The sequence below is a fragment of the Duganella flavida genome (assembly GCF_009857445.1).
Taxonomy (GTDB): Bacteria; Pseudomonadota; Gammaproteobacteria; order Burkholderiales; family Burkholderiaceae_D; genus Rugamonas; species Rugamonas flavida.
This window is the reverse complement of the sequence record NZ_WWCN01000002.1, coordinates 113,384-169,653: the sequence shown is the minus strand read 5'-3', so window position 1 is coordinate 169,653 and position 56,270 is coordinate 113,384. Positions and strand designations below refer to the sequence as shown.

The following is a 56,270-nucleotide window of genomic DNA, read 5'->3' as shown; positions in this document are numbered from 1 at the left end:
GAAGGCGGCGGCAATCAAAATGCCGTCGGTGAAGTTGTGCATGCCATCGCCGACCAGGATCATCCAGCCGGCCTTGCCCGCCTCGCTCTTGTCGTGGCCGTGGTGGTGATGGTGGCCATCATGCTCGTGGTGATGCGAATGGCGCAAGATGGCCAATTTCTCAAGCAGGAAGAACGCCAGCAGGCCGCCCAGCAGCGTGGCAAACAGGCTGCGCGCGCTGGCCTGCGACTCGAACGCTTCCGGCAAGGCGTGCAGCAAGGAGGTCGACAGCATAATGCCAACCGATAGGCTGACCATGCGCTCAACCAGCTTGGAGAGCAGCGTAAACGAGAACACGGCCGCCGCAGTGATGCTCACTACGCCAGCCAGTGTGGTTGCCAGGATGATGGAAACGAGTACGGGATCGATGTTATAGCCTCTGGTACTAAAACCGGCCGCATAAGCCGGGACGTTATTTTACCCTCAAACGACCTCAGCCTGCTTGAACCAGCCCAACACCCGGTTCCAGCCGTCCATGGGTGCGCTCACAGCGCCAGCAGCATGGACTGGGTGCCTGGGAAAGTTGACGCTGGCGTCTCCGGCCAGCCCTCCGTACCAGGCCACGCCTGTCTTGATCGCAGGATTATGTACCGCGTACAGCCAGGCGATGCGGCCGCCCCAGCAAAAACCAGTGATGGAGATCTTGTCGCCATTGCCGCCGTTGGCCTGGGCCCAGGTCACCACCGCGTCAAGCTCGGCAAACACTTGCGCGTCCGGCGCCCGGAACACAACGTCACCACGGCGGCTGAACAGCTCCGGCGCCAATGCCAGGTAACCCTGGCGAGCGAAGCGGCGCACCACCTCGGCAACTTGTTCGTGCGCGCCGGCGACTTCGGAAATCACCAGGACCACCGGCGGCCGGGTCTTGCCTTCCGGCTGGGCGCAGTACACCTGCAACTCGTGGCCATTCACGTTAATTTGGATAGTGCCGGCGGTCAGGCCGGCGCTGACGGAATCACCCATCAATTAGCTCCTTTGTATGCAGAAACTCAATGTGCCTCGTCCCAGTTCGCGCCAACGCCAACTTCGGCAATCAGCGGCACTTTCAGTTGTGCCACGCCGGCCATCAGTTCCGGCAGTTTTTGCTTGATCAGCTCCAGCTCGGCATCCGGCACTTCCAGCACCAGCTCATCGTGCACCTGCATGATCATCTTGGTGCCCAGTTGTTCGGTTTCCAGCCAGCCCTGCACCGCGATCATGGCCAGCTTGATCAGGTCGGCCGCCGTGCCCTGCATCGGCGCGTTAATCGCTGCGCGCTCGGCGCCCTGGCGGCGCGGGCCGTTCGGCGAATTGATCTCCGGCAGCCACAGGCGGCGGCCGAACACGGTTTCGACATAGCCGCGCGCTTTCGCTTGCAGGCGGGTGTCGTCCATGTACTGCTTGACGCCGGCAAAGCGGGCGAAGTAGCGTTCGATGTAGCTCTGTGCCGCTGCACGCTCGATGCCGAGGTTGCCCGCCAGGCCGAATGCACTCATGCCGTAGATCAGGCCGAAGTTAATCACCTTGGCGTAGCGGCGCTGCTCGCTCTCCACTGCCTCCGGCGCGACGCCGAAAATTTCAGCGGCGGTGGCGCGGTGGATGTCCACGCCTTCCGCAAACGCGCGCAGCATGTTTTCGTCTTCCGAGATGTGCGCCATGATGCGCAGCTCGATTTGCGAGTAGTCGGCCGAAACGATGTGCGAACCGGCCGGCGCCACGAAGGCTTCGCGGATGCGGCGGCCTTCCTTGGTGCGGATCGGGATGTTTTGCAGGTTAGGATCGTTGGACGCCAGGCGTCCCGTCACCGCCACCGCTTGCGCGTAGTTGGTATGCACGCGGCCGGTCTGCTTGTTGATCCCTTTCGGCAGCTTGTCGGTGTAGGTCGACTTCAGCTTGGACAGGCTGCGGTATTCCAGCAGCACTTTCGGCAGCGGATAATCTTCGGCCAGCTTTTGCAGCACTTCCTCGTCGGTTGATGGCGCGCCGCTTGGGGTTTTCTTCACCACCGGCAGCTTCAGCTTCTCAAAGAAGATTTCACCAATCTGCTTCGGCGAGCCGAGGTTGAAAGGCTGCTCAGCCAGCTCATGCGCTTTGGCTTCCAGTTCGACGATGCGCGCGCCCAGTTCGGCCGATTGCGTCTCCAGCAGCGCGGCGTCGATCTGCACGCCGTTGCGTTCGATCTTTTGCAGCACTACCGCAGTCGGCAGTTCGATATTGCGGTAGATGAAGTTCAGTTTGGCGTCGTCTTCGACTTCCCTGATCATGCGCTGGTGCAGGCGCAGCGTGATGTCGGCGTCTTCCGCCGCATACTCGGTGGCGCGGTCGATCGCCACCTGGTCGAAGGTAATCATGCTGGCGCCCTTGCCGCACACGTCCACAAACGGAATCGTGGTGTGGTTCAGGTGGCGCAGCGCCAGCGAATCCATATCGTGCGTGCGGTGCGATTCAAACACGTAGGATTCCAGCAGCGTGTCGTGGTGTATGCCTTGCAGCGATACGCCATGGTTGGCGAAGATGTGGCTGTCGTACTTGAGGTTCTGGCCGACTTTCAGCTTGGTGGCGTCTTCCAGCCACGGCTTCAGTTTGGCCAGCACGTGTTCGCGCTCCAACTGCTGCGTCACGCCTTGATAAGCGTGCGCCACCGGGATGTAGCAGGCCTCGCCCGCTTTCACCGACAGCGAAATGCCGACCAGCTGCGCCGTCATCGGCTCCAGCGAGGTGGTTTCAGTGTCGACTGCGGTCAGTTCGGCAGCGTTAATCAGGGCGATCCACTTGTCCAGCTGTTCGTCGGTGTAGACGGTTTCGTAGCTGGTGGCGACTGGCTCGGCGAACAGGTCGCCGTTAGCGGAGGCTGCACCGCCAACCGGCGCATCGGCGGCTGGCTTGGCCGAGGCAGCCGGTGCAGGAGCCGCGCCAGCAGCGCTACCCAGTTCGCGCAACAGGGTCTTGAAGCCATACTTGCCAAAGAAGGCCAGCAGCGCTTCCTTGTCTTCACCGCGCGCCACCAGCGATTCATTGATCGACACCATGTGGGCCGACAGATCGCAATCCAGTTTCACGGTAATCAGCTCGCGCCCTTTTGGCAGCCATTCCAGCGCGTCGCGCAGGTTTTGGCCGACCGCGCCGGTGATGTTGGCGGCATTGGCCATCACGCCGTCCAGCGAGTCGTAGGCTGTCAGCCACTTGAGCGCGGTTTTCGGGCCACACTTGTTCACGCCCGGCACGTTGTCGACGGTGTCGCCGATCAGGGTCAAATAGTCGATGATGCGGTTCGGCGGCACGCCGAACTTGGCCAGCACGCCCGCCTCGTCCATCTTCTCGTTGGTCATGGTGTTGATCAGCATGACCTTGTCGTTGACCAGCTGCGCCAGATCCTTGTCGCCAGTGGAGACCACCACATTCATGCCAGCCTTGGCCGCATCCACGCACAGGGTACCGATCACGTCATCGGCCTCCACCCCCTCCACCATCAGGATCGGCCAGCCCATGGCCTTGACCGCCTCGTGAATCGGCTCAATCTGCAGGCGCAGGTCGTCCGGCATCGACGCGCGGGTGGCCTTGTATTCCGGGTACATATCATCACGGAAGGTCTTGCCCTTGGCGTCAAATACGCAGGCGATGTAGGCGGCCGGGAAATCCAGTCGCAGGCGGCGCAGCATATTGACCATGCCGTGCATGGCGCCGGTCGGATGGCCGTCCGCGCTGCGCAAATCAGGCAGGGCGTGGAAGGCGCGGTAAAGATAGCTGGAGCCGTCTACTAACAACAGGGTATTTTGCATAGGTACTAAGATGAGGGTGCATGGCGATGAATGCAACATTATCGCAGGTTTTGCTCCCCCTCCGCCCGGCAGGCGTGCGTGTTTGTTACAATGGACCATCCAGCAAAAATAGGCGGCCTATCATGAAGCGCATCTCTCTCATTCTCCTGACGCTCGTCGCGCACGCGGCGATTGCCCAGTCGACGCCTAGCCAGGCCCCGCCCAAGCTGGAAAAAATCGAAGAAGTGGCTGAAGACCCTATCACCGTCACCGCTAAGCCCGGCACCGAGGGCAAAATCACCGAACGCCGCGACAACAGCGGCAATGTCACTGAAACCACCGTCAAAAGCGGCCCGAGCACCTATACCCTGCGTCCTAATCACCCGGCCGGCACCGCCCTGCCCGGTGACGCCATGAGCGGCTCGCCGCGCGGCGCGCAATGGACGGTGCTGGAATTCGACATCGGCAAGAAGAAAAAGAAAACCACGGACGACGAGGCCGTGCAAGACAACGCACCGCCGCCACCGGCGCCCACCGTCAAATAATCAAAACCGAACTTATCGAACTTTCACATGGCAGTCTTTACCCCGGTATCGCTGGAGGATGTCACCCAGTGGATCACCCAATTCCCGCTCGGCAAAGTGCTCGGGCTCAAAGGCATCAGCGCTGGCATCGAGAACAGCAACTTCTTTCTGACGACCGAGCGCGGCGAGTACGTGCTCACCATCTTTGAGAACCTGTCGTTCGAACAGTTGCCGTTTTATCTCAACTTCATGCACCACCTGGCCGACCACGGCGTGCTGGTGCCCGACCCGATCGCCAACGACCAGGGTGGACTGGTGACGGCGCTGCATGGCAAGCCGGCTTCCATCGTCACCAAGCTCGAAGGCCGTTCGCAGATGGAACCGCAGCCGGTGCATTGCGCCGAAGTGGGCGCCATGCTGGCCAAGATGCACATCGCCGGCCTTGACTACAAGCTGCAGCAGCCTAATCTGCGCGGCCTCGACTGGTGGCATGAAACCACGCCGCTGGTACTGCCCTACATCCCGGAAGACAAGGCGCAACTGCTGAAGTCCGAAGTGCACTACCAGGAAACCTTTGCCGCCTGCGAGGATTACAAGCAGCTGCAAGTGGGCCCGGTACACGCCGACCTGTTCCGCAATAACGTGATGTTCCAGGGCACGCGCCTGACCGGCTTCTTTGACTTCTACTTTGCCGGCTGCGATACCTGGCTGTTCGACGTGGCCGTCACTGTCAACGACTGGTGCATCGACCTCGACACCGGGGTGCTGGACGAAGCCCGCGTGCGCGCCATGCTGGATGCCTACCACGCCGTGCGTCCGTTCACCGTCGCGGAAACGCACGCCTGGCAAGCCATGCTGCGCGCCGGCGCGCTGCGCTTCTGGTTGTCGCGCCTGTACGACTACTACATGCCGCGTGAAGCCGAGATGCTGACACCGCACGATCCTAGCCACTTCGAGCGCATCTTGCGCGAACGCATCGCCACGCCGGCGCCGGGACTGTACTGATGGAAAAGCTTCCCGCACGCGCAGGCTGGCACTGGATCAAGCAAGGCTGGATGTTGTTCCGCAAACAGCCGGGCGGCATGATGGCGCTGCTGTTCGTTTGCATGTTCGCCTCGTTCTTCATCATGCTGTTACCGGCCCTGGGCCAGATCCTGTGGTGCGTGCTGATGCCAATGTTCAGCATCGCCCTACTGCAGGGCTGCGCGGAAATTGACCAAGGCCGGCGCGCCATGCCGCAATTCCTGCTGGCCGGCTTCCGGTCGCCGATGCGCAAACATCTGCTGGGTGTGGGAGCGTTGAATCTGGCGTTGATGCTGCTGGCCATGCTGGCCATCTACGGCATTTCCGGCGACGCCATCAAAACCTTGGGCGAAGCGCAATCCAAGGGCGTCATCAAGCCGGAAGATGTGGAAGGTTTGTTCAGCGGCATGCTGACCGGCTCGCTGATCTACATGCTGGGCTGGATGCTGACCTCGATGGCCGCGCCGCTGATTTTCTGGCAGAAGATGGCGCTGAACAAAGCCTTGTTCTTCAGCGTGGTAGCGGTGCTGCGGGCGATCAAGCCGTTCGTCAGCGCGGTGGTGATCCTGCACCTGATCTACTTTGTCGGCGTGCAGATTGTGATCCTGGTGCTAGGCGTGTCGCAACTGGGCGTGGCCGGTATCTTTACCCTGTTTCTGATCTCGCTGGTCATGGTGCACTGCATGCTGTACACGGCCTACGCACAGCTTTTCGGCCCGCCACAAGTGGAAATACCCTCGCAGCCCTAACGTCGTCCCCGCGAAAGCGGGGACCCATGCTGAGCTGGCGTTCTATCGATCCCCGCCTGCGCGGGGACGACGTCACAGACGCTCCAGTTTCGCGATGCTCAGGTCGAGCACCTTCATGCCTGCGCTACCGAAATTGATCTGGGCGCGGGCATTGTTGCCGCTGCCCTCGATGTTGACGATCACGCCCTCGCCAAACTTGGCGTGAGCCACCGATTGCCCCAAACGCCAGCCTGAACTCGCCTCAAGTGCCTTGCTGGTGATTTTCTGCGCCAGGGCTTTGTCCGAGCCGACCAGTGGCGCCTCGTCCCATGCGGATTTCTTCGCACCGAACCAGCCTGCCTGTACTTTCGGCGTGAGCCACTTCAGCGCATCTTCCGGCAACTCATCAAAGAAGCGCGACTTCATGTTGTAGCGAGTTTGGCCGTGCAGCATGCGGGTCTGGGCAAAGCTCAGATACAGGCGCTGGCGGGCGCGGGTGATCGCCACATACATCAGGCGGCGCTCTTCTTCCACACCGTCGTGCTCGCGCGAGCTGCTCTCGTGCGGGAACAAGCCTTCTTCCAGACCGGTGATGAAGACGTTGTTGAACTCCAGGCCCTTGGCCGAGTGCACCGTCATCATCTGTACGGCTTCCTGGCCGACTGTGGCCTGGTTGTCGCCTGCTTCCAGCGAGGCGTGCGACAGGAAGGCCGACAGCGGCGACATCACCGTCGACAGCGGCGCATCGGCGTCGAGGATTTCAAAGCCGTCCTCGTTGATGACCGCCGTGCCGGCCGAAGCTTGCGACTGCGGGCCGAGGTGCGCAGGCGCGCCCTGCCCGTAGCCCTCTTCGGACACGAACTGGGTGGCCGCGCTGACCATCTGCTCCAAGTTTTCGATGCGGTCGGCGCCTTCTTTTTCGGTGGCGTAGTGGGTCAGCAGCGTAGACTGCTCCAGCACCACGCGCACCAGTTCCGGCAGCGCCATCTGCTGGGTTTCAAAGCGCGTTCCTTCGATCAGGCGCACGAAGCCGGCCAGCGAGGTACCGGCTTTGCCCGTCACATAAGGCACGGCGGCGTACAGCGAAACACGGTACTGGTCGGCCGCCGCTTGCAGCGTCTCGATCGAACGCACACCAATGCCACGCGCCGGGAAATTCACCACGCGCAGGAAGGCTGAATCGTTGTGCGGATTGTCCATCAGCTGCAAGTACGCGATGGCGTGCTTGACCTCGGCGCGCTGGAAGTAGCGCAGGCCGCCATACACGTGGTACGGAATGCCGGCCGAGAACAGCGCATGCTCGATCACGCGCGATTGCGCGTTGGAGCGATATAGCACAGCGATTTCGCTGCGCGAGGCGCCGTCATGGATCAGGTTCTTGGTCTCTTCAATAATCCACGACGCTTCGGACAAGTCCGAGTTGGCTTCATAGACACGTACTTGCTCGCCGTGGCCGGCGTCGGTACGTAGATTCTTGCCGAGGCGCTTGCTGTTGTTCGCGATCAGAATATTGGCCGCGTCCAGGATGTGGCCGTGCGAGCGGTAATTCTGCTCCAGCTTGATCAAGTTCTTGACGTTGAACTCGCGCTCGAACGCGCTCATATTGCCGACGTTGGCGCCACGGAAGGCGTAGATCGACTGGTCATCGTCACCAACGGCAAACAGTGCGCCGCCCTGCTGGGTACCGTGGCCCGATATCAGCTTCAGCCATTTGTATTGCAGGTCATTGGTATCCTGGAACTCGTCGACCAGGATGTGCTGGAAACGCTGCTGGTAATGTTCGCGCAGCGGCTGGTTGCGGACCAGCAGTTCATAGGTGCGCAGCAGCAGTTCGGCGAAATCGACCACGCCTTCGCGCTGGCACTGGTCGTCGTAGAGTTGATACAGCTCGACCTTCTTGCGCTCGTCGGCGTTGTAGGGCTCGATCTTGTCGGCGCGCAGGCCCTGGTCCTTGGCGCCATTGATGAAGTACATCACCTCTTTCGGTGGAAACTTCTCGTCATCGACGTTATTCGCTTTCAGCAGGCGCTTGATGGCGGACAGCTGGTCTTGCGAATCGAGAATCTGGAAGGTCTGCGGCAGCGCAGCGTCGCGGTGATGGGTGCGCAGCAGGCGGTTACACAGGCCGTGGAAAGTGCCGATCCACATGCCGCGCGTATTAATCGGCAGCATGGCGGACAAGCGGGTCAGCATCTCCTTGGCGGCCTTGTTGGTAAAGGTTACCGCCAGGATGCCGGAAGGCGACACCTGGCCGGTTTGCACCAGCCAGGCAATACGGGTAGTCAGGACGCGGGTTTTGCCGGAGCCGGCGCCCGCGAGGATCAGGGCGCTCTGGGCGGGCAAGGTGACGGCAGCCAGTTGCTCGTCATTGAGATTATGAAGAAGATTTTGCATCCCGTGATTATACCGGGATGCGTATCATCAGGCCGACGGCGCCGGGACGGCTTTGCCGTTTTGCAAACTCTCCTGCATCATCGCTTTCATCACGCGCTCAGCTTCGCGCACGGCTTCGGTGTGTTTCAGGTTGAGCTCACCCATGCGCAGGTTCCATTCTCCCATGGGACGGCTGGCTTCAGCCATCTTCTGGTTCAACGCCTGCATCGGCTGATTCAACTCGTGCAGCTTGGCGGTCTTGGTCGCCAGCACGCGCTGCTGCTCGTTCATTTGCTTTTGCAGCGGCCCCATTTCCGCTTGCAGGGCTGCCATCCTTTTAGCGAAGTCACGGGCTTTTTCAGGCGTATTGTCGGCCGCTATTTCACGCGCTGCCAGTTCCATGCGGCGCGCGACTTTTTCCTGCTCACGCGCCACCTGTTCCATCTGGCGTTGCTCACCCAAGGCGTCGCGCTCAGCCTGTTTGCTGAACTGGCTGGCGGCAGCGTTTATCTCATCGCCGATGGCGTTCATGATCTTGCCCTGGGCTTCCATCTTCTTGCCCTGCGCGTCCATCTGCTCGCCAATGTTATTGACCGGCGCCCAGGCGGCATCGATCTTGGCTATCAGGGCTGGATCCTGGATCAGGTAAGTCTTGTCACCATCGCGGAACCAGAGGAAGTCGCCCTTCACCTTGCTGCGCAGGGCCGCGACCTTGCGAATATCCTTGGTCGTGGCCGACACCGTGATCGCCTCTTTATTGCTACGAACGATAGCGTAGCCGTGGGATTGGTCCGGCCCATCGTTAATGGTGGCGTGGTCAAATTTAAAAGTCATCGGCACGGCGGGCGTGGCCGGTGTCGCAGGAGTGGCTGGCAGTGCAGGCAAGGCTGGCGTTGCAGGAAGCGCTGGCGTGGCTGGCACGGCTGGTGGCGCTGGCGGCGCAGCTGGCTCGACCAACGCTGGCGGCGCTGGTGGTGCTGGCGGCTCGGCCGGTGCAACCAGCGCAGGCAGTTCTGGCGGCGCCGGTGGTTCCGGCGGTTGTGGAGCGGCGTGAGCGTAAAGCACTGCGCCGGCTGCCAGCAGGCCGGCCAATGGCATGGCCATCTTCCAGCTAACCGGTTCAACATCGGGACGCAGCAGGCGTTTGATACGAGACATGAGATTTCCTCCGTGAGCCGCGTGGGCTAATTGTGTTGTATCGAACTGGAAGCGATCCAGTTGCGACAGGGCTTGCGCCAGCTTGTGCGGCTGGCCGAGCATATCCACGGCGAGGTCGTCGGCGATTTGTTCTCGCTCAATCCGGATCCTGCGCGATATAGCCCAAACACTAGGGTGATAGAACAGCACGATTTCAATCGCGCTTTGTAGGAGGTTCACGAGGTAGTCGTGACGCTTGATGTGTGCCAGTTCGTGCGCCAGCAGCGCTTCCAGCAGATCGACCGGCATGCCGGTGATCAGCGCGGTTGGCACCAGCACGATGGGCTTGAAGCAGCCGGCAGTAATTGGGCTATCGAGGTGGTCGGCCACGCCAAGGCGCACGTGCTGCTCGATGCCAAAGCGGCGCGCCAGCTCGGACAAGCGGCGCTGCCAGTAAGGATTGGAGGTGAACTCGTCCGGCCGCGTGTGGTCGGCGACCCATTTCAGGCCGATCGCCAGACGCAGCGCCATCAGCGCCGCTCCCGCCAGCCACAGGCCGACGATCCACGGCAACTGGCGGCGCAGCATATTCTGCGTAGCGGCCAACGTTTCGTTAGCGATGATGCCGCGCGCAGCAGGCGCCAGCACGGACGTGACCACGGAGCCGCCGTCAATCGCCACCACGGCGACCATGTCAGCCTTGGCGGCCTTCGCGGAGACGGCCTGCGCATCGGCCATCTGCATCAAAATGCTCGCCAGCGGCAGCACCGCGCACAGCAGCATCGCGCCACAGGCGACGGCGTAACGCGTCTGCGGACGCGCCTTGCGCAGCACATACATGGCCAGCGTCACCGCCCAGCCGATCAGCAGCCCCTGCCAGATGAAGTGCAGCAGCGCCCAGCCGGTGGCTGGCACCAGCGCTGATAACAGCGTAGTCAATTCTTGATTCATTGCCGCACTCCTGATTGATTGATGTAGAATAAATTATCTAGAACGCGATGTCTAGAACTTTTTTTCTACATAAGGGCATCAATGAAAAAGACACCCAGCGCCATGCTCAGCATCTTACTATTTGCTGCCACCTGCCCCGCCAGCCACGCGGGCAGCTGGAACAAGCCAACGCCCAATGAAGCGTTCAGCAAAGGGGATTATCAAACCGCGCTGCGAGGATTTACCGACCGCGCCATGCTGGGAGAGGATGCAGCGCAGGACAATGTGGGCATGATGTACGCCCAGGCGCTGGGAACCGAACGTGATGTGGCGAAGGCCGCAAGCTGGTACAGGAAAGCCGCCGAGCAAGGCTATGCACAAGGGCAGCGCCATCTGGCAGGATTGATGATGACGGGAGAAGGCGTGGAACAGGATATTCCCGGCGCGATTCGTTTGTATCAGAAAGCCGTGGACCAAGGATTGGCTTCTGCGCAGCGCGACTTGGGCAGCTTGTACGAAGCAGGCAACGGCGTCACGCAAGACAATCAGAAAGCCCTTGAATTATTCACGCTGGCAGCAAATCAGGGCGACGCGTTTGCGCAGGAACGAGTCGCTGCGCTATCCCGCAAGGCCGGGCTGCCTGCCCGGCCTTAAGCTACTTACTTAGTACAGTACAACCGAGCGGATCGACTCGCCGCTCTTCATCAGGTCGAAGCCCTGGTTGATGTCTTCCAGCTTCAGTCGATGGGTAATCAGGTCATCGATATTCAGCTTGCCTTCCATATACCAATCAACGATCTTCGGCACATCGGTACGGCCACGTGCGCCGCCGAAAGCGGAGCCCTTCCACTCGCGGCCCGTCACCAGCTGGAACGGACGGGTGGAGATTTCCTGGCCGGCTGCCGCCACGCCGATGATGATCGATTTGCCCCAACCTTTGTGGCAGCACTCCAGCGCCTGGCGCATCAGGGTCGTATTGCCGACGCACTCGAAACTGTAGTCAGCGCCGCCGTCGGTCAGCTGGATGATGTGGTCAACCACGTTCTCGACTTCATTTGGATTCACGAAGTGGGTCATGCCGAACTTACGCGCCATCGCTTCGCGCGCCGGATTGATATCAACACCGATGATCTTGTCCGCGCCTACCATCTTGGCCGCCTGGATCACGTTCAGGCCGATACCACCCAGGCCGAACACCACCACATTCGCACCCGCTTCCACCTTGGCAGTGAACAGCACTGCGCCGACGCCGGTGGTCACGCCGCAACCGATGTAGCAAACTTTATCGAACGGCGCATCGCTGCGGATTTTCGCCAGCGCGATTTCCGGCACCACGATGTAGTTCGAGAAGGTCGACGTGCCCATGTAGTGATAGATCGGCTTGCCGTCGATGGAGAAGCGGCTGGTTGCATCCGGCATCAGGCCGCGGCCCTGGGTCGAGCGGATCGACTGGCACAGATTGGTTTTTTGCGACAGGCAAAATTTGCACTGGCGGCATTCCGGCGTGTACAGCGGAATGACGTGGTCATCTTTTTTGAGCGACTTGACGCCAGGGCCGACATCGACCACCACGCCTGCGCCTTCGTGGCCCAGAATGGCCGGGAAAATCCCTTCCGGATCAGCGCCGGACAGGGTGTAGTAATCGGTGTGGCAAATGCCGGTGGCTTTGATTTCCACCAGCACTTCGCCTTCGCGCGGGCCGCCCAGCTCAACTTCTTCGATGGTGAGTGGCTTGCCCGCTTGCCATGCAACGGCTGCTTTGGTTTTCATGAATGTTCCTTTCGCGTGGGAACGTCATGATAGCAAAATCAGTCGTGGAACGCGTCCACCACCTTGCGTTGGCCCAGCATGAACGCATCAGCCACGTGACGCAGCGGCGCTACGTCCACGTCCGACTTGCCGGCGCGGATGATGTCGGCAAAGCGCTGGTACAGCGATGGGTACTCGGCTTCCTTCTCCAGCGCTTGCTCGACGCCGTTGATCCACAGGCGCGCGCCGCCATTCGCCAGGCGCACTTCGCCGCTGGCGGTGGTGACGATGATGTCCCAGCTTTGCGGGCCGGTCTGGCGCCAGTCAAATTCGGCATGCACCTTGATACCTGCGGCATCCTGGAAGTGCAGGTCGGCGGCAATCGGCGCATCGCGGTTCTCAGGGAATTCCAGCGCGGCTTTGGTCAGGAACACGGCCGACGGCAAAATCTCGGTCACGATCGACAGCGCATTGATGCCCGGATCGAACACACCGAGGCCCCCCGCTTGCCAGATCCAGTCCTGGTTCGGGTGCCACTGGCGCACGTCTTCTTTCCAGATCACGTGCATGGCGGTTGGCTTGTTGGCGGCCAGATGGGCCTTGGCCGGCTGCACGCCCGGCGCATAGCGCGAGTGCCAGCTGGCGAACAGGCTCACGCCCTGCTTGGCAGCGAAGGCTTCCAGGTCGGCCACTTCCGACAGCGTGGCACCCGGCGGCTTTTCCAGGAACACGTGCTTGCCGGCGGCCAGCGCCTTGTAGGCAGCGGCGTAGCGGTACTGCGGCGGCATGCACAGCGATACCGCTTCAATGTCCGGACGCGCTTCCAGCATCGCCTCGATAGTCGGGAAGCTAGGGATGTTATCGATGGTGTTGTTGCGGCTGGCCGTCGCGACCAGCGCGAAATTGGCGGCATTCGCGTTGATTGCTGGTACGTGCTGATCGTAGACGATCTTGCCCACGCCAACGATGGCGAGTTTAATTGGTGACGTCATCTGGTGTTCCTGGTTGAGTTGATCCGGGAGCCTATCACCTCAGCCAGCCGCGCAACAAGCGCGGACAGGCGTCACCGAGTATTTATTATCAATATTGCGGTTATTGCGGTTCAACTGGCATCGCAGGACCGATGCCCAGCAGGTCCGACACCGTACGCCACAGCTGGCGCGGCGAGGTCCACGGCTTCGGCAGGAAAGCATTGCCGGCGTGATGGTGCTCCGGATGGCGCGCCGAATACATCAGCACGCGCGCTTCGGCTTGCTGGCGGCGCAGCTCGGACAGCAGGTCGACGCCGTCGCCGTCCGGCAGGTCGGGATCGATCACCACCAGCGCGAATTTCTCGTTTTGCAGCATTTCCTGTGCTGCGGCCAGGGTCGGCACGTGGGTGACTTGCGTTTCTGGCACCAGCAGCGCGGCCAGCACCAGCGCCGCATCGTGGTCGCTGTCGACGTGCAGCACGCGCGGAGCCTCAGCAAAAATGGAAAAGCCGATAGCGCCACCGGTTTCTTCGGTAAAGGGACGATAGGTGCTAGTTGGGAAATCATTGGTCATGACGGTCTCCGCTTGGAAAGCTGTATGCAAGCTCGGCGGAGTTGGGCCGAAAGGACAAGAGTGGCGCAGGGTGCAGGCGGCCATTGAGGCGACAGGAGCAGATGTGGTCCTGTCGCGGTCGAGGCTGGCGGATGATTTATCCGCCGCTCAGATCACAGTGTATAACAAAAATGCCGTAAGACAAGAAAAATTACCCCAGCCGTTTACTTTTTCAGACGGCTGTTGAATGCAGCATGCAAGCTATTGAGGGTCTCTTCGGCTGCCAACAGCTGGTCCGCCACCTCGTTAACCTTGCGGCGGCTCGAGCGGGCGTGATCGCGCAGCACCTCGAAAGCGGTGTTGCGGTCGGTTTGGAATTTACACATCAACAAGCCCACAGCCAGGCTGGTTTCGCGGCCGGCAGCCAGTGCGGCGTTCAGGTTCAGTTCGGTACGGCGCAGCTGGCGGATTTCGTCGGCGCGCGCCAGGCCGGCGGCAAACGCTGGCATCAGGTGCTTCTCGTCAACCGGCTTGACCAGGAAGCCCACCGCACCGTAGGACGCAGCTTGCTTGCCGGCGTCCGCATCGCCACGACCGGACAGGAACATGAACGGCACCGAGCTGGTGGCGTGCAGTTGCTTGGCCAGTTCCAGGCCATTCATGCCAGGCATGTGAATGTCGAGCAGGGCCAGATCTGGTTCGCGCTGGGCGATGGCTTGCAGGGCTTGCTCCGCCGACGAGGCCTTGGTGACTTCGTAGCCGGCGTGGCCCAGCACTTCGCCGAGGAAATCGAGCAGCAGGGGATCGTCGTCGACGATGAGGATGAGACGCTTCGGTGTTGGAATGGATGCGGTCATGGGGCGGGAACCTTGGGCTAATACTAACGCCCCATTATAAGACCGAATCCCCCCCGCACTTCAAGCGTTTTTATTGCGATGTGAAAAGCGATTGAAATTGACCTACGGCCTCTCCAACACTTTCAGCTTGATACACGCTGCTGATGGCGGCCACCATATGGGCGCCGCGCGCGACCAGCGGTGCGGCGTTCTCCGGCGTCATGCCGCCGATGACCACGGTCGGCACGCGAATCACTTCGCGCGCCTGGTCGAGGATGGCGGGCTGGGTGGTGACTGCGTATTTCTTGACCCGCGATGGGTAGAAGCCGCCGAACGCCACGTAGCTGGCGCCCGCCTCTTGCGCGCTGAGAGCGCGCGGCATGTCGCCGTAACAGGAGGCGCCGATGATTTTTTGTTGACCTAGTTTCATGCGGACTTGCGCCACTTCGGCATCGGTGCCGCCGAGATGGACGCCGTCGGCATCGAGGTCGGTGCACAGATCGACATGGTCGTTGATGATGAAGGGTACGCGGTAGCGGCGGCTCAGGGCCAGCAGCGCGTGAGCTTGTTCATAGCGCAGCACCGGGCCAGCGTCCTTGTGACGGTACTGCAGCAGCGCGATGGGCGCGGCTTGCATGGCCTGCTCGGTCAATTGCAGCAGGCGGCTGGTGTCATCCCAGTTGGGAGTGACGAGGTAGAGTCCTTGCATGATGTGCTCTCTTTCGATTATCGCAGCGGAATGCGCTGCCCTTCGGCGATGGCATAAGCATCGCGCAGCGCGAGGTAGGTGTAGTGCTGAGCGTTTTCCAGCGCCACAGCGGTCGGCACGCCCAGCGCCAGTTGGCCGGCGATGGCGGAAGCCAGCGTGCATCCACTGCCATGAAACTCGCCCGCCAGCCGCGTCCACCGCCACTCGCGCGGCCGCTCGTGGTACGCCGAGCCGGTGATCATCGCAGCGGCCGAGGGTGCATGCGGGCCAGGGCCGTACCAGCGGTTGACGACTTCGTCGCCATCACTGTGGCCGCCGGTGATGAGGATATGGCGGCAGCCGCGTGCACGCAGGGCTTGCGCTTGAGCGTCCGGCTGGGTGGCGTCGCTGAGCGCCCGCGCTTCCGGCCCGTTTGGTGTAATGACCGTGGCCAACGACAGCAACGGCGCCAAAGCCTGCACCGCATCGTCGCGCGACAGCAAGTCGCCATGCCCACTGGCCAGCACTGGATCCAGCACGACCGGCAACTCCGGCTGACGTTCACGCAGGCGCACGATCACCTCCGCCATCGCCAGCGCATTCGCAGCACTGCCGGTGATGCCGATCTTGATCGCACTGATCACGCACTTGTTGATCAAAGCCTGCGCCTGCCGCAGCACCATGCCCGCATCCACCGGCTGCACGCCGTAGACGCGGTCATTGTCCTGCACCGTCAGCGCAGTGCAGACCGTGAGCGCATGCGCGCCCTGCCCCGCCACTGCTTGCAAATCCGCCGACAGCCCGGCGCCGCCGGACGGATCAAGCCCGGCGAACACCAGCACACATGGCCGCGCGTCAGCAGTCATGCCAACCGGCCAGCCATTGGCGACGATGGCGATGCGGCGAACTTGCGCGCGATGCGGCCCGCCAGATAAGCCTCGCGGCCCGCTTGCACGCCCAGCTTCATCGCCCGCGCCATGCGCACCGGATCCTGAGCGCCGGCGATGGCGGTGTTCATCAACACACCATCGCAACCCAGCTCCATCGCAATCGCCGCGTCGGACGCCGTGCCCACACCAGCATCCACCAGCACTGGTACCTTGGCCTGCTCAATAATCAGCGACAGGTTCCAAGGATTCAGGATGCCCATGCCCGAACCGATCAACGATGCCAGCGGCATCACCGCCACGCAGCCGATATCCTCCAGCATGCGCGCCTGGATGGGATCATCGCTACAGTAGACCATCACATCGAAACCATCCTTCACCAGCGTCTCGGCGGCAACCAAAGTCTCTGGCATATTGGGGAACAAAGTCTTCTCATCGCCCAGCACTTCCAGCTTCACCAGCTTGTGGCCATTCAAAAGCTCACGCGCCATTTGCAACGTGTAGATGGCATCCTTGGCGTTGTAGCAGCCCGCCGTATTCGGCAGGATCGTGTACTGCGAAGGCGGCAGCACATCCAGCAACGACGGCGCTTTCGGATCCTGGCCAATATTCACGCGCCGAATCGCCACCGTGATGATCTCTGCCTCCGCAGCGTCAGTCGCCTCGCGCGTCTGCTGTAAATCCTTGTACTTACCGCTGCCCACTAGTAGACGCGATTTGTACTCCTTGCCTGCGATTTTCAATACATCACTCATATCCGTCTCCGATTTAACCGCCGCCGATGGCGCGCACAATATCCACCTTGTCCTGCGCCTGCAGGACACGTTCAGGCCACAACTGGCGCGGCACCACATTGCGATTGACCGCCAATGCCAGCGCCTGGCCAGTAAGCTCCAGCGCATCGACCAGCTGGTTCAACGTCTGCTGCGGCGGCACCATGCGCGGCGCCCCGTTCAATTCAATCTCAATCATGATGGTCAGGCCTTGCTGTACAACTCAGCGCCGTTCTTGATGAACTCCACCGCCTTGACCTGCATGCCCTCCTCCGCATACGCGCGCACTTCCTGCGTAATCTTCATCGAGCAGAAATGTGGACCGCACATCGAGCAGAAATGCGCCACCTTGGCGGAATCCTTCGGCAAAGTCTCATCGTGGAATTCACGTGCCTTGTCCGGATCGAGACCGATGTTGAACTGGTCTTCCCAGCGGAATTCAAAGCGCGCCTTGGACAGCGCGTTATCGCGAATCTGCGCACCCGGATGGCCCTTGGCCAGATCGGCAGCATGCGCCGCGATCTTGTAAGTGATGATGCCGTCCTTGACGTCATTTTTGTCCGGCAAACCGAGGTGCTCCTTCGGCGTCACGTAGCACAGCATCGCCGTACCGTACCAGCCGATTTGCGCCGCGCCGATGCCGGAAGTGATGTGGTCATAACCCGGTGCGATATCGGTCGTCAAAGGTCCCAGCGTGTAGAACGGCGCTTCATGGCACTGCTCCAATTGCAGATCCATGTTCTCTTTAATCAGCTGCATCGGCACGTGGCCGGGGCCCTCGATCATCACCTGCACATCGTGCTTCCACGCGATTTTCGTCAGCTCGCCGAGCGTCTTCAACTCGCCCAGCTGGGCTTCATCGTTGGCGTCGTAGATCGAGCCCGGACGCAGGCCATCGCCCAGCGAGAACGACACGTCATACTTCTTCATGATCTGGCAGATGTCTTCGAAGTGCGTGTACAGGAAGTTCTCCTTGTGATGCGCCAGGCACCACTTGGCCAGGATCGATCCACCGCGCGAGACGATGCCCGTCATGCGCTTGGCCGTCAGCGGTACGTAGCGCAGCAGCACACCGGCGTGGATGGTGAAGTAGTCGACGCCCTGCTCCGCCTGTTCAATCAGCGTGTCGCGGTAGATTTCCCAGGTCAGGTCTTCAGCCTTGCCGTTGACTTTTTCCAGGGCCTGGTAAATCGGCACCGTGCCGATAGGTACAGGCGAATTACGGATGATCCACTCGCGCGTTTCGTGAATGTGTTTGCCGGTGGAGAGATCCATCACCGTATCGCCGCCCCAGCGGATCGACCACGTCATCTTCTCGACTTCCTCGCCGATGGACGACGTCACCGCCGAGTTGCCGATGTTGGCGTTGATCTTCACAAGGAAATTACGGCCAATAATCATCGGCTCCACTTCCGGGTGATTGATGTTGGCAGGGATAATGGCACGGCCACGGGCGATTTCATCGCGCACGAATTCCGGCGTGATCTCGGCAGGAATCGCAGCGCCGTAGGCTTGGCCTGGATGCTGGCGCCCCATCAAATCAGCAAGACGCTGGCCGGTAGGACCGGACGTCTTCAAACTCTCGATGTACTCCTTGCGGCGCAGGTTTTCACGAATAGCGACGTACTCCATCTCCGGCGTGATGATGCCCTGGCGCGCGTAATGCATCTGCGTGACGTTCTTGCCTTCACGTGCGCGGCGCGGCTTGCGGTGCAGGTTAAAGCGTAGCTCTTCCAGCGCAGGATCAGCGAGACGCGCCTTGCCGTAGACGGAGGTTGGACCATCCAGTTCCTCGGTGTCGTCGCGCTCCAGTATCCACGGCATGCGCGGCGTCTCGGTCAAGCCGGAGCGGATATCGATGTTCGCTTCCGGATCGGTGTACGGGCCGGAAGTATCGTAGACGTAGATTGGCGGATTGGCTTCAAAGCCAAACGATGCAGGCGTATCGGCCTGCGAGACTTGACGCATCGGCACGCGGATATCGGCGCGGCTGCCTTGCACGTAGATCTTGCGGGAATTGGGAAGTGGCTTGATTGCTGCCTCGTCCACCGTAGCGGTGGCGGACATGAATTTCAGGTTGGCGTTCATTTGGCTCCTTTGTTGGGCTACAGGAGCCAGCAAAGGAGGTTGAACGACGATCCGCACACAGATGGATTGGTGGCGCGGCGTTATCCTAAGCTTCCCTTCGCTGGCATTATCCAGATCAGGTTCGGAGGGTATTTCTCACCCGCTGCGCATGCGCGCCGCAGGACCCCTAGCGTTTGCCACCTTGCGGCAGCGCGCCGATTATACGCCCGTCTTCTCAATTCCGACAACGGTCTTCTGCGCTCGCACTACACCGCCCAGCAAAAAACAGGTTCTGATGAGCTTGACCCGCCCTATCGAGAGCCATACGATGAATAAAGCAGCAGAAAAGCTATACGCGGCCATGAGTGCCAACCCAACAAATTGGCGCCTACTGGAACTGAAGACCATCGCCAAGCGGCATCGTCTTGAATGGCACATGGACGGCAGCCATTGCGTCTTTAAGCAAGATGATGGGCAGCTTTTATCCGTGCCGAGCCACGGCGTCATCAAAGTACATTACGTAAAAGAATTTGTTCTTTTTGTGAAGGGAGTTTGATATGTATAAGCTAGAAGACTATCCATACGAGATCCACAAATTGACTGCCGAGGAAGGCGGGGGATACTTAGTCCGCTATACAGACTTTTGGGGTTGCATGTCTGATGGTGAGACTCCAGCTCCACACAGCAGGAAACCAAGTATTGCCAGCGCGTAAGAGCACGCATACACTGATTGGCGAACCGCTCACATAAGGAACGCCATGAAGAAGTTTGCCTGTGCTTTGACCGTATCGTGTTTGACTATCTCCGCTGCGTTTGCCGCTGATCCGCTGGAAGAGAATCTTCCTTCGCTGGTCGGCATCTACAAGCAAATCCACCAATTCCCTGAACTGTCGCACCAAGAGGTGAAGACTTCGGCGATTGTCGCGGATGAGTTGCGCAAGGCCGGCTTCAAGGTCACTGAGCGCGTGGGGAAATTTGCCGACGGTAGCCAGGCTTATGGCGTGGTCGGCATACTCGAAAACGGTCCAGGCCCGCGCTTGCTGATTCGCGGCGATATGGACGCCCTGCCCATCATCGAAGAAACCGGCGCGCCTTACGCCAGCCAGGTGCGCACCAAGAACGCGGCAGGACAAGACATCGGCGTGATGCACGCCTGCGGTCACGACATCCACACCACCACCCTGATCGGCACCGCGCGCATGATGGCTGCGACGCGCAAACAGTGGAAAGGCACGCTGGTCCTGGTCGGCCAGCCGGCCGAGGAAACCGCCGACGGCGCCAAGGCGCTGTTGAACGATAATTTCTACGAACGCTTCGGCAAACCAGACTTCGCCATCGCCCTGCACGACACGCCGGGCCGCGCCGCCGGACAAGTGGCCGTCACCAGCGGCCCAACCACCGCCGGCGTTACTTCCATCGACGTGGTCTTGCGCGGCATCGGTGCGCACGGCGCGGAGCCGCAGAACGCCAAAGATCCTATCGTGATGGCTGGCCAATTCATCGTGCAGTTGCAAACCATCGTCAGCCGCGAACAGGATCCGCGCGATCCAGCCGTGGTGACGGTCGGATCGATCCACGGCGGCGCCAAGCGCAATGTGATTCCTTATGAAGTCAAACTCGAACTGACCACGCGCTCCTTCAGCGACAAAGCCAATCAAATCATCGTCGATGGCGTGAAGAGGATCGCGCGCGGCGTAGCGATATCGGCCGGCATTCCGGAAGACCGCATGCCTATCGTGACGGTGGTGGAGAAAGAAACCCTGCCGTCCATGCACAACAATCCTGCATTGAACGCGAGGGTGAAGACCGCGCTGACCGGCGCCCTCGGCGCGGCCAACGTGTTTGAAGATGATGCGGTGATGAACAGCGAGGACTTCGGCCTGTTCGGCCTCCCCGGCCGCCAGATCCCGACCGTGATGTTCGGCCTTGGCATCGCCGATCCGGCCGAACTGGCGGCGGCCAAGGCCGGCGGCAAAGCCATCCCCGGCGCGCACACCAGCCGCTTCAAGCCAGTGCCAGAACCTAGCCTGCGCACAGGCGTCAAGGCCATGACCTCGGTGGCCACGGCCTTGTTGCAGTAATCAATCCTTGAAGGTCGGCGTGGATTTGCTCATGCCGGCCATCATGGCGGCTTGCAGGTCGGCCGACATCAGCATCGCTGCGTTCCAGGTGGCGACGTAGTTCAGGCCATCGGCCACGGAGTGGTCGCGCGCGTAGCTGATCATCTCCTTCACACCGCGCACCGACAGCGGCGACTTGGCCGCGATGGACGCGGCGATTTCACGCACGCCTTCACGCAGCGCTTCCGGCGATTCGAACACGCGGTTCACGAAGCGCATCTCTTTCGCTTCGGCGCCATCGAACTTGCGTGCGGTGTAGGCCAGCTCGCGCGCCATGCCTTCGCCGATCAAACGCGGTAAGCGCTGCAGGGTTCCTACGTCCGCCACCATGCCGATATCGATTTCCTTGATGGTGAACCACGCATCCGACGAGCAGTAGCGCATGTCGGCGCAGCTGATCAGGTCAATGCCGCCTCCGACGCAGGCGCCATGCACGGCGGCCAGCACCGGCTTGCGGCAGCGCTCCAGGCTGGTCAGCGTATCCTGCAAGTCGAGAATCACACGGCGCAGGTTTTCGCGCGTGCGGCCATCGCATTCGTCGCGCACTTGCGCGCCCACGCCCATCATCATTTGCAAATCGATGCCGGCGGTGAAGGCCTTGCCCTCGCCTTCCAGGATCGCCACACGTATCTCCGGCGTCTCGTCGACATAGCGGAATGCCGTGCGGATGTCATGCCACATAGCAAGGTTCATTGCATTGAGCTTATCCGGACGGTTCAGGCGGATGGTGGCGATGTGGCCGTCAACGGAAATGCTGACTGCTTCAAGCGTTGGGATCATGCATGTCTCCTTTTTGTTGGTAGCCACATATTAGCGGCCTGAACCGATTCTGTCGTAGAGGAAATACGCTATTATTTATTTCCCGTGACATGCATATTCCTGGAGGGTAGACATGGCAACAAAGTTCAAGCTTAACGGCAAGGAAGTCACCGCGCAGGCCGAACCGGACACCCCGCTGCTGTGGGTGATCCGCGATGAAATCGGACTGACCGGCACCAAGTTTGGTTGCGGAATGGCGCTCTGCGGCGCCTGCACCGTTCACCTCAACGGCGAGCCGATCCGCTCTTGCCAGACACCGCTTTCGGTGGTGGCTGGCAAACAGGTCGCCACCATCGAATCGCTTTCCAAAGACAATTCCCACCCGCTGCAAAAAGCCTGGATCGCGCACGACGTGCCGCAATGCGGCTACTGTCAATCCGGGCAGCTGATGAGCGCCGCCGCCCTGCTGCGCACCAATAAAAATCCCAGCGACGCCGACATCGAGAACGCCATGAGCGGCAATATCTGCCGATGTGGCACCTATAACCGCATCCGCGCCGCCATCAAGACTGCCGCCGCAGAAATGCGCAAGGCGTAAAGGAGACGGCCATGACGACGAATCGCAGGGACTTCCTGAAAACTTCCGCGGGCCTGACGCTGGGCGTCTTCCTGCCCGCGCTGCTGGAAACAGCCGATGCCGCTGGCACGCTGCACACGCCCAACGCCTGGGTCCACATCGCCGACGACAACACCATCACGCTGCTGTCGGCCCGATCGGAAATGGGGCAAGGCGTGTACACCTCCCTGCCCATGCTGATCGCCGAAGAGCTGGGCGTGGATATCCGCAAAATTAAAGTCGAGATCGCGCCGGTAGCGCCGGTCTACGTCAACGCCCTGCTGGGCGGGCAGCTGACCGGCGGATCAACCTCGGTGCGCGAAGGCTGGGAAAAACTCCGCATCGCTGGCGCGCAAGTGCGCACCATGCTGGTGACCGCCGCCGCCGATCAATGGAAAATCGATCCCGCCAAGCTAAGCGCGGCAGACGGCAAAGTCACCGGCCCCGGTGGGCTGAGCGCCACCTACGGCCAGCTGGCCGCAGCCGCCGCCAAACTGCCAGTGCCGGAAAAAGTCACGCTAAAAGATCCCAAGGATTTCAAGATCATCGGCAAGCCCACCAAGCGGCTCGACACGGCGCACAAAGTCAACGGCACCGCCGAATACGGCATCGACGTCAAACTGCCCGGCATGGTGTATGCATCGCTGGAGCAAAGCCCGGTCATCGGCGGCAAGGTGGTGAGCTTCGATGCAAGCAAAGCCAAGGCCATGCCCGGCGTGATCGACGTGGTGCAAATCCACGACGGCGTAGCGGTGGTGGCCGACAGCTATTGGCGCGCCAAGAAAGCCCGCGAAACACTCGAAGTGAAGTGGGACGACGGCCCCGGCGCGCGCATCGACAACGCCGCCATGAAAGACGGCATCCGCAAAGCCAACGACGCCACCATCCCGATCAAGAAAACCGGCGACGCCACCGCAGCGCTGGGCAGCGCTGCCAAAAAACTGCAAGCCGAATACTGGTCGCCACTGCTGGCCCACGCTACGATGGAACCGCAAAACTTCACCGCCCACTACAAGGACGGCAAGTGCCTGGTGATCGGCCCGGCCCAGTTCCAGCAAGGCACACAAGGCAATGTCGCCAATGCGGTCGGCCTCAAGCCCGAAGACGTCACGGTCAAGACCACCTTCCTCGGCGGCGGTTTCGGACGCAGGCTTGAATACGACTTCGCGGTGCAGGCGGCCGAGATTTCCAAAGCCGTCGGCAAGCCCGTCAAGCTGCTGTGGACGCGCGAAGACGACACCACCCACGACTTCTACCGCCCGATGGCGCTGCACCGCATGGCGGGCGGCCTCGATGCAGCCGGCAAGCCGGTGGCGCTGACCTTGCAGCTCACCTCGCAATCAGTCACCCAGCGCGCCTTCGGCCTGCCCAAAGGCACGCTCGATCCCTTCATGGCCGAAGCGGCCGTGGTCGGCTACGACATTCCCAACATGACGGCGGAACTGATCGAGCATGACAGCGGCCTGCGGGTCGGCTACTGGCGCTCAGTCAGCCACGCGTTGAACGCCTTTGCCAACGAAAGCTTTATCGACGAGATGGCGCATGCGGCGGGCAAAGATCCCTACCAGTTCCGCCTGTCGCTGCTGGACAAGCAGCCGCGCTTTGCCAAGGTGCTGAAACTGGCGGCGGAAAAATCCGGCTGGGGCAAGCCGCTGCCGAAAGGCCACTATCGCGGCATCGCCCTGATGGAAGGCTACGACACCTACATGGCGCAGGTGGTGGAAATTTCGGTCAAGGACAACGCCATCAAAGTGCACCATGTGTGGGTGGCGGCGGACCTCGGCCAGATGGTCAATCCGGACACGGTGGAAGCGCAACTGCAGTCCAGCATCGCCTTCGGCCTGACCTCCACGCTGGGCGCCGAAATCACGCTCGACAAGGGTCGCGTGCAGCAGACCAACTTCCACGACTACCCCATCCTGCGCATGAACGAGATGCCGAAAGTGGACGTGACACTGGTCCCCAGCACCGAAAAACCGGGCGGCATCGGCGAGCCGGCCACCGCCCTGATCGGCCCGGCCGTGGCCAACGCCCTGTTCGCCGCCACTGGCAAACGGCTGCGCAAACTGCCGCTATCTTCGGAGAACATACAGGCAGCATGACGTAAAACCAGTAAAAATAGTAAAAATACCATGCAATTCCACGGCAGGCCGTGCCAGTTTCCAGCGCACGGCCTGCCGTGTCATTTATAATGGTCGTTTCGCCAAATTTAAATCTGGAAATCATGGAATTAGCCAAGTCTTTCGAGCCTGCCGACATTGAACAATTCTGGCGCAACGAGTGGGAATCGCGCGGTTACTACACTGCCACCCTCGACGCCGGCAAACCTTCTTTCAGCATCCAGCTGCCGCCGCCGAACGTCACCGGCACCCTGCACATGGGCCATGCTTTCAACCAGACCATCATGGATGGCCTGACCCGCTACCACCGCATGCTGGGCCATAACACCGCCTGGATTCCGGGCACCGACCACGCCGGCATCGCCACCCAGATCGTGGTGGAGCGCCAGTTGGACGCGCAGAAAATCTCGCGCCATGACCTCGGCCGCGAAAAATTCATTGAAAAAGTCTGGGAGTGGAAAGAGAAATCCGGTTCCACCATCACCGGCCAGATGCGCCGCCTGGGCGCCTCGCCGGACTGGCAGCGCGAATACTTCACGATGGACGAGCCACGCTCGAAAGTCGTGACCGACGTCTTCGTGCGCCTGCACGAGCAAGGCCTAATCTACCGTGGCAAGCGCCTGGTCAACTGGGACCCGGTGCTGGGCACCGCCGTCTCCGACCTGGAAGTGGTGTCGGAAGAAGAAGACGGCTCGATGTGGTACATCAAGTATCCGCTGGCCGATGGCAGCGGCTCGCTGACCGTCGCCACCACCCGTCCTGAAACCATGCTGGGTGACGTCGCCGTAGCCGTGGACCCAACCGACGAACGCTACCTGCCGCTGGTCGGCAAGATGCTGGTACTGCCGCTGGTCGGCCGCGAAATCCCGATCATCGCCGACGAATACGTCGATAAAGCCTTCGGTACTGGCTGCGTGAAGATCACCCCTGCGCACGACTTCAACGACTACGCCGTCGGCCAACGCCACAAGCTGGACATGCCATCGATCCTGACGCTGGAAGCCAAAATCGTTGACGATGCACCGGAAGCCTACCGTGGCCTGGACCGCTTTGAAGCGCGTAAAAAAATCGTCGCCGACCTGGACGCCCAAGGCCTGCTGGAAGAAGTCAAGAAGCACAAGCTGATGGTGCCGCGCGGTGACCGTACCGGCGTGGTGATCGAGCCGATGCTGACCGACCAGTGGTTCGTCGCCATGAGCAAGCCTGCTCCGGAAGGCACTTTCAATCCGGGCAAATCCATCGCTGAAGTGGCGCTGGAAAAAGTCTCCTCGGGCGAAATCAAATTCGTGCCGGAGAACTGGAGCACCACCTACAACCAGTGGCTGAACAACATTCAGGACTGGTGCATCTCGCGCCAACTGTGGTGGGGCCACCAGATCCCGGCATGGTACGACGATGCCGGCAACATCTTCGTCGCCAAGACCGAAGAAGAAGCTATCGCACAAGCGGCGGCCAAAGGCATCACCGCGCCGCTGCGCCGCGACAACGACGTGCTGGACACCTGGTTCTCGTCCGCGCTGGTGCCGTTCTCGACTCTCGGCTGGCCGGAAGAAACGCCTGATATCAAGGCCTTCCTGCCATCGTCGGTGCTGGTGACCGGCTTCGACATCATCTTCTTCTGGGTAGCGCGCATGGTCATGATGACCGCGCACTTCACCGGCAAAGTGCCGTTCGAAACCGTGTACGTGCATGGCCTGGTGCGCGATTCGCAAGGTCAGAAAATGTCCAAGTCCAAGGGCAACACCCTGGACCCGATCGACCTGATCGACGGTATCGGCGTGGATGCGCTGGTCGCAAAACGCACCACCGGCCTGATGAATCCGAAAGACGCGGCCAAGATTGAAAAAGCCACCCGCAAGGAATTCCCGGAAGGTATCGCTGCCTACGGTACCGATGCGGTGCGCTTCACCATGGCGTCGTACGCTTCGCTGGGCCGCAACATCAACTTCGACCTGGGCCGTGCTGAAGGCTACCGCAACTTCTGCAACAAGCTGTGGAACGCGACCCGCTTCGTGATGATGAATACTGAAGGCAAAGACTGCTCGGCTTCGGAAGCTGACCTGTCGAACGCCGACAAGTGGATCATCTCGCTGCTGCAAAAGGCCGAGCTGGAAGTGGCCAAAGGCTTCGAAGACTACCGCTTCGATAACATCGCCTCGGCCATCTACAAGTTCGTGTGGGATGAGTACTGCGACTGGTATCTGGAAGTCGCCAAGGTGCAGGTACAAAGCGGCACCGAAGGCCAGCAACGCGCTACCCGTCACACGCTGCTGCGCGTGCTGGAAGTGGTGCTGCGTCTGGCACATCCAGTGATTCCATTCGTGACCGAAGCGTTGTGGCAAGCCATTGCGCCGCTGGCCGGCAAGACCGGCGATTCGATCATGATGCAGCCGTACCCGATTGCCAACACCGCCAACATCAACGAATCGGCTGAGGCTTGGATGCAGCAGCTGAAAGCGCTGACCGATGCGACCCGTAACCTGCGCGGCGAAATGCAACTGTCGCCGTCGCTGCGCGTGCCGCTGATCGTCGAGCCGGGCAATTCGGAAGAGAAGGCAGCGATGGAAAGCTTTGCACCGTACGTGCAATCGCTGGCCAAGCTGGCGGAAGTGCAGATTGTGGATGCGCTGCCGGATTCGCCAGCCGCCGTGGCCATCGTCGGCACGACCAAGCTGATGCTGAAAGTGGAAATCGACGTCAAGGCCGAGCGTGAGCGCCTGAGCAAGGAGATCACCCGTCTGGAAGGCGAGATCAATAAGGCCAATGGCAAGCTGTCGAACGAAAGCTTCGTGGCGCGCGCGCCGGCGGAAGTGGTGGCGCAAGAGAAAGAGCGCGTCGCCAACTTCTCGGCCACGCTGGAGAAAATGCGCGAGCAAATCGCCAAGCTGCCAGCAGCTTAATTACACTCCGGGGTCAGGTCCCCCATTTCTACACGCACTCAGCGGTAACTCCTGCTACGGCCGGGCTTGTGTAGAAATGGAGGACCTGACCCCGGATTTTTTACGCCAGCAATTCGGCGTAGCGTGGAATGTCGACGTTGCCGCCGCTTATGATGATGCCTACGCGCTTGCCCTGCAGTTGGTCCTTGATTGCACGCGCCGCTGCCAGGCCGAGGCAGCCGGTTGGCTCTACTACCATCTTCATGCGCTCAGCGAAGAAGCGCATTTCGGCGCGTAGCTGTTCGTCGGTCGCGGTCAAGATGTCGTCCACCTCGCGCTGGATGATGGGGAACGTCAGGTTGCCCAGGTGCTGGGTCTGCGCGCCATCCGCAATCGTCTTCGGCGTTTCGATGTGCACGATGCTGCCACTGCGGAATGACTGCTGTCCATCATTGCCCGCTTCCGGCTCCACCCCGTACAGCTTGGCCGCAGGCGACAAGGCACGCGTCGCCAAGGCTGTGCCGCTCAGCAGGCCACCACCGCCCAGCGGTGCAAACACATAGTCCAGCGCGCCCACTTCTTCAAACAGCTCCTTGGCCGCCGTGCCCTGCCCTGCAATCACGTCCGCGTGATCATACGGCGGAATCAAGGTCAGGCCGTGCTTGGCGGCGAGGTCGCGGCCGATCTGCTCGCGGTCTTCCTTGTAGCGGTCATAAATCACCACCTGTGCGCCATAACCCTTGGTCGCAGCAACCTTGGCCGCCGGCGCGTCGTGCGGCATGACGATGGTGGCCGGAATGCCCAGTAGCTTGGCCGACAGCGCAATCGCCTGCGCATGGTTCCCCGACGAGAACGCCACCACACCGGCCTTACGCTGCTCCGGCGTGAACTTGGCCAGCGAGTTATACCCGCCACGGAATTTGAAGGCGCCCATGCGCTGCATGTTCTCGCACTTGAAGAATACCTCGGCGCCCAACTGTTCGTTGATAGTGCGCGAAGTCTTGACCGGCGTCGCATGCACCACACCGGCGATGCGCTCCGAGGCCGCAACCACGTCTGCAAAAGTAGGGAGTTTCAGTTCGCTCATGATGGATTCCTTGGTGGATTAGCGCGCATCGTTGTACACGGTGGCGCGGGATACGTTGAGATAGGCGGCGACGATGTCCATCGCCCGCCGGACATCGCTCAGGCCGGCTTCCTTCAGCTCGCGCATCAAGGCCTTGCGTTCATCGGCCTTGAGCGCACGCGGCGTGGTGCCCAGCCGTGCTGCGAATTGGTCGATACGCACGCGGATCGCGTCTGCTCCATTCGGCGCCATGGTCTCGCTGACGGCGGCTGCCGCATCCACGCTGCCAAATTGCGTCAGCATGGTATTCAGGCTGCGGAACACAGTCAGGTCGACATTCATGCACAGCGCCGCCACATACTGGCCCTGGCTGTCCTTGATGCCGATCGAAGTGCTCTTGGCCAGCCGGCCATCTGGGAAAGTGTTGGGATAGTTGGCAATTACCTGTTCGAACGCCGGATCGGCCGCGCGTGCGAGACCCAGCTCGGTCGCAGGCGCGCCCACGCTGCGCCCCGACAGGTTGTTGTGAATGGCCAGGATGGCATGCTCCGGCTCGGTCAGGTCGTGCAGCACCACTTCGCAGAACGGCGCCAGCGTCTTGCCCAGCCCTTCCGCCACGTGCTGCATCTGCGCCAGCAGGTTTCGATGTTCGGCAGTTTTTTTCATCCGAACATTTTATCTTATTTTAGATTTTTTGTTTAATTGGATGTCAGCCTCTAATTTCAGGCTACTGCAGGTTCGTATAATCGACAGACAACTATAACTTTGGAGACAAAATGAAATTCCTCGCATTCATTGCTGCAGCCGCACTGAGCATCGCACCTGCCTTCGCCCAAACCGGCTCGCCGGCCGGCCTGTGGAAAAACATCGATGATGAAACCGGCAAGCCAAAAGCACTGATCCGCATCACCGAAAACAACGGCGTGCTGACCGGCCAGATCGAAAAGCTGTTCCGCGATGCCAACGAAGACCAGAATCCAAAGTGCGAAAAATGTAGCGACGCACGCAAGGACCAGCCCATCCTCGGCATGACCATCCTGTCCAACCTGAAGAAGGATGGCGACGAATATAGCGGCGGCGAGATCCTCGACCCGAACAATGGCAAGGTCTACAAAAGCAAGCTGCACCTGGCCGATGGCGGCAAGAAGCTGAGCGTGCGCGGCTACATCGGCGTACCAATGCTGGGCCGCTCGCAGACATGGGTGCGTGAGCAGTAACCTCTTGTCCTACCAACAACAAAAGCCAGCCTGATGCTGGCTTTTTTATTGACGAAATAATATTTTCAATTGGATAATTATCTGAAAATAAATTTTTCCACGTCCGTGGCATTTCGTCGAGAGGCAATATGAAATTCATCAAATCAATGCTCGCAGCAACAGCAACAGTGCTCACGCTTGGTTCGGCACAAGCAGAAGTCATTACTTATGAATTCACTGCGACTATCACAAGCATCGCCCAATTCGACCCCAGCCTGCCGTTCAGGGTTGACTCGGTCAACATCCTCGGCAACACCGTCCGGACCTACGATACCGTGCACGGCATCATGAGTTACGACACTTCTGCCCCGATCTGGACAATTCAGAAGCGCGTCCCCGTGCCTATCGTTTTCTACAAAGACATGGGGCACATGTCGTTATCATTCCAAGGAGGATTGAATTTCGATTCGACCGCATTTCCAGAAACACCTCAAATGGCCATCCTAAACAACAGTACAACTTATGAAGGAGGAGACGGTATCAGTTTCTCCACCGCCTCGCGGATCGATCCTGACCAGCACGCTAACATTTTTCTGTTCGATCAGACTGGCACGGCCTTCAACAATACTGCCCTGCCGACTAATCTCGATCTCAACCGCTTTGATCAGCGCAGTTTAACTTATGATTTTGGCTCCGATGACCACACCATCGAAGTGTCGGCTACAGTCACATCGATCCAGTTAATTTCAGCGGTGCCTGAACCAAGTACTGGCATGCTAATGATGGCTGGCCTTAGCCTGCTGGCGTGGCGTCGCCGTAACGCAACGCAACGCGCTACTGCTTGACTCCCTTGCCGGTGGCAGTCCAGTAGATGCCACCCATCAAATGGGCAAGGTATTGCGGATCGCGGTACATATTGCCATCGTGCCCGAGGGCCGTGACGAACACGCGGCCCTTCTCCACCGTGTGATACCAGCTCACCGGGTGCTCTTTGCCCATGCCGTATGACACCTGCCCCGGCCAGATCTTGGTCGGGTCGTAGCTGCTCTCATCCACGTTCAGTACCGGATTGATTTTGATCTTGTACGGATCGTCGAACACATACCACTCATCGCTCCAGATCCAGTGGTCGGGCAAACCGAAAGTGGCCGGGTGCTTTTTGTCGACCACATCGGCCACGCCAGTTTGCAGCATCGGATGGACGCCAGTGTGGCGACCGATCAGCTTTTCGTACCAGACCCAGGTATTGGCCGGGATGATCAGCGAGCGGTGCACCAGCATGGCGTTGCCGCCGGCTTTCATGTAGTCCTCGAACTTCTTGCGGCGCGCTTCGTTCAGCTCTTCCGGCGGCGTATTCAGGAACATCACAGCGGCGTACTGCGACAAGTCGCCATCGAAGGCTTCCGGCTTGTTGGTGAAGGTCATGTCGAACGCGTGCAGCTTGCCCAGACGTTCAAAACTCTCGCGCGCGATGGGGATGTATTCGTAGTGGTACTTGCTCGGCATGGCCAGCACCAGGATTTTGTACTGCGTGTCGGCCCATGCGCTGGACATCATCATTACCCCGGCCGCAGCGGCCAGCATCAGTTTTTTCATCGTCCCCTCCTTTTAAAGTTAGCGCTAACATTTGTCATAGTCTAACCCAAGGTGATACGATTTAGCCAAATGAAAATCATTCTCAACTTCATCGGCATCGTCGCCGTGGTGCTGGGTGTGCTGGGGATCTTCCTGCCGCTGCTGCCGACCACGCCTTTCCTGCTCCTCGCCTCGGCCTGTTTCGCGCGCGCCTCGCCGCGCATGCACGGCTGGCTGCGCAACAACCGCGTCTTCGGCAAATACCTGCGCGACTACGAAAACGGCGCCGGCATTCCCTTGCGTGGCAAAGTGTGGATTTTGATTTTCATGTGGGGCTCGATGAGCTACTCGATCTGGCGCACCGAGTTGCCGTGGGTACGCCTCCTGATCATGCTGATCGGCACTTGCGTGACCATTTACCTGACCCGCTTCGTGCCGACCATGCATATCAATAAGAAGTGATTACGTGCCCTGCTTGGTTGGCATGACAACCACCTGTTGCAAGTTCACACGCTTCGGCTGGGTGGCCAGGAAGCCTACCACTTCGGCAATGTCCTGCGGCTGCAGGAACTCCATGCTTTGGCCTGTCCTTGGCGCCCTGGAAGGTCCAGTGGCCTTGCAGTTCGGTCTCGGTGATGCCCGGCTCAATGGCTGGACCATACGCAGCATCTACCGCCGCCGCTGCAGCGTCCACCGAGGCTTGATTCGTGACGTCCACTGCCAGGGCGATAGCCTCGCCACCAGCGGCGCGAATGTCTTTGACCAGTTCATCCAGCACTTCTTTGCGACGGGCCAGCACGGCAACCTTGGCGCCGCGGGCGGCTAACAGTTTAGCGGTAGCGAAGCCGATGCCGCTGGACGCACCGGTGATGACAGCAACACGATTTTTCATGGTAGTTCTCCTGTTTGGTGAATGCCGGAAAGCACCGGCGACAGGTGAACTATAGATCGATGACCACAACCAATGTAGTGGCAAAAATCCGCTTCAGTAGCAACTAAAAGTTTATACGCGCAGCTCGACCGGCGACAGGTAGAACTGCTGGCTGTCCAGCAAGCGCGCGACGATGAAGTCGACAAAATGCCGCACCCGGCCCGGCATCTCACTACGCTGCGGGAAGTAAAGGTGGAAGCCCATGCGCTCGCTGATGTAGTCCGCCAGCAGCGGTTTCAGCAGGCCAGCGCGGATGGCGGCGGTGGCGTTGATGCTGTCGATCTGGCCGATGCCGATACCGGCCAGCACGGCGTGCACCTCAGTGTCTGGATCGTTACTGAGCAAGACCGGCGTCACGTGGCGGAACACCGTATCGCCATCGATTTCGAATTCCCACGCCATCGGCCGGCCGCTGCCGGGCTGGCGGTAGGCGGTGCAGCGGTGGGCCTGCAGGTCGTGCAGGGTGCGCGGCGTGCCGTGGCGTGCCAGATAACCCGGCGTCGCGCAGACGATTTGCTGCACCGGAAACAAACGGCGGCTGACGATCTGCGCATCCGGCGGATTACCGCCCCGGAAACCGACGTCGATACGGTCGTGCACCAGGTCGCTAAAGCCATCTTCCTGGATCAGGTCGATCTGGATATTCGAGTATATCAGCTGGAACTCGGCCAGCAGCGGCATCAGAATTCGGCGGCCCATCGAGCCGGAGGCCGCTACGCGGATGGTGCCCTCGTCCTCGCGCGCTGCGCTGCGTGCACGGGCCAGTGCGCCGACCACGCCGTCGAGACTGGGCTTGATGGAGTCCAGTAGGCGCTGGCCCTCCTCGGTCAGCGAGCTATTGCGCGTGGTACGGTGGAACAGACGCACGCCCAGATGCTGTTCAAACTGGCGGATGGTTTTGCTAACGGCTTGCGGCGTGGTGCCCTGCGCCTCCGCGACCTTGTTAAAGCTGCCCAATTCGGCAGCCTTGATGAAGGTCGAGATGGCGCGCAGTTCATCCATGTTTGCGTTTGGCCAGATGCCTATCGAGGCTATTGGCGAAGTGCTGCCGGTCGGATTGGCTGAAGGCAGCAGGGCCGCCAGTATCAACGCCGCTGCCGCGCAGCTCGTCCATGAAGGCGCGCATGGTCAGCATTTGCGCGATGTTGTCGTTGGTGTAGAACTCGCCACGCGGGTTGAGCGCGTAGCCGCCCTTCTTCAGTACATCCGAAGCCAGCGGGATATCGCCGGTGATCACCAGATCGCCTGGTTCTAGCAGGCGCACGATTTCCTGGTCCGCCACGTCGGCGCCGGACGGAACTTGCACCGAACGGATGAAGCGCGATGGCGGTACGCGTAGCAGCTGGTTGGCCACCAGCGTGACCTGCATCTGCACACGATCTGCCACACGGTAGAGAATTTCCTTGATGACGGCGGGACAGGCGTCAGCGTCGACCCAGATCTGCATCACTGATCCCACAATTCGCCGTTAGGATTGGTGCGCGGCGGGTGAACGCCGAAGTGCTTGTAGGCTGCAGGCGTAGCCACGCGGCCGCGCGGCGTGCGTTGCAGGAAGCCTTGCTGGATAAGGTACGGTTCCAGCACGTCTTCAATCGTGTCGGCAGCTTCGCCGATGGCTGCGGCAAGGTTGCCGATGCCGACCGGGCCGCCGCCGAATTTGTACAGCACCGCTTCCAGCAGCTTGCGGTCCATCACGTCGAAACCGACCGTGTCCACGTCCAGCATCACCAGTGCGGCGTCGGCCACGGTCTTGGTGATCTCGCCGTTGCTCTTCACTTCCGCGTAATCGCGCACGCGGCGCAGCAGGCGGTTGGCGATACGCGGCGTGCCGCGCGCGCGGCGGGCGATTTCGTGGGCGCCTTCAGGATCGATGACAGCTTTCAGCAGCGCAGCGCTACGCGTCACGATTTGCGTCAGCTCGGCGGTGTTGTAGAACTCCAGACGCGCCACGATGCCGAAGCGGTCGCGCAGTGGATTGGTCAGCATGCCGGCGCGGGTGGTAGCGCCGACCAGCGTGAACGGCTGCAGGTCCAGCTTGACCGAACGCGCCGCCGGGCCTTCGCCGATCATGATATCGATCTGGTAGTCCTCTAAAGCCGGATACAGGATCTCTTCCACCACCGGCGACAAGCGGTGAATCTCGTCGATAAACAGGACGTCGTTGGTTTCCAGGTTGGTCAGAATGGCGGCCAAGTCGCCCGGACGCTCCAGCACCGGGCCAGAAGTCTGGCGTAGGTTCACGCCCATCTCGCGGGCGATGATGTTTGCCAGTGTGGTTTTACCGAGGCCCGGAGGCCCGAACAGCAGCGTGTGATCCAGCGCTTCCTTGCGCTTGCGGGCGGCGGAGATGAAAATCTCCAGCTGATCGCGGATCTTGGCCTGCCCGACATATTCATCGAGATGCTTGGGACGCAGGGCGCGTTCGATCGCTTCTTCATTCGGAGAAGACGGCGCCGCGTCGATAATGCGCTGTTCGGTAAAATTGTCGGTCTGTATGCTCATACAGTTATTTTACCCTGCATCGGCGCTCGCTACCCCATGATTGCACGCAGGTCGCTCATGAAGGCTTCGATGATGTCGCTGCGGCGCGTGGTGCGGCGCGAGCAGGTGTGGATGGTGACGCGATAGGACAAATCGTCTTCGTTCAGCGCCTGCAGCAAACCTTGCCGCACATACGGCTCCGCAAAGTGCGATGGCAGGAAACCGCAATATCGGCCCGACATGATCAGGATCGCCACCGCTTCCATATTATCGGCACGCGCGCCGTAGTTCTTCTGCCCGAAGCGCGATTCAAACTCCGGCACCGGGTAACTGCGGCCGATCCACTCGTAATTGCCAACATCCACCGCACCTATCTGATCTGAAGTGCCAAACAGCGAGTGCCCTTGTCCGCAATACGCAATCTGCTTTTCCACGTACAGCGGCGCATATTCCAGCTCCGGCAGTTGATGCCAGAAATAGCCGATGCCCAAATCCAGCTCACCAGCCAGCATTTGCTCTTCCAGCTCATTCGGAGCGCGGTTGAAGATGTGGAAGCGCACCGCCTCATCGCGCTTGCGGAAGGCGGCGATGGCCTGTCCCAGCTTGGCGTTCTGCTCAGGATCAGTGTGGCCGATCAAGCCGATACGCAAAGAGCCGCTGAGTTTTTTCTCAATATTGCGCGCTTCCTCACAGAAGTCGTTCACCACATCGAGCATGCGGCGCGCGGCTTGCGCAAAGCGTTCACCTTTTGGGGTCAGGCGGAAACCCGCGCGTCCCCGTTCGCACAACCGGAAGCCCAGGCGGGCCTCCAGCGTGGAGAGCTGCGTGCTGATCGTCGATTGATTAACATTCAACACCGCCTGTGCCAGCGAAAGACCGCCCGCATCCACCACTGCAAGGAACACGCGGATCAACCTTAAATCGAGATCGGATAGATTGGTCAGCATGGACTGCATTGTCATTCAGCGGTAACGCGGGCGTCAAATTGTTCTGCTTAGAACGTTGCAACTAAGGAGCTTGCAAACAACGAATTGCCTTTCCGGTATTGATCCGTGCCCGGTTTCAGGAACACGTCCTGGTTGGCGTGGTCGTAGCGCACTTCAAATTTGAAGACCACGTTTTCGTTGTAGGCGTAGTTGCCGCCCAGCGTGAGGGCCGCGCGATTCGCACCGCGCACCGTACCCGCAGCCAAGGAGCGCGCCAATTCGTCCGGCGAAGGACCGAGGCCGTTGCGATAGTCGCCTGCATCTTCCGTGAACACGGTAGCAATGGTGCCGCCGCCGTTCTTATCGTTCTTCAGGTAGTCGGCACGCGCCACCAGTTCCGCACGCGGGGTGACTTTGTACGCAGCTTGCAGCGACACACCGGCCCAACGCGCGTCGCCGCCGTTGAAGGCCGAGTCGCGCCACATGCCGGTATTGACCTGGCCATTAAGCGACCATGCGCCACGTGTGTAGTAAGCATCGCTGGACAGCATCGCCAGGCGCTTGCCGAAGTACTTGCCGAATTGGCCGGTAAAGCCGATGCCGCTGAATTCCGAATTCAGGTAGTCGGTGCGGAACACCACGATAGGATCGTGGGCGCGGTCGGCGTGGCTGGATTTGTTCATGTTCGCCACCAGTACCTTGGTGGTCCATGCATCCACCACTGCTTCAACGCCGGCACCGACGTAATAGCTAGGCTGAGTGAAGTCGAACAGCAGGTTGTGCGTCACCAGCTTGGTCTGATTCGACAGGAAGTACTCGTAGCCGGTGAAATCGGCAAACTGGCCGGCCAGCACGCGCACGTTCTTGTCTTCCATCGGAATGGTGACCGTTGCTTCATGGATGATGGAGCCGAGGTTCATGGCCGAACTGGCGCTCTTGTGCGGCACCAGTTGCAGCTTGAACTTGGTGCCGTTCTCGGTCTCTTTATCGATCTGGAGCAAAGCCATGCCGAAGAAGGAGTTATCGAACGCGTAGGTCGAATCCTGGCCGGCGGCGCTACGATCCACGCCGTCGAAATTGTTCAGGAAGTTGAAGCCTGCGCTGCGGCGGTTGCCGCTGGCGATGAACGTCGGATCGATCATGCCGCTGATCTTCAGGCCTGCGAAGCCGTTATCGCTATGCGCGGTTTCCATGGCGTCCAGCTTCACCTGCATGCGCGCGATGTCGGCGCGTAGTTGTTCAACGTCGCTCTTGTCCTGCGCGGCGGCCAGCAGCGGCAGTGCGCAGAAGATGGCCGTGGCCAGATATTTTCGTTTCATGACTCCTCCTTGATGTAATGTTTTTGTTCTACAGATGGGGAAACAGATACAGGTTGGCGCGGCGCGGCCGGCGTGGCAGAAGGCGCAACGGCCTGCGCAGCGTCACGCTGGCGGGCCTCGCGCAAACGGCGACGGCGCAAACGCGATTCATATAGGGCGGACAGGATCACGCAGGCAGTCACCACAAAGATGGTGGCGGCAGCAGCCGCGTTCACGGTCGGATTCAAACCAAACTTCGCCCGCGAGAAGATCACCACTGGCAGCGTGGTGGCGCCCGGACCGGCGAGGAAGGCCGAAATCACCACGTCGTCAAACGACAGCGTGAAGGTCAGCAGGAAAGCGGAGACCAGCGACGGCAAGATCAGCGGCAAGGTCACATACCAGAACACCTGCAATGGACGCGCGCCCAGATCCTGCGCCGCTTCTTCCAGCGAGATGTTCAACTCGCGCAGGCGCGACGCCACCACCACCGCTGCATAAGCCATGCCCAATTGGGTGTGGCCGAGCAGGATGGTTTTCATGTCGCGGCCACCGATGCCGGTCAGATCTTGCACCATCACCAGCAGCAGCATGACGGACAGCGCCATGATCACTTCCGGCATCACCAGCGGCATATTCAGCATGCTCTCGAACAGCACTCGGCCACGGAACTTCTTGTAGCGCACCACCACCAGCGCGCCCATCGTGCCGAGTACCACCGACAAGGCGGCGCAGGTAAAGGCGATACGCAGCGACAGCAGCAGGCCGTCAATCAGCTCCTGGTCGTGCATCAGCGACTGATACCACTTGAACGAGAACTGCGACCACACCGTCACCAGCGTCGACTCGTTAAACGAGAACACCACCAGCGACAGGATAGGCAGGTAGAGGAAAATGTAGACTGATCCCAGCCAGCCACGGGAAAACCATTTGGTCATCATTTCGCCCTCTGGTATTTATTGAAGATAGCCATCGGGCCAAGAATCAGCAGGATCATCACGGCGGCAACGGCGGACGCCATCGCCCAGTCGTTATTACCGAAGAATTCATCCCACAGCACGCGGCCGATCATCAGCGTTTCCGGACCACCCAGCAGTTCAGGAATCACGTACTCGCCGATCGACGGAATAAACACCAGCATCGAGCCAGCCACAATGCCGTTGACCGACAGCGGCACAGTGATGCGCCAGAACGCCTGCCACGGCGTTGCGCCCAGATCCAGCGCGGCTTCCAGCAAGCGGCCATCCATTTTTTGCAGCGTGGTGTACAGCGGCAGGATCATGAACGGCAGGTAGGTGTAGACCATGCCCAGCGTCAGCGAGAACGGGGTGTTCAGCATGTGGATCGGTTCATGAATCAGGCCGAGGCTCATCATCACGTTATTGAACACGCCATTGGTCGCCAGCAGCCCTTTCCACGAATAGATACGCACCAGGAAGGAAGTCCAGAACGGCAGCATCACCGCCATCAGCAGCGAAGGACGTACCGATTCCGGCGAGCGCGCCATGAAGTAGGCGAACGGATAGGCGATGAACAGGCACAGGGCCGTATTCAACAGCGCGAACTTCAGCGACGACAAATACGCCGCCAGGTACAGCGAGTCGGTGAACAGGAACAGGTACTTGTTGAAATCGATGCGGATACTCAGCACCCCTTCCACCAGCGCCCACGGTTTGGTCAGCGTGACCGTATCCAGCTGCGAAATGCTGAACTGAAGGATGATGAGGGCCGGGATGGCCGTCATCACCACCAGCCAGGCATACGGCACGCCGAGCAGCGCCCGGCGGCCGGCTTCGCGCTGGAAGCGTTGCAAACGTTGCGTCAACATACAAGCTCCTTAGCGCGTCACGACGACCATGGCGTCGTCGCTCCAGTGCAGATACACCTGGTCGCCGGCGTTGAAACCGAGATCGTCATGGCGATAGTGGTTCAGGTGCGTGACCTTGATGCGCTGGCCGTCGTTCAGGCGCACGTGGAACACGGTCAGGTTGCCGTAGTAGGACAGTTCTTCCACTGCACCGGCCATGGTGTTGTAGTCCTTGGCGACCGGCTGGCGCGAGATGGAGATTTTCTCCGGACGCAGCGCCACACCGGCTTGCGAGCCACGCGGCGCAGCAACGCCGCGGCCGACGTAGATTGGGCCGCTCTGGGTATCGATCACCGTATGGTCGGTGTGATCTTCCCGCACCGTACCTTCCAGCAGGTTGACGCTGCCGATGAAGTCCGCCACGAAGCGGCAGTTCGGCGATTCGTAGATGTCTTCCGGCGAACCCACTTGCAGGAACTGGCCTTCGCTCATGATGGCGATGCGCGACGCCATCGTCATCGCTTCTTCCTGGTCGTGAGTCACCATCACGCAGGTCACGCCCACGCGCTGGATGATGTTCACCAGTTCGAGCTGCGTTTGTTCGCGCAGTTTTTTATCGAGTGCGCCCAGCGGCTCGTCCAGCAGCAGCAACTGCGGACGCTTGGCCAGTGAACGGGCCAGCGCCACGCGCTGTTGTTGGCCGCCCGACAGCTGGTGCGGTTTGCGGGTAGCGAATTTTTCCAGCTGTACCAGCTTCAGGTTCTGGTCCACGCGGTCGGCGATTTCCTTGGCTGGCAGGCCATCGCGGCGCAGGCCGAAGGCGACGTTGTCCCACACGCTCATGTGCGGGAACAGCGCGTAGGACTGGAACATCATGTTGATCGGACGTTCGTACGGCGGCAGCGCGGTGATGTCCTGGCCATTCAAACGTATCGCGCCGGAGCTTGGCGATTCAAAGCCCGCCAGCATGCGCAGCAAGGTGGACTTGCCGCAGCCGGAACTGCCCAGCAGCGCGAAGATTTCGCCTTTTTTGACTTTCAGGCTGATGTTGTTGACCGCCGTCGTTCCGTTGTCGAACACCTTGGACAGGCCTTCGATCGACAGGAATTGTTCATCGTTGGGCAAAGCGCTGCCCTGGCTAATTGCAGCCATAATTTTCTCCTTCATGGATCCCCGCTTGCGCGGGGACGACGGTGGCGATTAAATGCCGGTCTTGAACTTGGTATACAGGCGGGTGACAGTGCGGCGGACGTCGGCGCCAACCGAATCCGGCGCGATCATGCGCTTGGTGTCTTCTGCATCAAGGAAGACGGTCTTGTTCTGCACCAGTTGCGGCTTGACGAACTTCAGCGATTCCTTGTTGGCGTTCGCGTACAGCACCTTGTTGGTGATGGCCGCGTGGACTTCAGGACGCAGGATGTAGTTCATCCACAAGTGGGCATTGTGCGGGTGCGGCGCGTCGGCCGGAATCGCCATCGATTCGAAGGTCAGGATGCCGCCGTTACGCGGGATCAGGGCTTCGATGTGCTGGCCGGTCTTGTTGTCGATGGCGCGCTGGCGGGCCACGTTGAAGTCGCCGGACCAGCCCACTGCCACGCAGATCGAACCATTGGCCATGTCGTTGATGTAGCCGGTAGTCGAGAACAGCGTCACGTAAGGACGGATTTTTTGAAGCTGGGTAAAGGCTTCCTGGTAATCGGCGAGATTTTTGCTGTACGGGTTCTTGTCCATCGCATGCAGCGCGGCAGGGAACAATTCGGAAGCAGAATCCAGAATCGAGATGCCGCAGGATTTCAGCTTGGAGGCATACTCCGGCTTGAACACCAGGTCCCATGCGTTGTCCGGCATCGGCGTATTGCCCAGCGCGGCTTTCACTTTGTCGACGTTGATGCCGACGGTGGTGAAGCCCCACAGCCAGCTCACCAGGTAGTTATTGCCCGGATCAACCTGCGCCATCTGCGCCTGGATCACAGGATCGAGATTCTTCAGGTTGGGAAGCAAACCCTTATCCACCTTCTGCATCAGGCCACCGGAGATTTGCATCTTGGCCCAGGTCGAGGATGGCACTACGATGTCATAACCGGTTTTGCCGCCGACCAGCTTGGCGTGCAGGACTTCGTTGGTATCGAAGATGTCGTAACGCACCTTGATGCCGGTTTCTTTCTCGAAGTTGGTGATGACCTCGGGCGCGATGTACTCGGCCCAGTTGTAGATGTTCAGTACTTTTTCTTCTTCTGCCCGTGCGACGCCGGTCATTGCCAGCGCTGCCATGCCGGCCAGCAGTGCGCTGCGCCATGCGTTACGTCGGGGAGTGGTGCTGTGGTTCGCTTCCATTGGGTGTCTCCTGGTGGGGTGGCGTTAGGCGGCTAAGTTATTCCAGCGTGACGTAGAATTTTTTTGCTTCCGAGATGGTGATCCAGCGACCGGCGAAACCTTTCGGCAGGATGTAACCCTGGCCGGCGCCGAATTCCTTGCGACCGCCTTGTTCGTCGATCAGCGCGACCTGGCCTTCGATGATCCAGCATGCTTCGTCGTATGGCATGGCTGGGAATTCCACCTCACCCGGTTTGCCTTCCCACAGGCCGACGCCGTAGGCGCTGTTGCTGCCGCTGGAAGCGCGCCAGTCGGCTTCGTCCATGCCGTAGTCCAGTTTCTGGAATTGGGCGATGCCGCCGTTGATGGCGATGATGTCTGCTACGGTTTTGCTCATTTGGTTCTCCCGATTAAAGCGTTAAATACTCAAGCGTTTTTCAAAACTTGTTTCATTTCCTGATAGGCGCGCACACCGGCGACGCCCAGCTCGCGGCCGATGCCGCTGCGTTTGTATCCTCCCCACGAGGTGCCGGGGAAAATGAGTTGCGGCGTGTTGATCCACACCAGTCCGGTTTGCAGCGCTTCCGACATGGAGGCTGCGGCGGCGCTGTCTTCCGTCACCAGCGTGGCGACCAGTCCGTACTCGCTCTCATTGGCGATTTGCACGGCTTGCTCGTTGCTGTTGAAGTGGCGCACGCACGCTACCGGACCAAAAATTTCGTCGGTCCACAGCGGATGGCTGAGTGGCACGTCGGCGTACAGATGCGGCGCGATGAAGTAGCCGTGGCCGGCATCATCCGGCAGGCTGCCGGTGGCTGCTGGCTTCAGGCCATCTTCACGCGCTTGCGTAATGAAGGACTGCACTTTCTCCTTCTGGCGCGCGCTGATGATCGGCCCCATATTGGCGCCAATGTGCTGCGGACCACCGACCTTGATGGCGGCGACCGCCTCCTGCATCTGCTGCATGAAGGACGCATACACGCTCTCATGCACGAGGATGCGCGAGGTGGCCGAGCACATCTGGCCGGCGTTGGTGTACGCGCCGCTGACGGCCAGTTCCACCGCCAGTTGCAAGTTGGCGTCCGCGCACACGATCAGCGCCGACTTGCCGCCCAGCTCCAGGCTGACGCGGGCGATGCGCTGGGCGCAATCGCGCATCACGGCGCTGCCGGTTTCGGTGCTGCCGGTGAACGAGACCTTGGCGATGCCCGGATGCTGCACCAGCGCGCGGCCGGTGTCCGCCGCGCCGAACACGAGGTTCAGCACACCCGCAGGCAGGCCGGCTTCGTGCATCAGGCTGACCAGCGCCAGCTCGGCCACCGGCGTCAGTTCGCTAGGCTTCAACACGATGGTGCAGCCGGCTGCCAATGCCGCCGCCACTTTCCACGCGGTGGTGACCATCGGGAAGTTCCACGGCACGATCAGGCCGGCGACGCCGCAAGCGTCGTAATGCATTTGCGCGCGATAGCTAGTGACGCCGATATCCAGTTCGTCCGTTTGCAGATTCTTCATGGTGGCGCACAGGTCGCCGTAATAGCGGAAGGTGTTAATCACATCCAGCACATCGAGATCCGCTTCGCCAGCCGGCTTGCCGTTGTTGACCACTTGCAGCGCGGCCAGCGTGTCGTGCGCTTCTTCGATGCGGTCGGCAATCGCACGCAGCACGCGGGCGCGGTCGAGGCGGTTGCGCGCCTTCCAGCCCGGCAGCGCTTCTTTGGCAGCTTGCACCGCGCGGTCCACTTGCGCGGTGGTGGCAGCGTTGAATTCGCAGAGCGCGCCGCCGGTCGATGGATTCAGCACGATCTGCTGCGCGCCCTTGCCGGCTTCAAACACGCCATCGATCAGCGCGCCGGGCAGCGCCAGCGCTGCGCCGCTGGACAGTGCCGCCGACAGGTCGGCGGGTGCAGTTGGGTAGTCGTAGGTTTTCATGATTAACGGTATTTCACGCCAGGCAGCACGCACAGCATTTCAAACGCCAGATTGGCCGCCAGCAGCGAGGTCACGCCGGCGTTGTCGTATGGCGGAGCGACTTCCACCACGTCGGCGCCGACGATGTTCAGGCCGCGCATGCCGCGGATCAGTTCCAGCCCTTGCGTCACGGTCAGGCCGCCGATTTCCGGCGTGCCGGTGCCCGGTGCGTAGGCTGGATCGAGGCCGTCGACGTCGAAGGTCAGGTACACCGGACGGTCGCCAACGCGGGCGGCGATTTCAGCCGCCAGCGGCGCCAGCGAGCGGTTCCAGCACTGTTCAGCCTGCACCACGTTGAAGCCCTGCTCGCGGCACCAGTCGAAATCTTCCGCTGCGTAGCCGGTGCCGCGCAGGCCGATCTGGGTCACGTATTCGCATTGCAGCAGACCCTCTTCCACCGCGCGGCGGAACGGCGTGCCGTGGGCGATCTTCTCGCCGAACATGGTGTCGTTGACGTCGGCGTGCGCATCGACGTGCACCAGCGCTACCGGGCCGTGCTTGCGGGCGATGGCGCGCAGGATAGGCAGGGTGATGGTGTGGTCGCCGCCCAGCGAGATCGGCACGCAGTCGTGTTCGAGGATCGCGTCGTAGGCTTTTTCGATGCGGGTGATCGAATCAGCCAGGTTGTATGGGTTGATGGCGACGTCGCCAATGTCCGCCACTTGCAGCGAATCGAAAGGCGCGGCGCGAGTCGCCATGTTGTACGGGCGCAGCAGCGACGATTCGCTGCGCACCTGGCGCGGACCAAAGCGGGCGCCGCTGCGGTTGGAGGTGCCCAAATCGAACGGCACGCCGACGAAACAGGCGTCCAGACCCTTGGCGGTTTCTACGTGAGGCAGGCGCATCATGGTGGCGATGCCGCCGCTGCGAGGCATAGCGTTGCCACCCAACGGCTGATTGTTGGTAAATTCTTGCATGTCTCTCTACTTTCTGATTAGTTACATCGGGAAGCCAAGCTTCTTGATGCCGTTGATCCAGGCGCGTTTCCAGCCGCCCTGCTCGTCCGCACCGTCGAAGGCGTGGAAGGTGATCTTGGCGCCAGCCCATCGCAGCGGCTCTGGCGGGATCCAGTTGGGTCCTTGGGTTGAGATGTCGAGCTTGCGCTCTGGGGTGTTGCGGTCGAACAGAATGTTCAGGCCCATCAGCGCGCCGAAGCGGCTGCCTGCCACGCCGAAGCCGGTGTAGCCGGCCACGTAAACCACTTTCTCGTTGAAGTAGCGGCGGGCGAACACGGCGCCACGCGAGCAGTAATCGATCGGGCCGCCCCATGCGTGCGAGAAGCCCACGTCTTTCAGCTGCGGGAAGGTTTTGTGGAACACTTCGCCCAGCTTGTAGTAAGTCGATTCTTCGCGGTCGGCCGCAGGGTTGTTGTTGCCCTTGAAGTGGTAGCTGACCAGGCCGCCGAAGATGATGCGGTTGTCCTTGGTCAGGCGGTAGTAGTTGAGCTGGGTGCGGGTATCGTAAATGCCCTGGCGGTTCTTCCAGCCGATGCGGGCCAACTGTTCTTCAGTCAGCGGATGGGTGGCCAGCACGTGGTCACGAACCTGCATCACGCGTTTGCTGATGTCCGGAATGCCGACCGATGCAGTGCCGGTGCCAAGCAGCACGCGCGGCGTTTTGATGCTGCCCGCTTGGGTCTGGACGATCAGGTGATCGCCGCAGTCTTCCCACTTGGTCAGCGGCGTCATTTCGTACAAGCGCACGCCCAGTTTCAGCGCGGCGGCTTTCAGGCCCCATGCCATCTTGGCTGGGTGGACGATACCGCTGCGATCACGCGACCACATGGCGCCCGCATACAGCGGCGAGCCAAGCTGCGCCTGGGCTTCTTCGCGATTCAGCATCGTCACGTTGTGGCCGTGCTGCTTGTGCAGTTCGAAATCTTCTTGCAGGTGCGGGACGTGGCGGTCTTCCACTGCTACCGTCATCTCGCCGTTCCATTCGATATCGGCGTCAATACCGTAGCGGGCGACGGTCTCTTTGAAACCGTCGAGGTTGTCGTGGCCGAATTGTTCGAGCACGTCCAGGTCTTTCGGGAATACGCGAGTGGCGTTCGGCAGGCCGTGCATCACCGAGGTGGAGATGATGCCGCCAGCGCGGCCGGAGGCGCCGTAGGCGACTTTGCCGGCTTCGATCAGCACCACGTCCAGATGCGGCATCAGTTCCTTGGCTTGTACTGCGGCCCAGAGGCCGGTGAAGCCGCCGCCGACGATCAGCAGGTCAGCGGTGGTAGGTCCGATCAGTTCACGTTCTACTGCGGGGGCGGCTGCGTTGTCCAGCCAGTACGGGAACAGCTTTACGTCTTTGAAACTTTTTTTAATATCGTGCGACATTACAGCTTCCTTCTTTGTCTCCAGTAAATCCAGTCTAGCCCGGCCGCCACCAGCGAAAAATAACGCCGTGGCTATCTAAACATTGATGGCGGCCAAGGTATTACTGGATGCCGAGACAGATGTACTTCACAACGAGGTAATCCTCGATGCCATACTTCGAACCTTCGCGGCCCAGGCCGGACTGCTTGACCCCGCCGAAAGGCGCGACTTCATTGGAGATCAGGCCGGTATTGACGCCTACCATGCCGCATTCCAGCGCTTCGGCGACACGCCACACGCGGCCGATATCGCGCGAGTAGAAGTAGCTGGCCAGGCCGAATTCGGTGTCGTTTGCCTGCTGAATTACTTCGGCTTCAGTGTGGAAACGGAACAACGGTGCGAGTGGGCCGAAGGTTTCTTCGGAGGCGACCTGCATGTCTTGCGTGACGTTGGTGATCACGGTCGGCTCGAAGAACGAACCGCCCAGCGCGTGGCGCTTGCCGCCGGTGACCAGCTTGGCGCCTTTGGACAGCGCATCAGCCACGTGCTCTTCCACTTTGGCGACGGCCTTCAGGTCGATCATCGGGCCTTGGGTGACGCCCGGTTCGGCGCCATTGCCGACCTTGAGCGCGTTGACTGCGGTTGCCAGCTTGGCGGCAAACGCATCGTACACGCCGTCCTGCACGTACAGGCGATTCGCGCAGACGCAGGTCTGGCCGGCGTTCCGGAACTTGGAGGCCAATGCGCCCTGCACTGCCGCGTCGAGATCAGCATCGTCGAACACGATGAATGGCGCGTTGCCGCCCAGTTCCAATGAAACTTTCTTAACCGTCGGCGCGCACTGCTCCATCAACAGCTTGCCGATGGCGGTGGAACCGGTGAAGCTCAGTTTGCGCACCAGCGGATTGGCGCACAGCTCGCCACCGATGGCGCGGGCGTCGCCGGTGACGATACTCAGCAAACCATCCGGCAGGCCGGCACGCTTGGCCAATTCAGCCAGCGCCAGCGCGGTGAACGGCGTGGCTTCTGCCGGCTTGACCACGATCGGGCAACCAGCAGCCAGCGCTGGACCGACTTTGCGGGTAATCATCGCAGCCGGGAAGTTCCATGGTGTGATGGCGGCGCAGACGCCGATGGCTTCTTTCGTCACCACGATGCGGCGGTCTTCCCATGGCGATGGCAACGTGTCGCCGGAGACGCGCTTGGCTTCTTCAGCGAACCATTCGATGAAGGATGCGGCGTAGGCGATTTCGCCGGTGGACTCGGCCAGCGGCTTGCCCTGCTCGGCCGTCATGATGGCGGCCAGGTCATCGGTGTTGGCAATGATCAGGTCGAACCACTTGCGCAGCACGGTGCTGCGCGCTTTGCCGGTCTTGGCTTTCCAGCCGGCCCAGGCGCGGTTGGCGGCCTCGATGGCGCGCTTGGTATCCGGTGCGCCCATCTTTGGCACAGTGCCGATGAAGGCGCCGGTGGCCGGGTTGGTGACTTCGACCGTGCGGCCGTCTTGCGCGTCGCAGAACGCGCCGTCGATAAAGGCCTGTTGTTTGAGCAGGCTGTTGTCTTTCAGTTGCAGCATGTTGGTTCTCCTTTTATGCGCGCAGGGCGGCGTCCAGAATCGCCAGCGCTTCGGTCATCACGTGGTCTTCGATGGTGAGCGGGAACAGGAAGCGCACCACATTGCCATGCACGCCGCAGGTCAGCAGCAGCAGGCCTTTTTCCAACGCCACGCGCTGGACTTTCTTGGTGAAATCTTGATCCGGTTTGCCGGTGGCCGGGTCGCTGAACTCTACCGCAACCATCGAACCGAGGCCGCGCACATCAGCAATGTGCGGCACGCTGGCCTTGGCTTCGCGCAGCATCGCTTGCAGCTGGTCGCCCAGCTGGTTCGAGCGGTCCAGCAGTTTTTCGTCGTTGATCACGTCCAGCACGGCGTGGGCGGAAGCGACGGCCAGCGGGTTGCCGGCGTAAGTGCCGCCGAGGCCGCCCGGCGCCGGCGCATCCATCACCTCGGCGCGGCCGCAGACGGCGGACAGTGGCATGCCACCGGCCAGGCTCTTGGCCATCGTGGTCAGGTCAGGGGCGACGTCGTAGTGCTGCATGGCGAACATCTTGCCGGTGCGGGCAAAGCCGGTTTGCACTTCGTCGGCGATCAGCAGGATGCCGTGCTCGTCGCAGATCTTGCGCAGCGCGCGCATCAGTTCAGGCGGTGCGACGTAGAAGCCGCCCTCGCCTTGCACTGGCTCGATGATGATGGCGGCCACGCGCTTCGGATCGATATCGGCACGGAACAGCTGGGCGATGTGGTCCAGCGCGTCCTGCACGGTGGTGCCGTGGGCTTCGATCGGGAACGGTACGTGGTAAGTCTCGCCCGGGAATGGACCGAAGCCGACTTTATACGGAACGACCTTGCCGGTCAGCGCCATGCCCATGAAGGTACGGCCGTGGAAGCCGCCGCTGAAGGCGATCACGCCGCTGCGGCCGGTGTGGGCGCGGGCGATCTTGATGGCGTTTTCGACGGCTTCAGCGCCGGTGGTGAAGAAGGCGGTCTTCTTGGTGAAATCGCCCGCTGCCAGGGTGTTGATGCGCTCGGCCAGCGTGACATAGCTTTCGTATGGGACGATCTGGTAGGCGGTGTGGGTGAAGTTTTGCAGCTGTTCCTGAATCGCTGCGACCAGGCGCGGGTGGCAGTGGCCGGTGTTCAGCACGGCGATGCCGCTGGCGAAGTCGATGAAGCGGCGGCCTTCGACGTCCCACAACTCGGCGTTTTTGGCGCGTTGGGCGTAAAAGTCGCACATGACTCCAACTCCGCGTGGGGTGGCGGCGTTTTTACGGTTTTGCAGGTCGGCGTTTTTCATTTCGGGGTCTCCCATAGGTTTAAGCAGTGAGAGCACTGTAAAATACGGCGGACTCATGGCATAGAGCCATTCCTGTTTATTTGATAGAGCCAATTACGATGAGCGAAGTCTCCATTTCCGACTACCTGCTGACGCATCTCGAGCGCGGCGGCACGGTGCCGATGAACCGGCAGCTGTACGGCTTGCTGCGCGACGGCATCCTCGGTGGGGCGATTTTGCCAGGCTTGCGGGTACCGCCGTCGCGAGCGCTGGCGGCGGATCTGGGCGTGTCGCGCAATACCGTCACGTACGCTTACGATCAGCTTATCGCGGAAGGCTATTTAGAGGCGCGCACTGGAGATGGCACCTATGTGGCGGATACGGAGCCGGACATGGCGCGGCTACCGGCGGCCCTGACCGGCGACGCGGCGACTGCGGACGGCGGCGCTGGCTCGCTGTTGAGCGGACGCGGCGAGCGGCTGTTGTCCGGCACCGGCGCCAGTTCGGCACAATGGGGCGCGTTCATGCCGGGCATTCCCGACATCACCCGTTTTCCGAATGAAGTGTGGAGCAAATTGCAGGCGCGGCACTGGCGGCGGATTGCGCCCGGCTTGCTAACCTACGGCGACGGCGCCGGCTATTTGCCGCTCCGCGAAGCCATCGCCAGTCACCTGCGCACCGCGCGCTCGGTGAACTGCACAGCGGAGCAAGTCATCGTCACCTCCGGCACACACCAGTCGATCCAGCTAGCCTCGACGCTGCTGGGCGAAATGGGCGACACGGCGTGGGTGGAAGATCCCTGCTACTGGGGCACGCGCAACGTGATCCGCTCCAGCGGCCTCGCGCCGCTGCCGCTGCCGGTGGATGAGGAAGGCATGCAACTGCCGGAAGAAGCCCTGCGCACGCCGCCGCGCTTCATCTTCGTCACGCCATCGCACCAGTACCCGCTGGGGCCGGTGATGAGTTTGGCGCGACGACGCCTGCTGCTGGAATACGCGGCACGTCACAAGGTGTGGGTGGTGGAGGACGATTACGATTCCGAGTTCCGTTACAGCGGCCCGCCGCTGGCATCACTACAAGGGCTCGACAGCAACGAGCGCGTGATCTACCTGGGCACCTTCAGCAAGACGCTATTCCCCGGTTTACGGATTGGCTTCATGGTGGTGCCATCCGCATTAGCCCCCCGCTTCGCCCGCGCCAACGCCGAACTATTCCGCGACGGCCAAAGCTTCCTCCACGCGGTTCTGGCAGACTTCATGAACGAAGGCCACTTCTCCTCGCACGTGCGCAAAATGCGGCAACTGTACGCCGAGCGGCTAGCCTGCCTGCAAGCCGCGATCCGTCACGAGCTTGGCGACATCGCCACCATATCTGGAGGCGACGCTGGCCTGCACCTCGCACTCGGCCTGCCCACCGGCACCAACGACGTCGCCATCAGCCAAGCCGCCAAAGTCCGCGGCATCCTGACGCGCCCACTATCCGCCTACTACGCCGAGCCAACCTCAGCCCGCCCCGGCCTGATGCTAGGCTACGCAGCAGTCTCCACCGAGAGCATCCCCCCCCTCTTCGCCGAGCTCGCCCAAGAAATTCGGGGTCAGCTCTGTCATTTGGACACGCGCGCATGATCCTTGAGGAATCTCAATACCTGCAGCGCGAGCCACAGTGACAGGACTTACTTGCGCGTCTTGAGCTATATCAAACTTCAGAGCTGCATGTCCAAATGACAGAGCTGACCCCGAATTTAGCCTTTGGAGAGGGCTTTGAGGGCTTGTTTGATGCCGTCAGAGACGGTCGCTCCGGCGGGCACGGTTTTCAGGGCCAGCAGGGCTTCTTTGTCGGAGTAGCCCAGCGCCAGCAGGGCATTGAGGATGTCGGATTTCGAGTCTGGTGCGGCAGCCGCACCACCTGCACCGATGTCTGCGCCCAGCTTGCCTTTCAGTTCCAGCAACAGGCGCTCGGCGGTTTTTTTGCCGATGCCTGGAACTTTCATCAGGCGGCCGGATTCTTGCAGCGTTACCGCTTGCGCCAGGTCGGCGATCGACATGCCGGACAGGATCGACAGCGCGGTGCGCGCGCCCACGCCGGTAATTTTGATCAGTTGGCGGAACACGGCGCGCTCTTCCGCATTGCCGAAGCCGAACAACAGATGCGCATCTTCGCGGATGGCCTGGTGCGTGAACAACACCACTTTCTCTCCCACGCCGGGCAGGTTGTAGAAGGTGCTCATCGAGACGTCGACTTCGTAGCCTACGCCACCAACATCAACCAGCAGTTGCGGCGGATTTTTTTCAAGCAGAATCCCGGAGAGACGTCCGATCATGTTTTACCTTTAGAAGAAGTTAGCCGACCAGGCGGCCGCGACGCATGCGCAGTCCGGCCAGCGGACCGTTGGCAGTGGCGTTGGTGCCGCCGGCGATCAGGGTCAGTGTTTCGCGGCTGTGCGCGTGGCAGATGGCGATGCCCAGTGCATCGGCCGCATCAGTGCCCGGCATCCCAGGCATCGACAGCAGACGAACCACCATTTCCTGCATCTGCGCTTTCACCGCACGGCCGGTGCCGACGATGGCTTTTTTGATTTGGGTCGGAGAATACTCGGCCACGCTCAAGTCGGCCGACACCAGCGCGCAAATCGCCGCGCCGCGCGCCTGGCCCAAAAGCAAGGTCGATTGCGGGTTGACGTTGACGAACACTTGCTCAATCGCCGCGCAATCCGGATTGTAGGTGCGGGCGACTTCACCCACGCCGTCCAGAATCACCTTGAGCCGCGTCGGCAAATCGCCCTCGCCGCTCTTGATGGTGCCGGAGGCGATGTAGCGCAGCTTGCTGCCCTGCTTTTGTATGACGCCAAAGCCAGTGGTGCGCAAGCCGGGGTCGATGCCGAGAATTATCATTGGGGAATTGTATGCACTAAAGAAAACGCCCGCAAGCTTGCGGGCGTTTTAATCGGAACTAAGCCGGAATTAATGGCGGAAGTGACGGGTGCCGGTGTAGACCATGACTACGCCGCGCTCATCCGCTGCGTCAATCACTTCCTGGTCGCGCATCGAGCCACCTGGGTGGATCACGCAGGTCGCGCCAGCGTCAACCACCACGTCCAGGCCGTCACGGAACGGGAAGAACGCGTCAGACGCCACCACCGAGTTCGCCAGCGACAAGCCAGCATTCTGTGCCTTGATCGAAGCGATACGAGCGGAGTCGATACGGCTCATCTGGCCAGCGCCCACGCCCAGGGTCATGTTGTTGCCGCAGAAGACGATAGCGTTCGACTTGACATACTTGGCAACGCGCCATGCGAACATCATGTCTTGCAGTTCTTGCTGGGTAGGCTGTTTCTTGCTGACGACGCGCACATCAGCCAGCAGCACGTTTTTCGAGTCAGCCGACTGCACCAGCAGACCACCGCCCACGCGCTTGAAGTCCATGGCGTTGACGCCGTCACCCAGCGGGATCTCCAGCAGGCGAACATTCTGCTTGGCCGACAAGATCTGCTTGGCTTCTGCGGTGAACGACGGAGCGATCAGTACTTCCACGAACAGCTTGGCCAGTTCGGTCGCAGCTGCTGCATCCACTTCCACGTTGAAGGCAATGATGCCGCCGAACGCCGAGGTCGGATCAGTTTGCAGCGCGCGCTTGTAAGCTTCCACAGCATTCGCGCCGAGGGCCACGCCGCACGGGTTGGCGTGCTTGACGATCACGCAAGCAGCCGACTGGTCGAAACCACCCATGCTCTTCACGCACTCCCAAGCCGCGTCCGCATCAGCGATGTTGTTGAACGACAGTTCCTTGCCTTGCAGCTGCTTGTAGTTAGCCAGCGCGCCAGCGGTAACCGTCACGTCGCGGTAGAACGCAGCCGACTGGTGCGGATTTTCGCCGTAGCGCATGTCCTGCACTTTTTCGAAGGCGACGTTCAGTTTGTTCGGGTAGGCGCTGCGGGTGGCGTGGGCGCGGGTTGCGTCCAGGCTGGTCAGGTAGTTGGCGATGGCGCCGTCGTACTGCGCAGTGTGCGAGTAGACTTTGGTGGCCAGCGTGAAGCGGGTGTCGTAGCTGACGTAGCCAGGGGCATTGTCGGTGGTTTTCATTTCCGCCAGCACCACGCCGTAGTCGGCCGGGTCGCAGATCACTACGACGTCCTTGTGGTTCTTGGCTGCCGAACGCAGCATGGCTGGGCCGCCGATGTCGATGTTCTCGATAGCGTCATCCAGCGTGCAATCATCCTTGGCAACAGTTGCCTGGAACGGGTACAGGTTGACCACCACCATGTCGATGGTCGGGATGTTGTGCTCTTCCAGCTTGGCCACGTGCTCCGGGAAATCGCGACGGGCCAGGATGCCGCCGTGGACTTTCGGGTGCAGCGTTTTCACGCGGCCATCCAGCATCTCCGGGAAACCGGTGTAGTCGGCAACTTCGGTCACTGGCACGCCGTTGTCGGCCAGCAGTTTGGCGGTGCCGCCGGTCGACAGGATGTTGACGCCCATGGCGGACAGCGCGCGCGCGAAGTCCAGCACACCGGTTTTGTCGGATACGGAGATGAGAGCTTGTTTAATCATGGCGATGAAAAGACTAGTGGTTGAGTATTCGGTCGGCCGGCATTGCGGCCGTCCCCAGCCACTTCATGCCGGATGGAACAGGCGCTATTACAGCAGGCCGTGCTCTTGTAATTTCTTGCGCAGGGTATTGCGGTTGATGCCCAGCATCTGCGCGGCGTGCGACTGGTTACCGTCGGCACGGGTCATGACCACTTCCAGTATCGGTTTTTCAACGGTCAGCACGACCATGTCGTAGATGTTCGATGCTTGTTGCTCACCCAGGTCGGCGAAGTATTCTTCGAGACTTTTCTGGACTACTTCCTGGATACTTTCTTTGCTCATTTTTTGTCGTTCGCTATGTAATCTGTTGACGCTGGCAAATCGTTCCGGCTCGTGACTGGAAACGTTTACCCTTCTGATAATGTGACTTTTTTTGTACTCTCTCGTGCCGTTCAGGCAGCCTGCATATCTTCGGCGAGGCAGTATTGTAACCGTTCGCCGTAACTCCACTGCGATTCGAAGAATTGGTCCACAGCAAGCAATTGTTCTTCAGTGGATTCCAGCAGGTTCATACGCTGTCGGAATTCTTCGCCGCCTTGCAAGTCACGCACGTACCAGCCGATGTGCTTGCGGGCGGTGCGCACGCCGAGATAGTCGCCGTAGAAGGCGTAGTGGGCGCGCAAATGTTCATCCATCAGCGCGCGCACTTCGTCCACGTATGGGGACGGCAAGTGCTTGCCGGTGCGCAGGTAATGGTCGATCTCGCGGAAGATCCACGGACGGCCTTGAGCGGCGCGGCCCACCATGACAGCGTCGGCGCCAGTGTAGTCGAGTACAAATTTGGCTTTTTCCGGCGTGGTGATGTCGCCGTTGGCGACCACTGGAATTGAAACCGATTTCTTTACCGCTGCAATGGTGTCGTACTCAGCGTCACCTTTGTAGCCGTCGGCGCGCGTGCGGCCATGCAAGGTCAGCATGGCGATGCCGGCATCCTCGGCGATGCGGGCGATCTGCAATGCGTTCTTGTTTTCTCGGTCCCAGCCGGTGCGGAATTTCAGCGTGACCGGCACGTCCACCGCGCCCACCACGGCATCGACGATGCGCTTGACCAGCTCTTCATCTTGCAGCAAGGCCGAACCGCACCATGCGTTGCATACTTTCTTGACCGGGCAACCCATGTTGATATCGATGATCTGGGCGCCGCGCTCAACGTTGAAACGGGCGCAGTCGGCCAAGTCCTTCGGGTCGGCGCCGGCGATTTGCACGGCTTTCGGCTCCATCTCGCCGGTGTGATCGGTGCGGCGCGAGCTCTTCTCGGTCGCCCACAAACGTGGGTTGGACGCCGCCATTTCAGACACCGCGTACCCCGCACCCAGCTCCTTGCACAGCTGGCGGAATGGACGATCCGTAACTCCAGCCATAGGAGCGACGAAAACGTTGTTGCGCAGTAAATGAGGGCCGATTTGCACTGACAATACCTGAAAGGGGTGAGAAGGAACCTTCTATTTTAACCGAAGCCCTGCTCAAATAATAAGCACTATTTTTTATGAATTCGGCAAATGTGCAGTCTGGATGTTATGAACCGTTGTTTCCGTGCGTAAATTTAAAGCACGAACGTTAGATCACATCGTCCATGGCCGCCAGTGCCAGGTGCTCGACTTCACCCCAGCTGTCCAACACTAGTTTTCCATCCGAAATGGTAAATCGGTTAATGCTGGCATTTTTGACCTGGAAGTCGCGCGGGCTGTCCAGCTGGATGCCGCGCGCCTCGCGGTAGGCGCATTCCAGCACGCCGCCGTGGGCCACCACCGCCACGGTCTGGCCGGCATGGCGAGCAGCCACGGCGCGCAGACTGGAAATGGCGCGGTCGTAGAATTGGTGGAAGCTTTCCGCGTAGCGGTCGCCGAACGGCATCACTGCTTCAACGTCGCGCGCCTGCCAGCGGGCAAAGTCGTCCGGGTACTGCTGCTGAATATCCTGGTACAGCATGCCTTCAAACGCACCGTAGGCACGCTCGCGCAGCCCCGGCTCGGTTTGCAGGGTCAGGCTGGTGTGCAACGCGGCGACGGCCTGTGCGGTCTGCATGGCGCGTTGCAAGTCGCTGGAGACGATGGCGTCCAGCTTTTCAGCGGCCAGCGCGCGCGCCAATGCGGCGGCCTGGCGCTCGCCCTCTTCGTTGAGCGGAATGTCAATGTGGCCTTGCAGGCGGCGCACGGCGTTCCATGCCGTCTCGCCGTGGCGGATCAGCAAAATAGTGGTGTGAGTCATGTTTGTGTATAAGCGCCTATCAGCTGCGCTTCATCGATGATGTGGCCGTAAATGGCGTTCAAAACGTCACCACCGGTAAACCGCTTCGGTAGTTCCAGCCGCGCCACATCCAGCGCATAGATGCGAAAAACATATTGATGCGTCTCGTTTGGCGGCAGCAAAGGGCCATGATACCCGAGACCGCCATAATCGTTCAGGCCCTGCCTCAAATGCGCTGCCTCGCCGGCAGCAATCGACGGCAGCGACGGCGGGATATCGGCCACGCACCACAGGAAGAAATCGGCGGGCGCGTCGGCGTCCATGCACAGCAGCACCAGCGACTCGGTCCCGCCCGGCACTTCGATCCAGCCCAGCTGAGGGCTGCGGCTTGCCGGGATCTGGCCTTGCTCGTAGAAGCTGTCGCTGGTGAGCTGCATCTTATTTCGCGTTAGTTTGCAGCCAGAAGGTGACCGGTCCGTCGTTGGTCAGCGAAACTTTCATGTCCGCGCCAAACTGGCCGGTCTGTACAGTCGGATGCTTCAGTCGCGCCTGTTCGACGAAGTAGTTGAACAAGCGCAAACCGTCGGCAGGTGCGGCGGCTGGCGTGAACGACGGGCGCGTGCCGGACTTGGTGTCAGCCGCCAGGGTGAACTGCGGCACCAGCAGCAGGGCACCTTGGGTGTCGGTCACACTGCGGTTCATCTTGCCCGCATCGTCGGCGAATACGCGGTAACCCAGCAGCTTCGTGAGCAGCGCGTCCGCGTCCTTTTCCGTGTCGTTGCGCTCGGCGCAGACCAGCACCATCAAACCGGCATCGATAGCGCCTATCGTGACGCCATCTACCACCACGCTGGCGCTGCTCACGCGTTGCAACAGCCCGATCATGCGGACAAGGTCACGCGTGCGAACTTGCGCTTGCCGACTTGCAGTACGAAGGTACCGGCTTGCAGTTGCAGAGCCTTGTCGCTGATCACTGTGCCATCAACGCGCACGCCGCCCTGCTCCACCATGCGCATGGCTTCCGAAGTGGAAGCGCACAGGTTGGCTTGCTTCAGCAGTTGCGCCACGCCCAACGGCGCGCCGGCCAGCGCTACTTCCGGGATATCGTCCGGGATACCACCTTTCGAGCGATTGACGAAGTCGGCCAGTGCATCTTCCGCCGCTTGCTGCGAGTGGAAGCGCGTCACGATTTCTTGCGCGATGGCGACTTTGGCGTCGCGCGGGTTGCGGCCGCCTTCAATTTCGGCCTTCAATGCGGCGATATCGGCGATCGAGCGGAACGAC

55 protein-coding genes, 1 pseudogene and 1 riboswitch (2 of these 57 running past the window's edge) are annotated in these 56,270 nt (G+C 60.7%); of the genes and pseudogenes, 13 read left to right on the top strand and 43 right to left on the bottom strand.

Annotated elements, in window-relative coordinates:
• The 3 genes from GTP46_RS03105 to polA all read right to left on the bottom strand — a co-directional run.
• Positions 1-336: the beginning of a ZIP family metal transporter gene (locus tag GTP46_RS03105; protein ID WP_371869557.1), read on the bottom strand. 375 nt of this gene lie to the left of the window's left edge; 336 of the gene's 711 nt are visible here — the first part of the coding sequence; it begins with the start codon at positions 334-336; its stop codon lies off the left edge, out of view.
• Positions 337-462: 126 nt separating this feature from the next.
• On the bottom strand, positions 463-1,002 hold the full coding sequence (locus GTP46_RS03100) for a dienelactone hydrolase family protein (protein WP_161005161.1): 540 nt from the start codon (positions 1,000-1,002) through the stop codon (positions 463-465).
• Between the two features lie 26 nt (positions 1,003-1,028).
• Entirely contained in the window at positions 1,029-3,797 is a 2,769-nt protein-coding gene (polA, locus tag GTP46_RS03095) for a DNA polymerase I (protein WP_161005160.1), read from the bottom strand.
• Positions 3,798-3,919: 122 nt separating this feature from the next.
• Here polA and GTP46_RS03090 point away from each other — a divergent pair, with 122 nt between their 5' ends.
• Genes GTP46_RS03090 through GTP46_RS03080 form a run of 3 tightly spaced genes read left to right on the top strand, consistent with a single transcriptional unit; the run spans position 3,920 to position 6,072 of the window.
• The gene (locus tag GTP46_RS03090) at positions 3,920-4,321 is read left to right on the top strand and encodes a hypothetical protein (RefSeq protein WP_161005159.1); all 402 of its coding nucleotides are present in this window, start codon (positions 3,920-3,922) and stop codon (positions 4,319-4,321) included.
• Between the two features lie 27 nt (positions 4,322-4,348).
• On the top strand, positions 4,349-5,305 hold the full coding sequence (locus GTP46_RS03085; RefSeq protein ID WP_161005158.1) for a homoserine kinase: 957 nt from the start codon (positions 4,349-4,351) through the stop codon (positions 5,303-5,305).
• A complete protein-coding gene (locus tag GTP46_RS03080) occupies positions 5,305-6,072 on the top strand; it encodes a BPSS1780 family membrane protein (protein ID WP_161005157.1) in 768 nt (255 codons plus the stop codon). The genes GTP46_RS03085 and GTP46_RS03080 overlap by 1 nt, the downstream gene beginning before the upstream one ends.
• Before the next feature lie 72 nt (positions 6,073-6,144).
• Here the strand turns inward: GTP46_RS03080 and GTP46_RS03075 are convergent, their stop codons facing one another.
• Together GTP46_RS03075 and GTP46_RS03070 are read right to left on the bottom strand one after the other, a co-directional pair.
• Positions 6,145-8,445, bottom strand: a complete 2,301-nt coding sequence (locus tag GTP46_RS03075) for a UvrD-helicase domain-containing protein (protein ID WP_161005156.1) — start codon at positions 8,443-8,445, stop codon at positions 6,145-6,147.
• A gap of 27 nt (positions 8,446-8,472) precedes the next feature.
• Positions 8,473-10,512 carry a M56 family metallopeptidase gene (locus tag GTP46_RS03070; RefSeq protein ID WP_161005155.1) on the bottom strand — a complete coding sequence of 680 codons (2,040 nt, stop codon included), beginning with the start codon at positions 10,510-10,512 and terminating at the stop codon, positions 8,473-8,475.
• 81 nt (positions 10,513-10,593) lie between these two features.
• On the opposite strand from GTP46_RS03070, the gene GTP46_RS03065 reads away from it, so the two are divergent.
• A complete protein-coding gene (locus GTP46_RS03065) occupies positions 10,594-11,145 on the top strand; it encodes a tetratricopeptide repeat protein (protein WP_161005154.1) in 552 nt (183 codons plus the stop codon).
• A gap of 9 nt (positions 11,146-11,154) precedes the next feature.
• Here the strand turns inward: GTP46_RS03065 and GTP46_RS03060 are convergent, their stop codons facing one another.
• From GTP46_RS03060 to thiC, 9 genes are all read right to left on the bottom strand, one after another.
• Entirely contained in the window at positions 11,155-12,261 is a 1,107-nt protein-coding gene (locus tag GTP46_RS03060; protein WP_161005153.1) for an S-(hydroxymethyl)glutathione dehydrogenase/class III alcohol dehydrogenase, read from the bottom strand.
• A gap of 38 nt (positions 12,262-12,299) precedes the next feature.
• Positions 12,300-13,232, bottom strand: a complete 933-nt coding sequence (locus GTP46_RS03055; protein WP_161005152.1) for a Gfo/Idh/MocA family protein — start codon at positions 13,230-13,232, stop codon at positions 12,300-12,302.
• 100 nt (positions 13,233-13,332) lie between these two features.
• Positions 13,333-13,785 carry a response regulator gene (locus GTP46_RS03050; RefSeq protein ID WP_161005151.1) on the bottom strand — a complete coding sequence of 151 codons (453 nt, stop codon included), beginning with the start codon at positions 13,783-13,785 and terminating at the stop codon, positions 13,333-13,335.
• A gap of 203 nt (positions 13,786-13,988) precedes the next feature.
• Positions 13,989-14,621, bottom strand: a complete 633-nt coding sequence (locus GTP46_RS03045) for an ANTAR domain-containing response regulator (protein WP_161005150.1) — start codon at positions 14,619-14,621, stop codon at positions 13,989-13,991.
• A gap of 70 nt (positions 14,622-14,691) precedes the next feature.
• Positions 14,692-15,309, bottom strand: a complete 618-nt coding sequence (gene thiE, locus GTP46_RS03040) for a thiamine phosphate synthase (protein WP_161005149.1) — start codon at positions 15,307-15,309, stop codon at positions 14,692-14,694.
• Positions 15,310-15,326: 17 nt separating this feature from the next.
• Complete coding sequence (gene thiD / locus GTP46_RS03035; RefSeq protein WP_161005148.1) at positions 15,327-16,154, bottom strand: bifunctional hydroxymethylpyrimidine kinase/phosphomethylpyrimidine kinase; 828 nt, start codon at positions 16,152-16,154, stop codon at positions 15,327-15,329.
• Entirely contained in the window at positions 16,151-16,930 is a 780-nt protein-coding gene (locus GTP46_RS03030; protein WP_161005147.1) for a thiazole synthase, read from the bottom strand. The genes thiD and GTP46_RS03030 overlap by 4 nt, the downstream gene beginning before the upstream one ends.
• A 13-nt stretch (positions 16,931-16,943) precedes the next feature.
• Positions 16,944-17,147, bottom strand: coding sequence for a sulfur carrier protein ThiS (gene thiS / locus GTP46_RS03025; protein WP_161005146.1), 204 nt, complete (start codon positions 17,145-17,147; stop codon positions 16,944-16,946).
• A 5-nt stretch (positions 17,148-17,152) separates the two neighbouring features.
• The gene (gene thiC / locus GTP46_RS03020; RefSeq protein WP_161005145.1) at positions 17,153-19,036 is read right to left on the bottom strand and encodes a phosphomethylpyrimidine synthase ThiC; all 1,884 of its coding nucleotides are present in this window, start codon (positions 19,034-19,036) and stop codon (positions 17,153-17,155) included.
• Positions 19,037-19,111: 75 nt separating this feature from the next.
• Positions 19,112-19,214: riboswitch (TPP riboswitch) on the bottom strand.
• A gap of 96 nt (positions 19,215-19,310) precedes the next feature.
• Here thiC and GTP46_RS03015 point away from each other — a divergent pair.
• Both GTP46_RS03015 and GTP46_RS03010 read left to right on the top strand, forming a co-directional pair.
• On the top strand, positions 19,311-19,571 hold the full coding sequence (locus GTP46_RS03015) for a hypothetical protein (RefSeq protein WP_161005144.1): 261 nt from the start codon (positions 19,311-19,313) through the stop codon (positions 19,569-19,571).
• A gap of 202 nt (positions 19,572-19,773) precedes the next feature.
• Positions 19,774-21,096, top strand: a complete 1,323-nt coding sequence (locus tag GTP46_RS03010; RefSeq protein ID WP_161005143.1) for a M20 metallopeptidase family protein — start codon at positions 19,774-19,776, stop codon at positions 21,094-21,096.
• Here the strand turns inward: GTP46_RS03010 and GTP46_RS03005 are convergent, their stop codons facing one another.
• Positions 21,097-21,915, bottom strand: a complete 819-nt coding sequence (locus GTP46_RS03005) for a crotonase/enoyl-CoA hydratase family protein (protein WP_202414112.1) — start codon at positions 21,913-21,915, stop codon at positions 21,097-21,099.
• A 112-nt stretch (positions 21,916-22,027) separates the two neighbouring features.
• Between GTP46_RS03005 and GTP46_RS03000 the strand changes: the two genes are divergently transcribed.
• The 3 genes from GTP46_RS03000 to GTP46_RS02990 all read left to right on the top strand — a co-directional run bounded on the left by GTP46_RS03000 (position 22,028) and on the right by GTP46_RS02990 (position 27,530).
• Positions 22,028-22,492, top strand: coding sequence for a (2Fe-2S)-binding protein (locus GTP46_RS03000; protein ID WP_161005142.1), 465 nt, complete (start codon positions 22,028-22,030; stop codon positions 22,490-22,492).
• A gap of 11 nt (positions 22,493-22,503) precedes the next feature.
• Positions 22,504-24,612: a xanthine dehydrogenase family protein molybdopterin-binding subunit gene (locus tag GTP46_RS02995; protein ID WP_161005141.1), complete on the top strand. Its 2,109-nt coding sequence runs from the start codon at positions 22,504-22,506 to the stop codon at positions 24,610-24,612.
• 122 nt (positions 24,613-24,734) lie between these two features.
• Positions 24,735-27,530, top strand: a complete 2,796-nt coding sequence (locus tag GTP46_RS02990; protein WP_161005140.1) for a valine--tRNA ligase — start codon at positions 24,735-24,737, stop codon at positions 27,528-27,530.
• A 100-nt stretch (positions 27,531-27,630) separates the two neighbouring features.
• Here the strand turns inward: GTP46_RS02990 and GTP46_RS02985 are convergent, their stop codons facing one another.
• The gene (locus tag GTP46_RS02985; protein ID WP_161005139.1) at positions 27,631-28,596 is read right to left on the bottom strand and encodes a threo-3-hydroxy-L-aspartate ammonia-lyase; all 966 of its coding nucleotides are present in this window, start codon (positions 28,594-28,596) and stop codon (positions 27,631-27,633) included.
• An 18-nt stretch (positions 28,597-28,614) separates the two neighbouring features.
• Positions 28,615-29,241: a helix-turn-helix transcriptional regulator gene (locus GTP46_RS02980; protein WP_161005138.1), complete on the bottom strand. Its 627-nt coding sequence runs from the start codon at positions 29,239-29,241 to the stop codon at positions 28,615-28,617.
• A 110-nt stretch (positions 29,242-29,351) separates the two neighbouring features.
• Here GTP46_RS02980 and GTP46_RS02975 point away from each other — a divergent pair, with 110 nt between their 5' ends.
• On the top strand, positions 29,352-29,792 hold the full coding sequence (locus GTP46_RS02975) for a DUF2147 domain-containing protein (RefSeq protein WP_161005137.1): 441 nt from the start codon (positions 29,352-29,354) through the stop codon (positions 29,790-29,792).
• A gap of 128 nt (positions 29,793-29,920) precedes the next feature.
• Entirely contained in the window at positions 29,921-30,616 is a 696-nt protein-coding gene (locus tag GTP46_RS02970; protein ID WP_161005136.1) for a PEP-CTERM sorting domain-containing protein, read from the top strand.
• Here GTP46_RS02970 and GTP46_RS02965 read toward each other — a convergent pair.
• A complete protein-coding gene (locus tag GTP46_RS02965; protein ID WP_161005135.1) occupies positions 30,606-31,367 on the bottom strand; it encodes a ThuA domain-containing protein in 762 nt (253 codons plus the stop codon). The two genes, GTP46_RS02970 and GTP46_RS02965, sit on opposite strands and share 11 nt — an antisense overlap.
• Positions 31,368-31,436: 69 nt before the next feature.
• Between GTP46_RS02965 and GTP46_RS02960 the strand changes: the two genes are divergently transcribed.
• A complete protein-coding gene (locus tag GTP46_RS02960; RefSeq protein ID WP_161005134.1) occupies positions 31,437-31,808 on the top strand; it encodes a YbaN family protein in 372 nt (123 codons plus the stop codon).
• Positions 31,809-32,052: 244 nt separating this feature from the next.
• Here the strand turns inward: GTP46_RS02960 and GTP46_RS29605 are convergent.
• From GTP46_RS29605 to GTP46_RS02880, 16 genes and pseudogenes are all read right to left on the bottom strand, one after another.
• Positions 32,053-32,238 (bottom strand): annotated as a pseudogene (locus GTP46_RS29605) (SDR family NAD(P)-dependent oxidoreductase); the annotation flags it as partial.
• A gap of 111 nt (positions 32,239-32,349) precedes the next feature.
• Positions 32,350-33,279, bottom strand: a complete 930-nt coding sequence (locus GTP46_RS02950) for a LysR family transcriptional regulator (protein ID WP_161005132.1) — start codon at positions 33,277-33,279, stop codon at positions 32,350-32,352.
• Positions 33,272-33,724: a YaiI/YqxD family protein gene (locus tag GTP46_RS02945; RefSeq protein WP_161005131.1), complete on the bottom strand. Its 453-nt coding sequence runs from the start codon at positions 33,722-33,724 to the stop codon at positions 33,272-33,274. Before GTP46_RS02945 ends, GTP46_RS02950 begins: the two co-directional genes overlap by 8 nt.
• Positions 33,724-34,779, bottom strand: a complete 1,056-nt coding sequence (ruvB, locus tag GTP46_RS02940; RefSeq protein WP_161005130.1) for a Holliday junction branch migration DNA helicase RuvB — start codon at positions 34,777-34,779, stop codon at positions 33,724-33,726. The genes GTP46_RS02945 and ruvB overlap by 1 nt, the downstream gene beginning before the upstream one ends.
• Positions 34,780-34,808: 29 nt before the next feature.
• Positions 34,809-35,705, bottom strand: coding sequence for a LysR family transcriptional regulator (locus tag GTP46_RS02935; RefSeq protein WP_161005129.1), 897 nt, complete (start codon positions 35,703-35,705; stop codon positions 34,809-34,811).
• 47 nt (positions 35,706-35,752) lie between these two features.
• Positions 35,753-37,003, bottom strand: coding sequence for a DUF3138 family protein (locus tag GTP46_RS02930; protein ID WP_161005128.1), 1,251 nt, complete (start codon positions 37,001-37,003; stop codon positions 35,753-35,755).
• Positions 37,000-37,923, bottom strand: a complete 924-nt coding sequence (locus tag GTP46_RS02925; protein WP_202414111.1) for an ABC transporter permease — start codon at positions 37,921-37,923, stop codon at positions 37,000-37,002. Before GTP46_RS02925 ends, GTP46_RS02930 begins: the two co-directional genes overlap by 4 nt.
• Positions 37,920-38,810: an ABC transporter permease gene (locus tag GTP46_RS02920; RefSeq protein ID WP_161005127.1), complete on the bottom strand. Its 891-nt coding sequence runs from the start codon at positions 38,808-38,810 to the stop codon at positions 37,920-37,922. Before GTP46_RS02920 ends, GTP46_RS02925 begins: the two co-directional genes overlap by 4 nt.
• Positions 38,811-38,819: 9 nt before the next feature.
• On the bottom strand, positions 38,820-39,941 hold the full coding sequence (locus tag GTP46_RS02915) for an ABC transporter ATP-binding protein (protein ID WP_161005126.1): 1,122 nt from the start codon (positions 39,939-39,941) through the stop codon (positions 38,820-38,822).
• 48 nt (positions 39,942-39,989) lie between these two features.
• On the bottom strand, positions 39,990-41,123 hold the full coding sequence (locus GTP46_RS02910) for a polyamine ABC transporter substrate-binding protein (RefSeq protein ID WP_371869534.1): 1,134 nt from the start codon (positions 41,121-41,123) through the stop codon (positions 39,990-39,992).
• A gap of 37 nt (positions 41,124-41,160) precedes the next feature.
• A complete protein-coding gene (locus GTP46_RS02905) occupies positions 41,161-41,499 on the bottom strand; it encodes a cupin domain-containing protein (RefSeq protein ID WP_161005125.1) in 339 nt (112 codons plus the stop codon).
• 29 nt (positions 41,500-41,528) lie between these two features.
• The gene (locus GTP46_RS02900; protein WP_161005124.1) at positions 41,529-43,031 is read right to left on the bottom strand and encodes an aldehyde dehydrogenase family protein; all 1,503 of its coding nucleotides are present in this window, start codon (positions 43,029-43,031) and stop codon (positions 41,529-41,531) included.
• A gap of 2 nt (positions 43,032-43,033) precedes the next feature.
• A complete protein-coding gene (gene speB / locus GTP46_RS02895) occupies positions 43,034-43,987 on the bottom strand; it encodes an agmatinase (protein ID WP_161005123.1) in 954 nt (317 codons plus the stop codon).
• A gap of 21 nt (positions 43,988-44,008) precedes the next feature.
• Complete coding sequence (locus GTP46_RS02890) at positions 44,009-45,400, bottom strand: NAD(P)/FAD-dependent oxidoreductase (protein ID WP_161005122.1); 1,392 nt, start codon at positions 45,398-45,400, stop codon at positions 44,009-44,011.
• Positions 45,401-45,500: 100 nt separating this feature from the next.
• Complete coding sequence (gabD, locus tag GTP46_RS02885) at positions 45,501-46,955, bottom strand: NADP-dependent succinate-semialdehyde dehydrogenase (RefSeq protein WP_161005121.1); 1,455 nt, start codon at positions 46,953-46,955, stop codon at positions 45,501-45,503.
• Positions 46,956-46,968: 13 nt separating this feature from the next.
• Positions 46,969-48,234, bottom strand: a complete 1,266-nt coding sequence (locus GTP46_RS02880) for a 4-aminobutyrate--2-oxoglutarate transaminase (RefSeq protein ID WP_161005120.1) — start codon at positions 48,232-48,234, stop codon at positions 46,969-46,971.
• A 98-nt stretch (positions 48,235-48,332) separates the two neighbouring features.
• On the opposite strand from GTP46_RS02880, the gene pdxR reads away from it, so the two are divergent.
• Positions 48,333-49,838, top strand: a complete 1,506-nt coding sequence (gene pdxR, locus GTP46_RS02875) for a MocR-like pyridoxine biosynthesis transcription factor PdxR (RefSeq protein ID WP_161005119.1) — start codon at positions 48,333-48,335, stop codon at positions 49,836-49,838.
• 116 nt (positions 49,839-49,954) lie between these two features.
• On the opposite strand, the gene ruvA is transcribed toward pdxR, so the two are convergent.
• The 9 genes from ruvA to tyrS all read right to left on the bottom strand — a co-directional run.
• Positions 49,955-50,533, bottom strand: coding sequence for a Holliday junction branch migration protein RuvA (gene ruvA / locus GTP46_RS02870; RefSeq protein ID WP_161005118.1), 579 nt, complete (start codon positions 50,531-50,533; stop codon positions 49,955-49,957).
• A 19-nt stretch (positions 50,534-50,552) separates the two neighbouring features.
• Positions 50,553-51,104, bottom strand: a complete 552-nt coding sequence (gene ruvC, locus GTP46_RS02865) for a crossover junction endodeoxyribonuclease RuvC (protein WP_161005117.1) — start codon at positions 51,102-51,104, stop codon at positions 50,553-50,555.
• Between the two features lie 69 nt (positions 51,105-51,173).
• On the bottom strand, positions 51,174-52,760 hold the full coding sequence (gene purH, locus GTP46_RS02860) for a bifunctional phosphoribosylaminoimidazolecarboxamide formyltransferase/IMP cyclohydrolase (RefSeq protein WP_161005116.1): 1,587 nt from the start codon (positions 52,758-52,760) through the stop codon (positions 51,174-51,176).
• An 87-nt stretch (positions 52,761-52,847) separates the two neighbouring features.
• Entirely contained in the window at positions 52,848-53,081 is a 234-nt protein-coding gene (locus GTP46_RS02855) for a helix-turn-helix domain-containing protein (RefSeq protein WP_072788986.1), read from the bottom strand.
• A gap of 110 nt (positions 53,082-53,191) precedes the next feature.
• On the bottom strand, positions 53,192-54,208 hold the full coding sequence (dusB, locus tag GTP46_RS02850; RefSeq protein WP_161005115.1) for a tRNA dihydrouridine synthase DusB: 1,017 nt from the start codon (positions 54,206-54,208) through the stop codon (positions 53,192-53,194).
• A 148-nt stretch (positions 54,209-54,356) separates the two neighbouring features.
• Positions 54,357-55,007, bottom strand: coding sequence for a histidine phosphatase family protein (locus GTP46_RS02845; RefSeq protein ID WP_161005114.1), 651 nt, complete (start codon positions 55,005-55,007; stop codon positions 54,357-54,359).
• Entirely contained in the window at positions 55,004-55,423 is a 420-nt protein-coding gene (locus tag GTP46_RS02840) for a YbhB/YbcL family Raf kinase inhibitor-like protein (RefSeq protein WP_161005113.1), read from the bottom strand. The genes GTP46_RS02845 and GTP46_RS02840 overlap by 4 nt, the downstream gene beginning before the upstream one ends.
• Position 55,424: 1 nt before the next feature.
• Positions 55,425-55,871 (bottom strand): D-aminoacyl-tRNA deacylase, encoded by a 447-nt coding sequence (dtd, locus tag GTP46_RS02835; protein ID WP_161005112.1) that lies wholly within the window; start codon positions 55,869-55,871, stop codon positions 55,425-55,427.
• Positions 55,868-56,270: the final stretch of a tyrosine--tRNA ligase gene (gene tyrS, locus GTP46_RS02830; protein WP_161005111.1), read on the bottom strand. It continues 851 nt past the right edge of the window; the window shows 403 of its 1,254 coding nt (coding positions 852-1,254); the start codon falls outside the window, past its right edge; its stop codon occupies positions 55,868-55,870. The genes dtd and tyrS overlap by 4 nt, the downstream gene beginning before the upstream one ends.

Bases quoted from the DNA above. Each gene is read 5' to 3' on its own strand.
- GTP46_RS03100 (WP_161005161.1), bottom strand. From the start codon at position 1,002: ATGGGTGATTCCGTCAGCGCCGGCCTGACCGCCGGCACTATCCAAATT.
- polA (WP_161005160.1), bottom strand. From the start codon at position 3,797: ATGCAAAATACCCTGTTGTTAGTAGACGGCTCCAGCTATCTTTACCGC.
- GTP46_RS03090 (WP_161005159.1), top strand. From the start codon at position 3,920: ATGAAGCGCATCTCTCTCATTCTCCTGACGCTCGTCGCGCACGCGGCG.
- GTP46_RS03085 (WP_161005158.1), top strand. From the start codon at position 4,349: ATGGCAGTCTTTACCCCGGTATCGCTGGAGGATGTCACCCAGTGGATC.
- GTP46_RS03080 (WP_161005157.1), top strand. From the start codon at position 5,305: ATGGAAAAGCTTCCCGCACGCGCAGGCTGGCACTGGATCAAGCAAGGC.
- GTP46_RS03075 (WP_161005156.1), bottom strand. From the start codon at position 8,445: ATGCAAAATCTTCTTCATAATCTCAATGACGAGCAACTGGCTGCCGTC.
- GTP46_RS03070 (WP_161005155.1), bottom strand. From the start codon at position 10,512: ATGAATCAAGAATTGACTACGCTGTTATCAGCGCTGGTGCCAGCCACC.
- GTP46_RS03065 (WP_161005154.1), top strand. From the start codon at position 10,594: ATGAAAAAGACACCCAGCGCCATGCTCAGCATCTTACTATTTGCTGCC.
- GTP46_RS03060 (WP_161005153.1), bottom strand. From the start codon at position 12,261: ATGAAAACCAAAGCAGCCGTTGCATGGCAAGCGGGCAAGCCACTCACC.
- GTP46_RS03055 (WP_161005152.1), bottom strand. From the start codon at position 13,232: ATGACGTCACCAATTAAACTCGCCATCGTTGGCGTGGGCAAGATCGTC.
- GTP46_RS03050 (WP_161005151.1), bottom strand. From the start codon at position 13,785: ATGACCAATGATTTCCCAACTAGCACCTATCGTCCCTTTACCGAAGAA.
- GTP46_RS03045 (WP_161005150.1), bottom strand. From the start codon at position 14,621: ATGACCGCATCCATTCCAACACCGAAGCGTCTCATCCTCATCGTCGAC.
- thiE (WP_161005149.1), bottom strand. From the start codon at position 15,309: ATGCAAGGACTCTACCTCGTCACTCCCAACTGGGATGACACCAGCCGC.
- thiD (WP_161005148.1), bottom strand. From the start codon at position 16,154: ATGACTGCTGACGCGCGGCCATGTGTGCTGGTGTTCGCCGGGCTTGAT.
- GTP46_RS03030 (WP_161005147.1), bottom strand. From the start codon at position 16,930: ATGAGTGATGTATTGAAAATCGCAGGCAAGGAGTACAAATCGCGTCTA.
- thiS (WP_161005146.1), bottom strand. From the start codon at position 17,147: ATGATTGAGATTGAATTGAACGGGGCGCCGCGCATGGTGCCGCCGCAG.
- thiC (WP_161005145.1), bottom strand. From the start codon at position 19,036: ATGAACGCCAACCTGAAATTCATGTCCGCCACCGCTACGGTGGACGAG.
- GTP46_RS03015 (WP_161005144.1), top strand. From the start codon at position 19,311: ATGAGCTTGACCCGCCCTATCGAGAGCCATACGATGAATAAAGCAGCA.
- GTP46_RS03010 (WP_161005143.1), top strand. From the start codon at position 19,774: ATGAAGAAGTTTGCCTGTGCTTTGACCGTATCGTGTTTGACTATCTCC.
- GTP46_RS03005 (WP_202414112.1), bottom strand. From the start codon at position 21,915: ATGATCCCAACGCTTGAAGCAGTCAGCATTTCCGTTGACGGCCACATC.
- GTP46_RS03000 (WP_161005142.1), top strand. From the start codon at position 22,028: ATGGCAACAAAGTTCAAGCTTAACGGCAAGGAAGTCACCGCGCAGGCC.
- GTP46_RS02995 (WP_161005141.1), top strand. From the start codon at position 22,504: ATGACGACGAATCGCAGGGACTTCCTGAAAACTTCCGCGGGCCTGACG.
- GTP46_RS02990 (WP_161005140.1), top strand. From the start codon at position 24,735: ATGGAATTAGCCAAGTCTTTCGAGCCTGCCGACATTGAACAATTCTGG.
- GTP46_RS02985 (WP_161005139.1), bottom strand. From the start codon at position 28,596: ATGAGCGAACTGAAACTCCCTACTTTTGCAGACGTGGTTGCGGCCTCG.
- GTP46_RS02980 (WP_161005138.1), bottom strand. From the start codon at position 29,241: ATGAAAAAAACTGCCGAACATCGAAACCTGCTGGCGCAGATGCAGCAC.
- GTP46_RS02975 (WP_161005137.1), top strand. From the start codon at position 29,352: ATGAAATTCCTCGCATTCATTGCTGCAGCCGCACTGAGCATCGCACCT.
- GTP46_RS02970 (WP_161005136.1), top strand. From the start codon at position 29,921: ATGAAATTCATCAAATCAATGCTCGCAGCAACAGCAACAGTGCTCACG.
- GTP46_RS02965 (WP_161005135.1), bottom strand. From the start codon at position 31,367: ATGAAAAAACTGATGCTGGCCGCTGCGGCCGGGGTAATGATGATGTCC.
- GTP46_RS02960 (WP_161005134.1), top strand. From the start codon at position 31,437: ATGAAAATCATTCTCAACTTCATCGGCATCGTCGCCGTGGTGCTGGGT.
- GTP46_RS02950 (WP_161005132.1), bottom strand. From the start codon at position 33,279: ATGGATGAACTGCGCGCCATCTCGACCTTCATCAAGGCTGCCGAATTG.
- GTP46_RS02945 (WP_161005131.1), bottom strand. From the start codon at position 33,724: ATGCAGATCTGGGTCGACGCTGACGCCTGTCCCGCCGTCATCAAGGAA.
- ruvB (WP_161005130.1), bottom strand. From the start codon at position 34,779: ATGAGCATACAGACCGACAATTTTACCGAACAGCGCATTATCGACGCG.
- GTP46_RS02935 (WP_161005129.1), bottom strand. From the start codon at position 35,705: ATGCTGACCAATCTATCCGATCTCGATTTAAGGTTGATCCGCGTGTTC.
- GTP46_RS02930 (WP_161005128.1), bottom strand. From the start codon at position 37,003: ATGAAACGAAAATATCTGGCCACGGCCATCTTCTGCGCACTGCCGCTG.
- GTP46_RS02925 (WP_202414111.1), bottom strand. From the start codon at position 37,923: ATGATGACCAAATGGTTTTCCCGTGGCTGGCTGGGATCAGTCTACATT.
- GTP46_RS02920 (WP_161005127.1), bottom strand. From the start codon at position 38,810: ATGTTGACGCAACGTTTGCAACGCTTCCAGCGCGAAGCCGGCCGCCGG.
- GTP46_RS02915 (WP_161005126.1), bottom strand. From the start codon at position 39,941: ATGGCTGCAATTAGCCAGGGCAGCGCTTTGCCCAACGATGAACAATTC.
- GTP46_RS02910 (WP_371869534.1), bottom strand. From the start codon at position 41,123: ATGGAAGCGAACCACAGCACCACTCCCCGACGTAACGCATGGCGCAGC.
- GTP46_RS02905 (WP_161005125.1), bottom strand. From the start codon at position 41,499: ATGAGCAAAACCGTAGCAGACATCATCGCCATCAACGGCGGCATCGCC.
- GTP46_RS02900 (WP_161005124.1), bottom strand. From the start codon at position 43,031: ATGAAAACCTACGACTACCCAACTGCACCCGCCGACCTGTCGGCGGCA.
- speB (WP_161005123.1), bottom strand. From the start codon at position 43,987: ATGCAAGAATTTACCAACAATCAGCCGTTGGGTGGCAACGCTATGCCT.
- GTP46_RS02890 (WP_161005122.1), bottom strand. From the start codon at position 45,400: ATGTCGCACGATATTAAAAAAAGTTTCAAAGACGTAAAGCTGTTCCCG.
- gabD (WP_161005121.1), bottom strand. From the start codon at position 46,955: ATGCTGCAACTGAAAGACAACAGCCTGCTCAAACAACAGGCCTTTATC.
- GTP46_RS02880 (WP_161005120.1), bottom strand. From the start codon at position 48,234: ATGAAAAACGCCGACCTGCAAAACCGTAAAAACGCCGCCACCCCACGC.
- pdxR (WP_161005119.1), top strand. From the start codon at position 48,333: ATGAGCGAAGTCTCCATTTCCGACTACCTGCTGACGCATCTCGAGCGC.
- ruvA (WP_161005118.1), bottom strand. From the start codon at position 50,533: ATGATCGGACGTCTCTCCGGGATTCTGCTTGAAAAAAATCCGCCGCAA.
- ruvC (WP_161005117.1), bottom strand. From the start codon at position 51,104: ATGATAATTCTCGGCATCGACCCCGGCTTGCGCACCACTGGCTTTGGC.
- purH (WP_161005116.1), bottom strand. From the start codon at position 52,760: ATGATTAAACAAGCTCTCATCTCCGTATCCGACAAAACCGGTGTGCTG.
- GTP46_RS02855 (WP_072788986.1), bottom strand. From the start codon at position 53,081: ATGAGCAAAGAAAGTATCCAGGAAGTAGTCCAGAAAAGTCTCGAAGAA.
- GTP46_RS02845 (WP_161005114.1), bottom strand. From the start codon at position 55,007: ATGACTCACACCACTATTTTGCTGATCCGCCACGGCGAGACGGCATGG.
- GTP46_RS02840 (WP_161005113.1), bottom strand. From the start codon at position 55,423: ATGCAGCTCACCAGCGACAGCTTCTACGAGCAAGGCCAGATCCCGGCA.
- dtd (WP_161005112.1), bottom strand. From the start codon at position 55,871: ATGATCGGGCTGTTGCAACGCGTGAGCAGCGCCAGCGTGGTGGTAGAT.